The sequence below is a fragment of the Loigolactobacillus rennini DSM 20253 genome, assembly GCF_001436505.1.
GTDB classification, from domain to species: domain Bacteria; phylum Bacillota; class Bacilli; order Lactobacillales; family Lactobacillaceae; genus Loigolactobacillus; species Loigolactobacillus rennini.
Window position 1 is genome coordinate 1 of sequence record NZ_AYYI01000022.1, and the last position, 57,671, is coordinate 57,671.

Annotated in this window: 51 protein-coding genes (1 of these 51 running past the window's edge); 47 read left to right on the top strand and 4 right to left on the bottom strand. The window is 40.4% G+C overall.

The window, feature by feature from the left end; translation table 11 throughout:
- Positions 1-192 precede the first annotated feature (192 nt).
- The 4 genes from FC24_RS03460 to clpB all read left to right on the top strand — a co-directional run bounded on the left by FC24_RS03460 (position 193) and on the right by clpB (position 6,275).
- Positions 193-891, top strand: a complete 699-nt coding sequence (locus FC24_RS03460) for a tRNA (adenine(22)-N(1))-methyltransferase (RefSeq protein WP_057873484.1) — start codon at positions 193-195, stop codon at positions 889-891.
- Positions 884-2,008, top strand: coding sequence for a Nif3-like dinuclear metal center hexameric protein (locus FC24_RS03465; RefSeq protein ID WP_057873485.1), 1,125 nt, complete (start codon positions 884-886; stop codon positions 2,006-2,008). The genes FC24_RS03460 and FC24_RS03465 overlap by 8 nt, the downstream gene beginning before the upstream one ends.
- A 119-nt stretch (positions 2,009-2,127) precedes the next feature.
- Entirely contained in the window at positions 2,128-3,363 is a 1,236-nt protein-coding gene (pepT, locus tag FC24_RS03470; RefSeq protein ID WP_057873486.1) for a peptidase T, read from the top strand.
- A gap of 302 nt (positions 3,364-3,665) precedes the next feature.
- Positions 3,666-6,275 (top strand): ATP-dependent chaperone ClpB, encoded by a 2,610-nt coding sequence (gene clpB, locus FC24_RS03475; RefSeq protein WP_057873487.1) that lies wholly within the window; start codon positions 3,666-3,668, stop codon positions 6,273-6,275.
- 65 nt (positions 6,276-6,340) lie between these two features.
- Here the strand turns inward: clpB and FC24_RS03480 are convergent, their stop codons facing one another.
- Complete coding sequence (locus FC24_RS03480; RefSeq protein ID WP_057873488.1) at positions 6,341-6,523, bottom strand: DUF2929 family protein; 183 nt, start codon at positions 6,521-6,523, stop codon at positions 6,341-6,343.
- Positions 6,524-6,674: 151 nt separating this feature from the next.
- Between FC24_RS03480 and dnaE the strand changes: the two genes are divergently transcribed.
- The 11 genes from dnaE (at position 6,675) to FC24_RS03535 (ending at position 18,425) form a co-directional block, all read left to right on the top strand.
- On the top strand, positions 6,675-10,016 hold the full coding sequence (dnaE, locus tag FC24_RS03485) for a DNA polymerase III subunit alpha (protein ID WP_057873534.1): 3,342 nt from the start codon (positions 6,675-6,677) through the stop codon (positions 10,014-10,016).
- Positions 10,017-10,156: 140 nt separating this feature from the next.
- A complete protein-coding gene (pfkA, locus tag FC24_RS03490; RefSeq protein WP_057873489.1) occupies positions 10,157-11,116 on the top strand; it encodes a 6-phosphofructokinase in 960 nt (319 codons plus the stop codon).
- Positions 11,117-11,180: 64 nt separating this feature from the next.
- Complete coding sequence (gene pyk, locus FC24_RS03495; protein WP_057873490.1) at positions 11,181-12,941, top strand: pyruvate kinase; 1,761 nt, start codon at positions 11,181-11,183, stop codon at positions 12,939-12,941.
- 126 nt (positions 12,942-13,067) lie between these two features.
- The gene (locus FC24_RS03500) at positions 13,068-13,532 is read left to right on the top strand and encodes a DUF441 domain-containing protein (RefSeq protein WP_057873491.1); all 465 of its coding nucleotides are present in this window, start codon (positions 13,068-13,070) and stop codon (positions 13,530-13,532) included.
- Between the two features lie 75 nt (positions 13,533-13,607).
- A complete protein-coding gene (locus FC24_RS03505; RefSeq protein ID WP_057873492.1) occupies positions 13,608-14,486 on the top strand; it encodes a CvfB family protein in 879 nt (292 codons plus the stop codon).
- A gap of 25 nt (positions 14,487-14,511) precedes the next feature.
- The gene (gene fur / locus FC24_RS03510; protein WP_057873493.1) at positions 14,512-14,982 is read left to right on the top strand and encodes a ferric iron uptake transcriptional regulator; all 471 of its coding nucleotides are present in this window, start codon (positions 14,512-14,514) and stop codon (positions 14,980-14,982) included.
- 29 nt (positions 14,983-15,011) lie between these two features.
- Positions 15,012-15,899, top strand: coding sequence for a site-specific tyrosine recombinase XerD (xerD, locus tag FC24_RS03515; protein ID WP_057873535.1), 888 nt, complete (start codon positions 15,012-15,014; stop codon positions 15,897-15,899).
- Between the two features lie 88 nt (positions 15,900-15,987).
- Positions 15,988-16,371 carry a hypothetical protein gene (locus FC24_RS03520; protein ID WP_057873494.1) on the top strand — a complete coding sequence of 128 codons (384 nt, stop codon included), beginning with the start codon at positions 15,988-15,990 and terminating at the stop codon, positions 16,369-16,371.
- Positions 16,346-17,101 carry a segregation and condensation protein A gene (locus FC24_RS03525; RefSeq protein WP_235807307.1) on the top strand — a complete coding sequence of 252 codons (756 nt, stop codon included), beginning with the start codon at positions 16,346-16,348 and terminating at the stop codon, positions 17,099-17,101. Before FC24_RS03520 ends, FC24_RS03525 begins: the two co-directional genes overlap by 26 nt.
- A 2-nt stretch (positions 17,102-17,103) precedes the next feature.
- Positions 17,104-17,694 (top strand): SMC-Scp complex subunit ScpB, encoded by a 591-nt coding sequence (gene scpB / locus FC24_RS03530; RefSeq protein WP_420805249.1) that lies wholly within the window; start codon positions 17,104-17,106, stop codon positions 17,692-17,694.
- The gene (locus FC24_RS03535) at positions 17,694-18,425 is read left to right on the top strand and encodes a pseudouridine synthase (RefSeq protein WP_057873497.1); all 732 of its coding nucleotides are present in this window, start codon (positions 17,694-17,696) and stop codon (positions 18,423-18,425) included. Before scpB ends, FC24_RS03535 begins: the two co-directional genes overlap by 1 nt.
- A gap of 23 nt (positions 18,426-18,448) precedes the next feature.
- On the opposite strand, the gene FC24_RS03540 is transcribed toward FC24_RS03535, so the two are convergent.
- The gene (locus FC24_RS03540; RefSeq protein ID WP_191980373.1) at positions 18,449-18,682 is read right to left on the bottom strand and encodes a ferredoxin; all 234 of its coding nucleotides are present in this window, start codon (positions 18,680-18,682) and stop codon (positions 18,449-18,451) included.
- Between the two features lie 21 nt (positions 18,683-18,703).
- Between FC24_RS03540 and FC24_RS03545 the strand changes: the two genes are divergently transcribed.
- From FC24_RS03545 to FC24_RS03580, 8 genes are all read left to right on the top strand, one after another.
- Positions 18,704-19,738 (top strand): helix-turn-helix domain-containing protein, encoded by a 1,035-nt coding sequence (locus FC24_RS03545; RefSeq protein WP_057873499.1) that lies wholly within the window; start codon positions 18,704-18,706, stop codon positions 19,736-19,738.
- Positions 19,731-21,188, top strand: coding sequence for a RecQ family ATP-dependent DNA helicase (locus FC24_RS03550; RefSeq protein ID WP_057873500.1), 1,458 nt, complete (start codon positions 19,731-19,733; stop codon positions 21,186-21,188). The genes FC24_RS03545 and FC24_RS03550 overlap by 8 nt, the downstream gene beginning before the upstream one ends.
- Before the next feature lie 148 nt (positions 21,189-21,336).
- On the top strand, positions 21,337-21,939 hold the full coding sequence (locus FC24_RS03555) for an SAG1386/EF1546 family surface-associated protein (RefSeq protein WP_057873501.1): 603 nt from the start codon (positions 21,337-21,339) through the stop codon (positions 21,937-21,939).
- Positions 21,940-22,007: 68 nt separating this feature from the next.
- Positions 22,008-22,691 carry a (d)CMP kinase gene (gene cmk, locus FC24_RS03560; protein ID WP_057873502.1) on the top strand — a complete coding sequence of 228 codons (684 nt, stop codon included), beginning with the start codon at positions 22,008-22,010 and terminating at the stop codon, positions 22,689-22,691.
- A gap of 80 nt (positions 22,692-22,771) precedes the next feature.
- The gene (gene rpsA / locus FC24_RS03565; protein ID WP_057873503.1) at positions 22,772-24,025 is read left to right on the top strand and encodes a 30S ribosomal protein S1; all 1,254 of its coding nucleotides are present in this window, start codon (positions 22,772-22,774) and stop codon (positions 24,023-24,025) included.
- A 91-nt stretch (positions 24,026-24,116) separates the two neighbouring features.
- Positions 24,117-25,427 carry a ribosome biogenesis GTPase Der gene (der, locus tag FC24_RS03570; protein WP_057873504.1) on the top strand — a complete coding sequence of 437 codons (1,311 nt, stop codon included), beginning with the start codon at positions 24,117-24,119 and terminating at the stop codon, positions 25,425-25,427.
- 232 nt (positions 25,428-25,659) lie between these two features.
- Positions 25,660-25,935, top strand: coding sequence for an HU family DNA-binding protein (locus FC24_RS03575; protein ID WP_057873505.1), 276 nt, complete (start codon positions 25,660-25,662; stop codon positions 25,933-25,935).
- A 141-nt stretch (positions 25,936-26,076) separates the two neighbouring features.
- The gene (locus FC24_RS03580) at positions 26,077-27,336 is read left to right on the top strand and encodes a tetratricopeptide repeat protein (RefSeq protein ID WP_191980372.1); all 1,260 of its coding nucleotides are present in this window, start codon (positions 26,077-26,079) and stop codon (positions 27,334-27,336) included.
- A 69-nt stretch (positions 27,337-27,405) separates the two neighbouring features.
- Here FC24_RS03580 and FC24_RS03585 read toward each other — a convergent pair whose 3' ends face one another.
- The gene (locus FC24_RS03585) at positions 27,406-28,224 is read right to left on the bottom strand and encodes a site-specific integrase (RefSeq protein WP_057873506.1); all 819 of its coding nucleotides are present in this window, start codon (positions 28,222-28,224) and stop codon (positions 27,406-27,408) included.
- A gap of 211 nt (positions 28,225-28,435) precedes the next feature.
- On the opposite strand from FC24_RS03585, the gene FC24_RS03590 reads away from it, so the two are divergent.
- From FC24_RS03590 to FC24_RS03675, 18 genes are all read left to right on the top strand, one after another.
- Complete coding sequence (locus FC24_RS03590; RefSeq protein WP_057873507.1) at positions 28,436-29,644, top strand: CCA tRNA nucleotidyltransferase; 1,209 nt, start codon at positions 28,436-28,438, stop codon at positions 29,642-29,644.
- 44 nt (positions 29,645-29,688) lie between these two features.
- Positions 29,689-31,575 carry an ABC-F family ATP-binding cassette domain-containing protein gene (locus FC24_RS03595; protein WP_057873508.1) on the top strand — a complete coding sequence of 629 codons (1,887 nt, stop codon included), beginning with the start codon at positions 29,689-29,691 and terminating at the stop codon, positions 31,573-31,575.
- Positions 31,576-31,595: 20 nt separating this feature from the next.
- A complete protein-coding gene (locus tag FC24_RS03600) occupies positions 31,596-32,543 on the top strand; it encodes a thymidylate synthase (RefSeq protein WP_057873509.1) in 948 nt (315 codons plus the stop codon).
- Positions 32,544-32,563: 20 nt separating this feature from the next.
- The gene (locus FC24_RS03605) at positions 32,564-33,064 is read left to right on the top strand and encodes a dihydrofolate reductase (RefSeq protein ID WP_057873510.1); all 501 of its coding nucleotides are present in this window, start codon (positions 32,564-32,566) and stop codon (positions 33,062-33,064) included.
- A gap of 128 nt (positions 33,065-33,192) precedes the next feature.
- On the top strand, positions 33,193-34,038 hold the full coding sequence (locus FC24_RS03610; protein WP_057873537.1) for a DegV family protein: 846 nt from the start codon (positions 33,193-33,195) through the stop codon (positions 34,036-34,038).
- A gap of 116 nt (positions 34,039-34,154) precedes the next feature.
- Positions 34,155-35,021 carry an SGNH/GDSL hydrolase family protein gene (locus FC24_RS03615; protein ID WP_235807308.1) on the top strand — a complete coding sequence of 289 codons (867 nt, stop codon included), beginning with the start codon at positions 34,155-34,157 and terminating at the stop codon, positions 35,019-35,021.
- Complete coding sequence (locus FC24_RS03620; RefSeq protein WP_057873511.1) at positions 35,018-35,635, top strand: YpmS family protein; 618 nt, start codon at positions 35,018-35,020, stop codon at positions 35,633-35,635. Before FC24_RS03615 ends, FC24_RS03620 begins: the two co-directional genes overlap by 4 nt.
- An 11-nt stretch (positions 35,636-35,646) precedes the next feature.
- Positions 35,647-35,874, top strand: a complete 228-nt coding sequence (locus tag FC24_RS03625; RefSeq protein WP_057873512.1) for a YozE family protein — start codon at positions 35,647-35,649, stop codon at positions 35,872-35,874.
- Positions 35,875-35,889: 15 nt separating this feature from the next.
- Positions 35,890-37,341 (top strand): S41 family peptidase, encoded by a 1,452-nt coding sequence (locus tag FC24_RS03630; RefSeq protein ID WP_057873513.1) that lies wholly within the window; start codon positions 35,890-35,892, stop codon positions 37,339-37,341.
- A gap of 75 nt (positions 37,342-37,416) precedes the next feature.
- The gene (gene ylqF, locus FC24_RS03635) at positions 37,417-38,274 is read left to right on the top strand and encodes a ribosome biogenesis GTPase YlqF (RefSeq protein WP_057873514.1); all 858 of its coding nucleotides are present in this window, start codon (positions 37,417-37,419) and stop codon (positions 38,272-38,274) included.
- A complete protein-coding gene (locus FC24_RS03640; protein ID WP_057873515.1) occupies positions 38,267-39,028 on the top strand; it encodes a ribonuclease HII in 762 nt (253 codons plus the stop codon). Before ylqF ends, FC24_RS03640 begins: the two co-directional genes overlap by 8 nt.
- 51 nt (positions 39,029-39,079) lie before the next feature.
- A complete protein-coding gene (dprA, locus tag FC24_RS03645; RefSeq protein ID WP_057873516.1) occupies positions 39,080-39,943 on the top strand; it encodes a DNA-processing protein DprA in 864 nt (287 codons plus the stop codon).
- A 96-nt stretch (positions 39,944-40,039) separates the two neighbouring features.
- Complete coding sequence (gene topA, locus FC24_RS03650; RefSeq protein WP_057873517.1) at positions 40,040-42,112, top strand: type I DNA topoisomerase; 2,073 nt, start codon at positions 40,040-40,042, stop codon at positions 42,110-42,112.
- A 59-nt stretch (positions 42,113-42,171) separates the two neighbouring features.
- Entirely contained in the window at positions 42,172-43,482 is a 1,311-nt protein-coding gene (gene trmFO / locus FC24_RS03655; protein ID WP_057873518.1) for a methylenetetrahydrofolate--tRNA-(uracil(54)-C(5))-methyltransferase (FADH(2)-oxidizing) TrmFO, read from the top strand.
- Between the two features lie 66 nt (positions 43,483-43,548).
- Positions 43,549-44,451 (top strand): tyrosine recombinase XerC, encoded by a 903-nt coding sequence (gene xerC, locus FC24_RS03660; RefSeq protein ID WP_057873519.1) that lies wholly within the window; start codon positions 43,549-43,551, stop codon positions 44,449-44,451.
- A gap of 30 nt (positions 44,452-44,481) precedes the next feature.
- Positions 44,482-45,027, top strand: coding sequence for an ATP-dependent protease subunit HslV (hslV, locus tag FC24_RS03665; RefSeq protein ID WP_057873520.1), 546 nt, complete (start codon positions 44,482-44,484; stop codon positions 45,025-45,027).
- Between the two features lie 16 nt (positions 45,028-45,043).
- Positions 45,044-46,462: an ATP-dependent protease ATPase subunit HslU gene (gene hslU / locus FC24_RS03670; RefSeq protein ID WP_057873521.1), complete on the top strand. Its 1,419-nt coding sequence runs from the start codon at positions 45,044-45,046 to the stop codon at positions 46,460-46,462.
- Positions 46,463-46,520: 58 nt separating this feature from the next.
- Positions 46,521-47,411 (top strand): aldose 1-epimerase family protein, encoded by an 891-nt coding sequence (locus FC24_RS03675; RefSeq protein WP_057873522.1) that lies wholly within the window; start codon positions 46,521-46,523, stop codon positions 47,409-47,411.
- Positions 47,412-47,507: 96 nt separating this feature from the next.
- Here the strand turns inward: FC24_RS03675 and plsY are convergent, their stop codons facing one another.
- A complete protein-coding gene (gene plsY, locus FC24_RS03680) occupies positions 47,508-48,119 on the bottom strand; it encodes a glycerol-3-phosphate 1-O-acyltransferase PlsY (protein ID WP_057873539.1) in 612 nt (203 codons plus the stop codon).
- A 319-nt stretch (positions 48,120-48,438) separates the two neighbouring features.
- Here plsY and parE point away from each other — a divergent pair, with 319 nt between their 5' ends.
- From parE to FC24_RS03710, 6 genes are all read left to right on the top strand, one after another.
- Positions 48,439-50,439 (top strand): DNA topoisomerase IV subunit B, encoded by a 2,001-nt coding sequence (gene parE / locus FC24_RS03685; RefSeq protein ID WP_057873523.1) that lies wholly within the window; start codon positions 48,439-48,441, stop codon positions 50,437-50,439.
- An 8-nt stretch (positions 50,440-50,447) separates the two neighbouring features.
- The gene (gene parC, locus FC24_RS03690; RefSeq protein ID WP_057873524.1) at positions 50,448-52,919 is read left to right on the top strand and encodes a DNA topoisomerase IV subunit A; all 2,472 of its coding nucleotides are present in this window, start codon (positions 50,448-50,450) and stop codon (positions 52,917-52,919) included.
- Between the two features lie 314 nt (positions 52,920-53,233).
- A complete protein-coding gene (gene pflB, locus FC24_RS03695) occupies positions 53,234-55,495 on the top strand; it encodes a formate C-acetyltransferase (RefSeq protein ID WP_057873525.1) in 2,262 nt (753 codons plus the stop codon).
- 113 nt (positions 55,496-55,608) lie between these two features.
- Entirely contained in the window at positions 55,609-56,424 is an 816-nt protein-coding gene (gene pflA / locus FC24_RS03700; RefSeq protein ID WP_057873526.1) for a pyruvate formate-lyase-activating protein, read from the top strand.
- A 223-nt stretch (positions 56,425-56,647) separates the two neighbouring features.
- The gene (locus FC24_RS03705; protein WP_057873527.1) at positions 56,648-57,613 is read left to right on the top strand and encodes a LysR family transcriptional regulator; all 966 of its coding nucleotides are present in this window, start codon (positions 56,648-56,650) and stop codon (positions 57,611-57,613) included.
- 46 nt (positions 57,614-57,659) lie between these two features.
- Positions 57,660-57,671, top strand: partial view of a manganese-dependent inorganic pyrophosphatase gene (locus tag FC24_RS03710; protein WP_057873528.1) — the 5' portion only. 927 nt of this gene lie beyond the right edge of the window; 12 of the gene's 939 nt are visible here — the first part of the coding sequence; its start codon is at positions 57,660-57,662; its stop codon lies beyond the right edge, outside the window.

The following is a 57,671-nucleotide window of genomic DNA, read 5'->3' on the forward strand; positions in this document are numbered from 1 at the left end:
CAAAGTGATTAGAACTTTTATAATTAATTCACCAACAACAGTTGACGAAGAGCCCAAAATTTGCCACAGCTTTTTTGTTAGTTAAATTTTGAAACATTTAACCGGTGAGAATTTTAAATCGAAATTGTCGCTGTCAGTACCTTTTTTGGTACAATAAACGTATAAGTTGAATTTAACAAAGGATTGAAATTTGTGAATAACAGTCATTTAACAAAGAGATTAGCAGCAGTGGCAGCATTTGTCCCGCCTAATGCGCGCATTGCAGATATCGGCTCCGATCACGCTTTGTTGCCGGTTCATTTGGTGGCAACCGGAAAGATACAATCTGCAATTGCTGGTGAAGTAATTCAGGGACCATTTTTGCGCTCACAAGCAGCAGTCACTCAGGCTGGTTTAAGCGAACAGATTCAGGTCCGCTTGGCAGATGGTTTAGCGGCGATTCACCCTGCTGATCAAATTGATACAGTCGTAATTGCTGGCATGGGTGGATTGCTAATTTGTCATATTTTAGCCCAGCAACCAGCGATTTTAAAGTCCATCGAGCATTTAATTTTGGAGCCCAACGTGGAAGAAATGGCAGTTCGCCAATGGTTGATGCAGCATCACTTCTTGATTACTGGTGAGCAAATTTTGCGGGAAGGAGGCCACACTTACGAAGTAATTCAATCTAGACGCCAGAACAAGCCAGTCGTTTATTCGACAGCACAATTGAAATTTGGGCCTTTTTTATTGCAAGCACAGGCACCTGCCTTTGTTGCTAAATGGCATCACCGTTTAGTGACTAATCGTCGGATACTGGCTAATTTGGCCCGGGCGCAGCAGCCACCCCAGCAAAAAATCCACGCTTTACAGGTAGAAAATCAGCAAATTAAGGAGGTACTTCATGGTTAAAGTACAAGAGTTTATTCAGCGGTTTGAACAATTTGCACCGCGATATTTAGCGGAAAAAGGAGATCCCACTGGGATGCAAATTGGCAATACGCAGCAACCGATTCACCGGGTACTGGTAACGTTAGATGTACGCCCTGAGGTGGTTCAAGAAGCTATTGCTAAAAAAGTAGATTTTATTTTTGCACACCATCCAGTTGTTTTTCATCCTGCTAAAAATTTAGTGACTGACAATCCGCAAAATGCCATGTACGCACAGTTACTTCGGCATCACATCGCGGTATATTCAGCACATACTAATTTGGATAACGCTAATGGGGGGATGAACGATTGGTTAGCGCAACGATTAGCGTTAAAACAAGTTCATTTGCTACAACCAAGTTATCAACGGCAATTAAAAAAATTGGTGACTTATGTGCCTGCCGCTAATGCAGCAGCCATGCGTCATGCTTTGGCAGCAGCTGGTGCTGGTCGTTTAGGTGCTTATTCTGCTGCTAGTTTCAGTTCTGCTGGTACTGGACGATTCACTCCGGATGCAACAGCTCAGCCGTTTATTGGTAAAAATAATCAACCTAGCCAAGTTGCAGAAACAAAAATTGAAGTTATTTTTCCCGATAATTTAACCAGTCAAGTTTTGACAGCAATGTTTCAGACACACCCTTACCAAGAGCCAGCTTACGATTTGTTTACTTTGGAAAACGCGAAAGGGGAACAATTCGGCTTAGGCCGGATCGGTGAGCCGCAGCAGAAAATGACTGTTCAGGAATTTGCGCAATTCACCCGCAAAGCGTTTAACGTAACTGGCTTACGCTTAATTAGTCACCATCCGCAGCAAATCGTGAAACGAGTTGCTGTTATTGGCGGAGATGGTGGTAAATTTTATCCGCAAGTACTGCAGCAACAAGCAGATGTTTTCGTTACCGGGGATGTTTATTACCACACTGCTCATGATATGCTGGCGGCTGGGTTGTCTGTTGTCGATCCTGGTCATCACATTGAAAGCATTGTTAAAGAAAAAGCAGTACCCCTATTTGAAAAATGGGCCAAAGCAGCTGGTTGGACCAATATTACTTTCATGCCATCAGAATTAAATACCGATCCGTTTACTTTTATTAGTTAAAAACAGGCTATTTTAGGAATGCGACTAGCTTTTTACCCCTATTTTAGGTAAAATTAATTTAGGAATACCTTTTCATTATCGTTTCCGGCAGGTTTAATTCTTAATTGGAGGTAAGTTAAATGGCATATGATACTTTAGTTCCCCGTTTTTTGCGTTATGTTAAAGTCAATACTCGCTCTGATCCTAACTCAACCACCGTTCCTTCAACACCTGATTTAGTTAAGTTTGCGCATAATCTGGCTCAAGAAATGAAAGATATCGGGTTACAAGATGTGCGTTATTTAAAAGACAGTGGTTATGTAATCGGAACTGTACCTAGTAATTTAGATCATCAAGTGCCAGTTGTCGGCTTTTTAGGCCATTTTGATACGGCTGATTTTAATTCAGAAAATATTAAGCCACAGATTGTTCATGATTATGATGGGCATTCAACCATTAAATTAGATGAAGCAGGCAATTATACCTTAAACACTACTGATTTTCCTTTCTTGAGTAATTATGCTGGTCATACTTTGATTACTACTGATGGCAGTACCTTATTAGGAGCAGATGATAAATCCGGAGTTGCGGAAATCATGACAGCAATGGAATACTTAGTACAGCATCCCGAAGTCAAACATGGTGAAATTCGAGTTGGCTTTGGTCCTGATGAAGAAATTGGGACTGGTGCTGATCATTTCAGTGTGAAAGATTTTAACGCAGATTTTGCGTATACTGTGGATGGTGGCGCTGAAGGGCAATTGGAATATGAAACGTTCAATGCGGCTGCCATGAAAGTTACTATTCAAGGTAAAAATGTGCATACGGGTACGGCTAAGGATACAATGATCAACGCTTTACAATTGGCTGTAGATTTTCAAAATGGCTTGCCTCAGGATGAAGTACCGGAGAAAACGGATGGCCTGGATGGCTTCTTCCACCTCTATCAATTAAACGGAACAGTAGAAGCAGCTGAAATGCTTTATTTACTGCGTGATTTTGAGCGTGATGGTCTGGAAGCACGTAAAGAAAAGGCTAAGGCAGTAGCAGCTAAACTGAACCAACAGTTTGATCAAAAGCGTGTCAATGTTGAAATTCACGATCAATATTACAATATGCGTGACGTTTTAGAAAAAGATATGTCCAGTGTAGAATTAGCGAAAAAAGCATTAGAAAATCTGAACATCAAGCCATTGATTGATCCTGTCCGGGGTGGCACTGATGGTTCGAAAATTTCCTTCATGGGCTTGCCAACACCAAACCTATTTGCTGGTCCAGAAAATATGCACGGTCGGTATGAATTTATTTCACAGCAAGTTATGGCTAAAGCAGTTGATGTCATTCTTGAAATCAGCCGCTTAAACGGTAAAGCTTAACCGCCTAACAGTTTTTAATCCTTATAATTGACAGCGAAACAGCCGCTTTGGGTTGTTCGCTGTTTTTATTTACCGTTTATTTAGGAAGTAATTGGTCAAAGTTGGTCAAAATATTTGCGGGCAGATTGTCCGGTTGGTATAATTTAACCATTGAAAGTCACCGTGATCGCTTTGTCATTAATTTGCCTTTATTAACTGAAATAAAGCAAAGCGATGAATTTCGTTGGTGATTTTTATTCTCCAGTTCATTAAGATTAAAAAATTAAATTGAATTTACCGTTCTGAAAGCAGGAGGGACTTATTTGAAACCAGATCAATTAACCCAAGCGGTGCAAGATGCACTTGCTGAAGCCCAACAAATTGCAGCAACGCGGAAACAACAAGAAATCGATATTCCGCATTTATTTAAATTTTTAGTGCAACCAGATCAATTGGCCCGGCAAATTTACACTAAAGCGGGTTTAGACGTTGCAAAATTTGAAAAACAAATCGATCAATTACTGGATCAGATGCCAGTGGTGGGTGGCAATGTTCAGTATGGCCAGTCGCTGAGTCAAAATCTTTATCAATTATTACAAGCAGCTGACAAAGTCCGGGTTAGTTTTAACGATGATTACATTGCAACTGAAAGTCTTTTATTAGCCTTAATGACGTTGACTTATCATCCCCTAACCCAATTTTTAACTAAGGCTGGTATAACAAAAGCAAAATTAAAAGCAGTGATTACAGAAATGCGCGCTGGCGAACGGGTTACTTCTAAAAATCAAGAAGCACAATACCAGGCATTGAAAAAATATGGGATTGATTTAGTCAAGGCAGTTCGTAAAGGGGATCAAGATCCAATAATTGGTCGTGACGAAGAAATTCGGAATGTCATTCGGGTTTTGTCGCGGAAAACAAAAAATAATCCGGTGTTACTAGGTGAACCAGGTGTTGGGAAAACGGCGATCGTTGAAGGCTTAGCCCAACGGATTGTCAATAAAGACGTGCCAGATAATCTAAAGGATAAAACCATTTTTAGTTTAGATATGGGGGCCTTAATTGCCGGTGCTAAATACCGTGGTGAGTTTGAAGAACGTTTAAAGGGCGTTCTAAAAGCCATTAAAAAAAGTAATGGCCAAATTATTTTATTTATTGATGAAATCCATAACATTGTGGGCGCTGGGAAAACGGAAGGCAGCATGGATGCCGGTAATTTATTGAAACCAATGTTAGCCAGAGGTGAATTACATTTAATCGGGGCGACTACTTTAGATGAATACCGTCAGTACATGGAAAAAGATAAAGCATTAGAACGGCGCTTCCAGCGTATTATGATTCAAGAGCCGACTGTTGCTGATACCATTACAATTTTGCGTGGCTTAAAAGAACGTTTTGAAATTTATCATGGTGTGCGGATTCATGATAGTGCATTAATTGCTGCAGCAACATTGTCAGATCGCTACATTACGGATCATTTTTTACCGGATAAAGCGATTGATTTAATTGATGAAGCAAGTGCTGATATTAATGTTGAAATGAACTCGCAGCCAACTGAGTTAGATCAAGTGACGCGGCGATTAATGCAGATGGAAATTGAAGAAGCGGCATTGAAGAAAGAAAGTGATCCAGCTTCTAAAAAACGGCTAGTTAGATTACAATCCCAATTAAGTGATCTGCGTGAAAAAGCAAATCAATTAAAAATGCAGTGGGAAGCCGAAAAAGCCGACATTAACGCGGTTAATCAGAAAAAAACTGAAATTGATCAAGCTAAACGTCAGTTACAAGATGCCCAAGGTAAATATGATTTGGAAACTGCAGCCCGATTACAACACGGAACGATTCCAGAATTAGAAAAGCAATTAAATTCTTTAGAAAAAAAGGACCGTCCAGAAGATTGGTTAGTCCAGGAATCAGTCACAGCTGACGGCATTGCGGCGGTGATTAGTCGGCAAACTGGCATTCCAGTTGCTAAACTTGTACAAGGAGAACGCCAAAAGTTATTGCATTTAGCTGATCACTTGCATCAACGCGTAATCGGCCAAGATCAGGCTGTCCAAGCAGTAACAGATGCTGTTTTGCGTTCACGGGCAGGCTTACAAGACCCTAATCGGCCGCTAGGATCATTTCTATTTTTAGGACCAACTGGTGTTGGAAAAACAGAGTTGGCTAAGGCTTTGGCTGAAAATTTATTTGATTCAGAATCACACATGGTCCGGATTGATATGAGTGAATATATGGAAAAAGCGTCGGTTTCCCGACTAGTCGGTGCCGCGCCCGGGTATGTTGGTTATGAAGAAGGTGGCCAATTAACGGAGGCTGTGCGGCGTAATCCGTATTCCATTGTTTTACTGGATGAAGTTGAAAAGGCGCACCGCGATGTCTTTAATTTATTGTTGCAAGTACTTGATGATGGCCGGTTAACAGATGGTCAAGGAAGAACGGTTGATTTTAAGAATACCATCATTATCATGACATCTAACTTGGGGTCCGAGATTTTACTTCACGGAGTGGATCAGCAAGGTAAAATTGCGGCAGCAACTCAACAGAAAGTTCAACAATTAATTCAAACTCAGTTCCGACCAGAATTTTTAAACCGAATTGATGATATCATCATGTTTACACCTTTGAGTTTGGCTAATATGCAAAGTATTGTTGTAAAATTGTTAAATCAATTAGGGCAACGTTTAACAGACCAGGAAATCAAATTGACCATTTCTGATTCTGCTAAACAATGGCTAGCGAAAAAAGGTTATGATCCGGCGTATGGTGCACGGCCGTTACGACGTTTTATCACGCAACAAGTTGAAACACCATTAGCAAAGGAAATAATTGCTGGTCGGGTAAAACCGCATACGACCATTAACATTAATCTACTGAATGATCAGTTGGTATTTGAAAACCAACCTGCCACTGCCACGCAAACTGAATAATGCTAATTTATTTGACTAATAAAAAAAGCAGGCTGCTTCAAGCAGCCTGCTTTTTCTAAGCCTGTTTAATGACTAGATGTTGTTCCTACTTTCATTACATGTGGCAGAACACAAACAATGACGCCAAAAATAACCGAAATGATTGCCATAGTAAGAACACTGTAAGATAGTGAAGTTACGGCACCACCAATGTAGCCTAATAACTGGCCTAAAATTAACGCCCAAATAATGACGATTACGTTTTTCATGCCGCCACCTCCTTTTGCTATGATGATTTTAGCATATTTCGCATATAAGTGAAAGTGGGAAGTTTAACTTTGTGGGTTTTCTGGCAATCCACTAGGAGAAGGCCGCCTAGGTTTGGTATAATAAAAAGTAATGAAGAAGGGACGTGGCGAATTGACTTTTGTACAATTACAAGTAAAAAGTGCGTATAGTTTACTTGAAAGTTCGCTAACAATCGTCGATTTAGTTAAAGCTGCTAAAGCACGCGGCTATCAAGCCTTAGCTTTGACTGATATACAATCATTGTCAGCCAGTATTGATTTTTATAATACTTGCCAAGCTGCGGGTATTCAACCCATTATTGGATTGACCATTGAACCAGCAAGTATTTTAGCAACAGAGCAAACGGCTCCACTATTAGTTTATGCATTGAACCAGCCGGGTTACCGGGCTTTATTAAAATTGTCTACTTGTTTAATGACAGCGAAAGAACCGGTGCCATTGAGCAAGTTACAACCTTATATTGCAAAACTAGCAGTTATTACACCGGCCTATGCGGCAGAATTACCTGAACTTGCTCAAGCTGATTTTGCACAAACGCAACCTTATTTGCAACAATTACAAGCGCTAAAGCCACTTAAGCTCTATTTAGGAGTGAGCTTGCAACCTGAAGGACAACCGTATGTTGCGGCTTTAAAACGAGTTAGCCAACAAAGCCAATTACCTTTGATTGCGTTAGAAGATGTGTGTTATTTAGATCCAGCAGACGTTTTTAGCGTCACTGTTTTGCAACACATTAAAGCGGGAACGACACTATCTGTGCCGCAAGAAGCACCTAAAGGTACCCATTATCTGGCTCAAGCTGCAACAATTGCTGCGCGCTATCGTGAACATGGTTTGGCAGCAGCAGCAGCGGCAACCGTTGAATTTGCCCAAGCTGATCACTTACAAATTAAGCTTCATCATTCACTGTTGCCTAAATTTCCCGTACCGACTGGGCAACCTAGTCATATTTATTTACGTGAAGTGGCAGTGCGTGGTTTAAGCCGTCGCTTTAAAGATCAACAAATTCCGCCGGCTTACCAAAAACGATTAGATTATGAGCTCGGTGTGATCCAGCAAATGGGGTTTGATGATTATTTTCTAATTATTTGGGATGTGATGCAGTATGCGCACCGGGTCAATATTTTAACCGGTCCCGGCCGTGGCTCTGCCGCTGGTGCGTTAGTTGCTTATGCCTTAGCCATTACTGAAGTTGATCCGCTAAAATATAACTTGTTGTTTGAACGCTTTCTTAATCCACAGCGGCACAATATGCCTGACATTGATTTGGATATTCCTGACAATAAGCGGGAGCAATTATTACAATATGTTCATCAAAAATATGGCCACTTTCATATGGCTCAGATTATCACTTTTGGAACTTTGGCGGCTAAACAGGCTTTACGTGATGTTGGTCGGGTTTTAGGGTTAAGCCAATTTGAATTAGCAGATTGGTCAAAAGCAGTTCCTAGTTTACTGCATATCGATTTGCATAGTGCTTATCAGCAATCGTTACGTTTACGTAATCTAGTTAGTGATAGTCCGCGTAATCAGTTATTGTTTGCGACGGCTTGTAAGTTAGAAGGCTTGCCACGGCATTATTCCACCCATGCCGCTGGGATTGTTCTCAGTGACCAAGACTTGACAGACTATGTGCCTTTACAAACTGGTAGTGAAGGCATTTTACTGACACAATTCCCGATGGGAAATGTGGAAGCGCTAGGTCTTTTAAAGATGGACTTTTTAGGCTTACGCAATCTAACCATACTAGCCAATGCCTTAAAGCAGATTAAATTGCAAACTGGGCACACACTTCCCATCGCTAAGGTGCCATTAGATGATGCCGCAACCATTAAATTATTTCAGCAAGGGGATACAGACGGTGTTTTTCAATTTGAATCTGCGGGGATCAAAAACGTTTTACGTGAGCTTGGTCCGACTAGCTTTGAAGACATTGTGGCGGTTAATGCCCTTTACCGGCCGGGACCAATGGCAAACATTGCGACGTTTATTCAGCGTAAGCACGCACAAAAGGAGCCTACTTATCCAGACCAGCGCATCGCCGCAATTTTAGCACCGACTTATGGTATCTTAATTTATCAAGAGCAAGTCATGCAGGTGGCCGCGGCTATGGGTGGTTTTAGTTTAGGCGAAGCGGACAGCTTGCGTCGTGCGATGAGTAAAAAGAAAAAAGCTGTTATCGATGCACGGCGGGATGAATTTATTCGCGGCGCCCAAAAGCGCGGCTATCCGGTTAGTGTTGCAAAACAGATGTATGACTACATTGAACGTTTTGCTAATTATGGCTTTAATCGCTCACACGCCGTTGCCTACAGTATGATTGCTTTTCAGTTAGCCTACCTGAAAGTTCATTATCCAGCAGCTTTCTTTGCCGCATTGTTAAATTCAGTGATCGGCAATCCCACTAAAACCAAAAGTTATTTAACGGAAGCTAAGCGGCGGCATTTGGAAATTTTGGCGCCAAATATTAATCAAAGTCAGTATACTTACGTGGTACAACCACCGAATAAAATTTTATTTGGCTTACTGTGCATTAAAGGCCTACGCCGTCAATTTGTGATGACATTATTACAAGAACGACATGAACATGGTCGGTTTAAGTCGTTGGAACAATTTTTACAACGGTTAGCACAAATTGATGAAAAATGGTTAAAAATGACTTATTTAACACCGTTAATTTATAGTGCGGCTTTTCATGAATTTAATTCTAACCGCGGTGAATTATTACAGCGAATTCCGCAACTGATTGCTAATACGAATTTTAGTGGTCAAGATGAATTACTGGCAGAAGAGTTAACTTTAAAAGATGAGAAGATTCCGGATTTGAGTTTAGCCGAGAAATTAGATCAGGAAGAAGCTTATTTAGGTGCTTATTTATCCGGGCATCCGGTGGAAAAATATGCCAATTTGCAGTGGTTGAAGCCAACAGTGACCCAAGACCAATTAGTCGTGAACAAGCGCCAAGCTGTTTTGCTGTTCACTAAACGGATTAAAGTGATTCGGACTAAACGCGGTGAGCAGATGGCCTTTTTAACGGCTAATGATCAAACTGGGGAGATTGATGTCACCGTATTTCCTAGAATTTACCGGCAGATTAGTCAATGGTTGGCAAAGGGACAAGTGCTTTACATTAAAGGCAAAGTGGATGATAGTCGGGGTGAGGTGCAGTTAATTGCGGATCAAATTCAACTTGCCAGTGAATTGGAGAAGCAGTTGCCCAAAAAAATGTTATTTTTGCGGTTGTCCCCAGCACAAACTGCGCCGGTTCAAAAGATTTTACGACAGTATCAAGGTAAGACGCCGGTGCTGCTTTATTATCCAGCCAACAAGCAAAAAATATTACTGCACCAAAATTATTGGGTTGACTTAACTAGTCAAGTTGTGACACAGTTAACACGAGTTTTAGGAAAACAAAATGTTGTGGTTAAAGCGCAAGTTTTACCGGCACCATAATTGGAATCGGTTTACAGCAAAATTTTAATGGAAAAATTTTGAATAAAGCAGACATATTTTCAGAAAAGTGTTATGATATTGCATGGGTTTTAGTGCAGTTGCTTGTGCTTTGACAAACTATTAATGCCTGAGGTGAAGAAATGAAACGCATTGGGATTTTAACCAGTGGTGGCGATGCGCCAGGAATGAATGCGGCCATTCGTGCCATCACACGAAAAGCTATTCATGAGGGACTGGAAGTTTACGGAATTAACTATGGGTATGCTGGATTAGTTGCCGGCGATATTTTCAGGATGGATGAATCTACCGTTGGTGATAAAATTCAACACGGGGGGACCTTCTTATATTCCGCACGCTATCCAGAATTTGCTCAAGTTGAAGGCCAGCTAAAAGGTATCGAACAATTAAATAAATTTGGAATCGAAGCCTTAGTTGTTATCGGTGGCGATGGTTCTTACCATGGTGCGCTCCGGTTAACAGAGCACGGTTATAATACTATCGGCTTACCGGGAACCATTGATAATGATATTCCTTACACTGATTTTACAATTGGCTTTGATACCGCCGTTAATACAGTTTTAGAATCTGTTGACCGGATTCGGGACACGGCAACTAGCCATGAGCGGACCTTTGTGATTGAAGTAATGGGCCGTGGTGCAGGTGATATTGCCCTTTGGTCTGGTGTTGCTGGCGGTGCAGAAGCGGTTATTGTACCAGAAAAAGATTTTAGCATGCGCAAAATTGCGGATAAAATTCGAGCTGGTCGGAATCGTGGTAAAAAGCACAGTCTAATTATTTTAGCTGAAGGTGTGATGCATGCCGATGAATTTGCTAAAGAATTAGGCGAATATGGCGATTTCCATACCCGTGTCACTGTTTTAGGCCACGTACAACGTGGTGGCTCACCAACTGCCCGTGACCGCGTAATTGCGTCACAGATGGGCGCTTATGCAGTTGATTTGTTACAACAAGGTAAGGGCGGTTTGGCTGTCGGTATTGAAAACAACAAAATTGTTTCTCATGACATTTTAGATTTGTTTGATGCTAAGCACCATGCTGAACTATCCTTGTTCGATTTAAATAATAGTATTTCGTATTAATTACACTCGGTAAAAATGACATAAAAGTCTTTTTTATAAAAAATTAAAGGGAGAGATTCTACCTATGAAGAAAACCAAGATCGTAAGTACCCTTGGTCCTGCTAGTAACGATAAAGAAACGATCAAAAAATTGATTGAAGCTGGCGCAAATATTTTCCGCTTTAATTTTTCACATGGTGATCATCCGGAACATGCACAACGGATGCAAAACGCCCGTGATGCCGCTAAAGAAACCGGCAAAATGGTTGGGTTTATGCTAGATACAAAAGGTGCCGAAATTCGGACCACTGTTGAAAAAGACGGTAAGATTGCCTTTAATACCGGCGATGTTACTCGGATTTCAATGGATGATTCAATTGAAGGTACCAAAGATAAAATTGCGGTTACTTATCCTGGCCTTTATGATGACGTTCATGTTGGCGGCCATGTCTTATTTGACGATGGTTTGATCGACATGAAAATCACCGAAAAAGATGATGCTAACAAAGAATTAGTGGTTAAAGTTCAAAACAACGGTGTTTTAGGTTCCCGTAAAGGGGTCAATGCACCTGGTGTTGCGATTAATTTACCTGGTATCACTGAAAAAGATGCCTCAGATATTCGTTTTGGCTTAGACCATGATATCGACTTTATTGCAGCAAGCTTTGTGCGGAAACCACAAGACGTTTTAGATATTCGTGAATTATTAGAAGAAAAGCACATGGAACATGTTCAAATCTTCCCTAAGATCGAATCCCAAGAAGGCATCGATAACATCAGTGAAATCTTAAAGGTTTCTGATGGCTTAATGGTTGCCCGGGGTGACATGGGTGTTGAAATTCCAGTTGAAAATGTACCTTTGATTCAAAAACGTTTGATCAAAATGTGCAATGCTTTAGGCAAGCCAGTTATTACGGCAACCCAAATGTTAGATTCCATGCAAGAACATCCACGTCCAACACGTGCTGAAGCAACGGATGTTGCCAATGCAATCTTTGATGGGACAGATGCAACCATGCTTTCTGGTGAAAGTGCAAATGGGAAGTACCCAGTTGAATCTGTTGCCACAATGGCTAAAATTGCTAAACGGGCTGAAAAATCAATGGATAAGCAAGATTCCTTTGCTTTGAAAGAATTCAGCAAAACCGATGTTACTGAAGCCATCGGTCAATCCGTTGCACATACTGCTCGGAACTTGGGGATCCGCACGATTGTGGCTGCCACAGAGTCTGGCTTTACAGCCCGGATGATTTCCAAGTACCGGCCGAAGTCTGATATTTTAGCCATCACCTTTGATGAACGGACACGCCGTGGCTTAGCAGTTAACTGGGGTGTTCAGCCAATTGTTGCGGACAAACCATCATCAACTGATGATATGTTCAACGTTGCCGCACAAAAAGCACAAGACTTAGGCTTTGCTAAGGAAGGCGATCTAATCTTAATCACTGCTGGGGTACCAGTTGGTGAACGTGGTACAACTAACGTGATGAAGATCCAATTAATTGGTTCTAAGTTAGTTGATGGCCAAGGTGTTGGTGACCAAACTGTTATCGGCAAGACTGTCATTGCAACTTCTGCTAAAGAAGCTAACCAAAAAGCAGTCGAAGGTGGCGTTTTGGTTGTTAAGACAACAGACAAGGATTACTTGCCAGCAATTGAAAAATCTAGTGCTTTGATTGTTGAAGCAGGTGGCTTAACTAGCCATGCAGCAGTTGTCGGCATTGCAATGGGAATTCCAGTTGTCGTTGGTGCAACTAACGCGACTGACGTTATCAATGATGATGAAGTTGTCACTGTTGATTCTCGGCGTGGTATTATTTACCGCGGTGCGTCTAACGCAATGTAAAACAATTAAGCAAAAGCAGGTGCGTGACCAAGCAGGTGTGTCGCACCTGCTTTTTTTGTGCTATGATAAACTAAACAACGTTGCGCTAATGCACTTGTTAATGATGATGATTTTTGAGGAGGTTCCATGGAAAGCTGGTTATTTTTAGCGATTATTTTATTGGTCGCTTTTCTAGGAAAAAACGAATCATTGGTGATCGCGTCAATTGTGGTTTTAGCTTTAAAAGCAATCCCAAACACGCAAAAATTACTCACCACAGTTCAAGCAAAAGGAATTAATTGGGGCGTAACAATTATTTCGGTGGCAATTTTAATTCCCATCGCAACTGGTCAAATTGGCTTTAAAGATTTATTGAATGCTTTTAAATCCCCTGTCGGTTTTGTAGCAGTAGCTTGTGGCATTTTAGTGGCTGTACTATCTAGTAAAGGGGTAGGCTTATTATCTCAAAGCCCAGAGATTACCGTTGCTTTAGTGTTTGGTACAATTATGGGGGTCGTTTTATTCAAAGGAATTGCTGCTGGCCCGGTTATTGCTTCAGGAATGACGTTTGTGATCATCCAAGTCATGCAGTCTTTTGCTATAATTAAATGATGCAGACTTGATAGCGTATTTAAAACGCTATAATTATACATATTAAATTAAATGGGTTTTACAAAGGAGATAATGATGGCGATGAATCACGCAATTGGGCAAAAAATCTCTGTCAGCATTACTGATGAGAATGCAACAGATTACTTTGCGCAAAAAGATGGATTTACTTACCGAATTAAAAAAACAGAATTGAAGAAAAAGCACCAAATTAGTGATGCCATCACTGGTTTTGCGTATGAAAATGAACAGCATCAACTACAGTTGACGACCAAAATACCACGGGTTCAGTTAGCGCGTTATGATTTTGCACCAGTGGTTTCAGTACGGCGTGATTTGGGAGTTTTTGTGGATATCGGGTTACCAGACAAAGACGTTGTCGTTTCTTTAGACGAAATGCCCAGTTCAAATGCGTTATGGCCTGCACGCGGTGATTACTTGTACATCCGGTTAACAGTTGATAAAAAAGGGCGTTTATGGGGAACTTTAGCGGATGATGAGCAATTTGAAAAAATGGCTAAGCCCGCTACAACAGACATGCAAAACGCTAACGTGCAGGTGACGGTTTACCGGCTTAAAGCGGTAGGAACCTATGTTTTTACAGCAGAACACCATTTAGGCTTTATCCATCCCAGTGAGCGGGAACAAGAACCGCGCTTAGGGCAGCATTTAAACGCTCGTGTCATTGGCGTTCGACCAGATGGCATTTTAAATTTATCGTTGCGTCCCCGTGCTTATGAAGCTATTGGTGATGACGCACAGATGATTTTAGCCGTGTTGAAGCATCAGCCAGAAGGTCAGATACCCTATACGGATAAAAGTTCACCAGAAGCGATTCGACAATATTTTGGGATTAGCAAAGGGCAGTTTAAGCGTGCATTAGGACATTTAATGAAGGCTGGCGTGATTAAACAAACAGACGGCAAAACGATTTTATTACCGCAAGATACACATTAACAAGCAGTTAAAGCGGGGGAGTCAGATGGTTGATCAAGCATATGTTAAAAGGATTAAAGCACAATTACATCAAGCTGGTTTCAAGTTAACGCCACAGCGGGAAGCCACCGTTGTTTCATTATTGCAAAATGAGGCAGGGCATTTAAGTGCTGAGGAAATTTATTTATTGGTGAAGGAGAATACACCAGATATTGGCTTAGCAACAGTTTATCGGACTTTAGAAATTTTGACAGATTTAAATATTGTTAATAAAGTCAGCTTTACCGATGGCTTAATTCGGTATGATTTACGGCGTGAAGGTACCAAACACCATTTTCATCATCATCTGCAATGTGTTCAATGCGGTAAAATTCAAGAAGTACACGAAGACTTGTTGCATGATGTTGAACGTTTAGTGGAGCAACAGTATCATTTTCATGTGCAAGATCATAAATTAACGTTTCAAGGTATCTGTGCTGACTGTCAACGGCGCAATCGTGAAAAGGCGGACTCATGACTGAACAAGCACAACGAAAAATGGACCAAATGTCGTTACAAGTAGCTGATTTTCAGCGTTATTTGTTAGTTGAAAAGGGTTTGTCCCAAAACACTATCAACAGCTACCAACGGGATATCAATAAATTAAAGGTTTATTTACAACAGCAAAAACTAACCGCATTTACGCAAGATCATTTTGTCATTCTCAATTTTTTGGCAACATTAAAAACACAAAAATTGGCGAATAATACCATTGTTCGTTTAGTTTCAAGCTTACGTAAGTTTTACCGTTTTTTACTGGAGACGGCACAAATTTCGGTTGATCCAATGCTACAGGTAGATTCGCCTAAACGGCAGCAAGCATTGCCACAGATCTTGTCTCAAGCAGAGGTGGCGCGATTATTGGCAACGCCGGACACAAAAACGGCCATTGGCATCCGTGATCGGGCGATTTTAGAAGTAATGTATGCAACGGGGTTGCGGGTGAGCGAGCTGACGCATTTAAAGTTGGATGAATTACACCTTAGCTTAGGTTTGATTCAAACGCTGGGTAAGGGTGATAAAGAACGGCTGTTGCCAATTGGCGATGTGGCAATTAAATGGATTCATCGTTATTTAGACAGTAGTCGGCCCACTTTTTTAAAACCAGGCCAAAGTGCCCCGATTTTATTTTTAAATCACTATGGGCGGCCATTTACTCGCCAGGGTATCTGGAAAAATTTAAAAAAAATTGTTCGTGCAGCTGGCATTCACAAAGATATTACCCCCCACACTTTGCGGCATTCGTTTGCGACGCATCTACTGGAAAATGGTGCCGATTTACGGGTGGTACAAGAACTATTGGGACACGCAGATATTTCGACAACGCAAATCTATACGCATGTTAGTCAAAAGCACTTACGCGAAGTTTATGATCGCTACCATCCACGTGCTTAAGCGTAAATCAAGTAGCATTCTGGTAAGAATATTGTTATTATAGAGTAATTGTGATTAAAGGCAAACGGCAAGGATTGGGAGGATTGGCATGTTATTAAAGTATAAAACCGATTATGAAAAAATTGCGATGGGGCTACTATCCTTTATTCCTGATTTGAATGACGTATCCCGCCTTAAAGCTGAATTAAAATGGTACCAAACAGAAGCTGGCCGGCAATTATTGCTTTGGAAGAATGCTGCCGGTAATATTGCTGGTGTTGTGGGTGTTGAACAGAATAAGGATTACTTAATTGTCCGACATTTGTCATTGAGTCCTTCAGATCGACAAGAAGGTAATAGTTTTAAAATACTTGATGAATTGGCGGCTTTGTACCCAGAAGATAAATTGATGGGGACGATTGCAACTTCTGCGCTTTTAGGTAAATGGGAGCAACACCATAAAAAGGATGAGTCCAGTGGCTTTAACGGTTAAATTGGCAAAGTTTGAGGGCCCACTTGACTTGTTGCTACATTTGATTAAAGTTTCGGAAATGAATATTTACGATATTCCGATTGTTGCGATTACCAGTCAGTATATGGCTTATTTACATTCAATGCAGCGTTCAAAGCTCGATATTGCAGGAGATTATTTTGTGATGGCGGCAACGTTAATGCGGATTAAAAGCCAGTGGTTATTGCCGCAAACATCAGAGTCTGTAGAAGATGAGGCTGACACAGAATTTCCTGATGATCCGCGAACTGAGTTGGTTTCACAATTATTAACTTATCAAACTTATAAAAAAGCAGCGGCAAACTTAAAAGTGCAGGAACAAGCACGTAAAGCTTATTTTAGTAAATCACCTAGTTTGTTGGCGAGTGCACAGCGATTACCGATGCCAGAGCAACCAATCTCATTAAGTGCGCTAACCGCTGCACTCAATCAGTTATTACAACGGCAGCAGCCACAGCAGTTGTTAGTACACAATGTTAAGCGAGAAACTGTCACTGTTGCACAAAAAATCGGTCAAGTTAAGCAGGCGCTGCAAGGTAGTGCTCAGCGGCGGTTATTTTTTACGCGTTTATTACCGGCACAACCATCAATTGAAGATACCGTCACAACGTTTATGGCTGTGTTGGAATTAATGAAAAATAAAGAAATTTTTTGTTTTCAAACGCAAACTTTAGCACCGATTACGGTGAGCTTGAAAGAGGAAAAAGCATGAACCTGACAGCAGAATTAGAGAGTCTATTGTATGTTGCGGGTGATGATGGTATCAGCTTGGATCAATTAGATGATCTATTAACGGCCTCCCGCCCCAGCATTAAGCGGGCATTAACCGCTTTTAAGGAACAGTTAAATGCGGATAAACAGCGTGGGCTAACACTATTTCAATTTGGCCAGCAGTATAAACTTGTGACTAAGAAGCAATATGCAACCATCGTTAAACACTATTTTGAAGCTCCCCTGACTACTGACTTAAGTCAAGCTTCACTAGAAACACTGGCAATCATTGCGTATCAGCAGCCAGTGACACGGATTACCATTGATGAAATTCGTGGTGTGCAAAGCGGTGGTGCGTTGCAGCGCTTATTGTTAAGGCAATTAATTGAAGAAAAAGGACGGAAAAATGCACCGGGACGCCCAATTTTATATGGTACCAGTGATTTCTTCATGGATTATTTTGGTTTGACCAGTTTAGCAGACTTGCCGCCATTAACAGCACCAGAAACAGCGTCAGCTAGTGAAGAACAATCCGGTCAAGATTTATTGGCACAATTTGAAGCACATTTAAAAGATAAGGAAGAAAAATCATAATGGAAAGATTACAAAAAGTCATTGCGGCGGCAGGTGTTACGTCACGGCGTAAAGCAGAAGGCCTAATCAGTAGTGGCAAGGTCCGGGTCAACGGTGAAGTGATCACGCAATTAGGCACTAAAGTCAGCGCCCAAGATCGTGTAGAAGTTAATGGTATTCCGTTGATGAAAGAAGCTAAGCGCTATTTTCTGCTATATAAACCACGCCAAATCATTTCGTCGGTTCACGATGAAAAAGGTCGCAAAACAGTTGTTGATTTCTTCCCTGAAATTCAACAACGGCTTTACCCGGTTGGTCGCTTAGATTACAACACCTCAGGACTTATTATTTTAACTAATGATGGGCAACTGGCAAACTTATTAACCCATCCGCGTTACCAAATCGAAAAAAATTATGTTGCTAAAGTCAACGGGATTCCGGATAAAATGGCTTTAAAAAAACTGCAGCATGGGGTTCGCTTAGCTGCTAAAAAGACTGCACCTGCTAAAGCAAAGCTGCTGTCTAGCGATCACCGTAAAAATACCGCGATTGTCAGTTTAACCATTCATGAAGGGATGAATCATGAAGTCCGCGATATGTTGCAAGCGGTAGGCTATCCCGTCGATAAATTAAGTCGAGAACGGTATGCGTTTTTAACTACAGAGGGCCTAACAGCTGGTGAATCACGGCCACTGAAACACCAAGAAGTTGCAGCGCTAAAAAAATTAGCGCAAACTGGTAAGTTGCGCTAATAATATATCGGAATGGGTAAGCGTTATTCAACTGAATAAGGCTTATTTTGGCGTTTAATCGCGCCTGTTGGACAATCACGCTGTGCTTGTTTAAAAGCAGCTAATTCACGACTAGGAACCGGATGATTGCCCTGGTTGTGGTCAGGCTGGTAATAAGCGATGCCAGCATGATCATAATTGAATAAGTGAGGTGCATGTAATTGACACAAACCACAAGCAATGCAAGCTTCTCTTTGAACACGACAATAATACATTATAAAACTCCTTAAGGTGAGAATATGGCTGATTATTTTTATTTGCTGATCTTGTTTGACCAGCAGCAATGGCGGCGCCCTTTAGCATTAAAAGCATTATTAAAGGGTAGGCGCACAGTATCTAACCTTTATGCGGGATTAGATTACGGCCTGTTATCATTATACCAATTATTACCACATTTGCCGGCAGAAAAATTTGAGCAGGCATTGCGCCAGTTAGTTGAAGCTGGTTTGATTGCACAGCAAGGACGTCAAGCACGTTTGACGGTGGCTGGTCAAAAAGCAAAAGTAGCGGCTAACAAGCAATTATTTTTGCCACAACATTATGCCGGTTTGAAGTTTCAAAATAGCCGTGAATTCATAGCAAGATTATTTTTAGTTACCCAAGCCAGTTCAGAATTGAAAAAACATAATCGTCATTATTTTCCGCTGGCGGTTGCTTGGTCGACACAACAAGCTGTAAAAAATTGGCTGCGACAACAAAATGCGCAAACTCTTGTATCACAGTTACACCAAGAATGGTATTTATTGTTCGCAACGTTGCCACAATGGCAAGCTGATTATTACAGTCAGTTTCTATTGGGACATCAAGTACAGCCAGCTAGCACACAACAGGCTGACCACTGGTTTGCTTGGTCGAGCTTAACGGGCGAATTGGTGCGGCAAGATACGGTGCATTGGTTCTTACAACAAGTCACAGCTGCGCCAGAACAATTTCCTTTATTGACAAGTCTTTGGCAACCTTTAGCAACTGGTCCTTTAGGAACAAGTGCTGCTCAGACAATGACTCTGTGTCAGCAAGGTTTATCTTTAACCGAAATCAGTCGTCAACGCCGAATTAAACAAAATACGCTAAAGGAGCATTTATTAGAAGCCGCTATTTTATTACCGGATTTTCCTTTTGATCATTATCTTACTGCGTCAACCCGGCGGCAGCTGACTACAATTTTTGCTGATCAGCCGCTTGCAACTTGGAAATTTAGTCAATTAGCAGCAACTGACCTAAGCTTTTTTGACTACCGCTTATTCCAAATTCAAAAGAGGAAAGCACATGATTGATTCTGCAAAATTACAACAGACGTTAAAACAGCATTTTGGCTATACTAAATTTAAAACTGGCCAAGAAAGTGTGATTCGTTCGGTTTTAGCTGGTCAAGATACTTTTGCTATTTTACCAACTGGTAGTGGCAAATCACTGTGTTATCAACTGCCTGGTTACTTGGTTTCTGGGCAGGTAGTGGTGATTTCGCCGCTACTTTCATTAATTCAAGATCAGGTTGCACAATTGCAGTATTTAGGTGAAAAGCGGGTATTAGCATTGACTTCTGCTCTTGATCCTTTGACGCGACGCCAAAGCTTAGCACATTTTGCTGATTATAAATTCATTTTTTTATCGCCGGAAATGGCTAATCAAAGGCGGATTCAACGGTTATTAAAACAAGCATCAGTCGCTTTATTAGTCATTGACGAAGCCCACTGTATTTCACAATGGGGTATTGATTTCCGACCGGATTACTTACTGTTAAGCTCACTGCGAGAAGCTATTCAGCCAGCTACTACTTTAGCGATGACGGCTACTGCAACGCAACGGGTACAGGCGGATATTTTAGCCAAGTTAGGGCTAGACCCAACTAAAACGCGGCAGATCATACATTCAGTTGACCGGCGCAATATCTATTTAGCCAGTGAAGCGTTAGCGGATGAAACTGAAAAAAAGCAGCGACTAATTGAATTATGCTGCCAATTAAAACGACCTGGGATCATTTATTTTTCCAGTCGCCAAAAGGCAGAGGAAATTGCTGCCTTATTGCAGCAGCAAGTGACTACGCAGGTGGCATTTTATCATGGTGATTTAACTAGCCAGGACCGATTTGCCATTCAACAACAGTTTATGCAAGGTAAATTAGCCATTATTTGTGCAACTAGTGCATTTGGCATGGGAATTGATAAAGCAGATGTTCGGTTTGTGATTCATTATCACCTACCAGGCAGTTTAGAAAGTTATTTACAAGAAATCGGTCGAGCTGGTCGGGATGGCCAGCAGAGCATTGCGATTTTATTGTATACGCAGCAAGACTTTCAATTGCAAGCAAATTTACAAATTAATGGCCTGCCGGATGCTACTTTGATTAAACGTTACTTTGCACATCCGGGACAATTTGCTGCGGCGCAAGTTCCCGCTATCGAGTTATTGAAATTTTATCGGCAACAGCAACAAAGTGTCACCACAGTTTTAAAATTATTTGATCAGCGGCGGCACGAGAAGCTACTAGCATTACGGACGATGTTGGCATTTTTACAGAATCCTGGGTGTAAACGGCAATTTATTTTGACTTATTTTGCTGACTCAAAGGTGGTATCCCATGATGAAACTTGCTGTGATGCTAGCCAACCGCCTAATTTGGCTCGTTTAGGTTTACAGCAGATGACACATCCTCAGTCACATACTGTTTATGCCACTTGGCAAAAACGTTTGGCGGCAATTTTAGGCAACACACCTTTGCTTTAACTGAAACTTAAAGAAATTTAAGGCAGATTATGTTACAATATTTGCTGAAGGTTTAACAGGAAGTCTTATCGTTAATTGCTCACTAACTAGTGATTCACTAGCTTATTTCCTGTCAAACAACTTTTTTTGTGAGCAAGAAGGAGCATCGATGAGTAAACGAGAACGTGAGCAAAAGCACACAAAAAAAACGGTAGACGATAAGCCCTGGGCAGCGAAGTTCGAGGATGAACGCGACGAAAAGGGCCATTTATCGCGCACAGAGGTGCACCGTAAGGACAAAAGCAACGCCTTATTTGTCACCACTTTAACTATAGCATTGTTGGTACTTGCGGCACTGCCAGTGGGCGCTTGGACGATTTGGCAAAATCAAATGAATCGGCCGGTTGCCACAGAAACTTCTAGTTCTAGCGAGTCATCATCACAGCTGGCTGCTGTTAGCCAATCGCACAAAAAAGCAGCCAAACATGAAAGCAGCGAAACTAGCAGTGAAAGTTCGGCAGCGTCAGCTAATTCAACTAGTCAAGCAGAATCAGATACAGCAAGTTCTGCAAGTGAGTCGACGGCCGAAAGTAGCAGTGAAGCTAGTAGTGAAAGTGCCAGTTCAGATGCAACTTATGTGACAGTTAAAGCCGGGCAGGGAATCTACCGGGTTGCTGCCAATAACGGCTTGACGGTGCAAGAATTACGTCAACTAAATGGTCTTTCAAGTAATAGTACGCTTGCACCTGGACAGCGTCTCCGCGTTAAATAATTAAATTAAGCAACGGGAGATTGGGGCCTTTGCCGCAATCTCGATTTTTTAAATAAGGGGTTCAATTTATGACAGTAGGCTTACAGATTGCGATTGATGGACCGGCATCTGCTGGTAAAAGTACGGTGGCTAAACAAGTAGCTAAACAGCTCCATTATACTTATTGTGATACTGGCGCAATGTATCGTGCATTGACCTTGGCTGCCTTACGCGCTAAAGTTAATTTAACTGATGAATCAGCCGTTTTGGCGATTTTAAAAACGCTGCAAATTCAATTTAAACCAGGTAGTCCTCAGCAACGGGTTTTTATCGGCGAGCAAGAAGTGACTCAAGCTATTCGACAGCCTGAAGTGACAAATAACGTGTCAACTGTGGCAGCTCTGGCTGGTGTTCGACGTCAATTAGTGCGGCAGCAACAACAAATTGCACAACAAGGCAGTATTGTGATGGATGGCCGCGATATTGGTACGGCAGTGCTACCACAAGCACAAGTGAAAATATTTTTGGTTGCCAGTGTTGCTGAACGAGCACGGCGTCGTTATCAAGAAAATGTGCATAAGGGAATTGATACACCTTTAGCAACACTTCAAAAAGAAATTGAGATTCGGGATCAAAAAGATTCCACACGTAAAGTTTCCCCATTGACTCAGGCGAAAGATGCAGTTAGAGTAGATACGACAGCGCTATCAATTGATCAAGTAGTTGCGAAAATTATTGCAATTACTAATGAAAAACAGAAAGATCATAAATAATGGCAGCTTTTTCTAGCAATTCAAGTCATTTTACTATAAAATGGAAGTTGTAGTTTCAAGCTGTTAAGGAGGATTTTGGCATGAGCGAAGATAATGCAAACCAAGTTGAAAATAAAAATGCCATGGCTGACGCTTTAAATAGTGTACATGAAGTAAAAGTCGGTGACATTGTGAAAGGTGAAGTCTTAGCGATTGACGACGATAAGCAATTAATCGTTGGTATTCAAGGCACTGGGGTTGAGGGTGTTGTTCCAATTAAAGAATTAGCCAGTCAGCCAGTATCAGATATTAACGCAGTTGCTAAAGTTGGCGACGTTTTAGATTTAGTCGTGATTTCAACAATTGGTAAAGACAAAGAAAATGGTAGTTACCTATTATCAAAACGGCGATTAGAAGCTCGTAAAGTTTGGGCAAAAATTCAAGACAAATTTAATGCTGGTGAAAACATTACAGCACCGGTTACCCAAGTGGTTAAAGGTGGCTTAGTGGTTGATGCTGGTGTCCGTGGCTTTATTCCGGCTTCAATGATTGAAGATCATTTTGTTGAAGATCTAAGTGCTTATAAAGGCAAAACATTAGAATTAAAAATTATTGAAATTGAACCTAGCGAAAACCGCTTAATTTTATCGCACCGGGCAATTGTTGAAGCACAAAAGGCTGAACAATGGCAACATGTTTTAGCGACCTTAAAGGCTGGCGATACAGTTGAAGGAACAATTGCACGTTTGACTTCTTTTGGTGCGTTTGTTGATTTAGGTGGTATTGACGGTTTGGTTCACGTTTCCGAAATTTCATTTGAACGTGTAGAAAAACCATCAGATGTGCTTAAAGTGGGCGAAAAGATTAAGGTGAAAGTCTTATCAGTTGATCCTGAACGTGAACGGATTTCCTTGTCCATTAAAGCAACTTTACCAGAACCTTGGACGGATATTGAAGAAAAAGCACCAGTTGGTTCAACCCTTGAAGGTAAAGTTAAACGCTTGACGACTTTTGGTGCCTTTGTGGAAGTCTTCCCTGGCGTTGAAGGTTTAGTTCACATTTCACAAATCTCTCATCAACACATTGCGACACCTAATGAGGTACTTTCTGAAGGGCAAGATATTAAAGTGAAAGTCTTGAGTGTTAATCCTGAAGCACATCGGCTAGCACTATCAATCAAAGCCTTGACACCTAAGCCAGATGGCGATGAAAACCGTTCTGCTTCGAAATCAGAAACCAGCAATTATCAAAATAATCATTCCAACTATCAGGATGATGACGATGAAGGCGGCTTTACATTAGGTGATATTGTGGGTAATGAATTAAAACACAGTACTGATCAAGACAAGAAATAAGCTGTTTATGTGGTATTTAAAAAGGGATTGGCTAGTACCAATCTCTTTTTCTTTGCCGTCTAAAACAAAGTAATGAAAGGTAGGCGATAAAATGGCAAAACCAGTTGTTGCAATCGTAGGCAGGCCTAATGTTGGTAAATCAACAGTTTTTAATCGAATTGCAGGACAGCGTGTCTCAATTGTTGATGATGCACCAGGTGTAACCCGTGATCGGATCTATACTCATGCAGAATGGGTCGGGCACCAATTTAATTTAATTGATACCGGTGGTATTGAAATTGACGATCAACCGTTTATTGAACAAATTAGAGAACAGGCAGAAATCGCCATTGATGAAGCAGATGTGATTGTGTTTGTTACTAGTGTGCGTGAAAGTGTTACGGATGCGGACGAAAACATTGCACAAATTTTATACCGAGCGAAAAAGCCAGTTGTCTTAGCAGTTAATAAGGTTGATAATCAGGAATTACGGCAAGATATTTATGATTTTTACGCCTTAGGTTTTGGTGAACCGATCGGCATTTCTGGCGTTCATGGTATCGGAGTTGGTGATTTGCTGGATGCCATTGTGGCCCATTTTCCAGCTGATGAGCAGCCTGAAGATGATAGCCGGATTCGCTTCAGTCTAATTGGACGGCCTAATGTTGGGAAGTCTTCTTTAGTCAATGCCATTTTAGGTGAGAACCGTGTGATTGTGTCCAGTGTTGCGGGAACCACCCGTGATGCAGTAGATACACAGTTTGTAAGTGCAACTGGGACGGAATTTAATATGATCGACACGGCTGGCTTACGTAAGCGTGGCCGAGCTTATGAAAATGCTGAAAAATACAGCGTTTTACGGGCAATGTCGGCAATTGATCGCTCGAATGTCATTTTGGTGGTGCTCAATGCTGAAGAAGGTATCCGTGAGCAGGATAAGCACATTGCCGGTTATGCGCACGATGCGGGTAAAGGAATTATCATTGTAGTCAACAAATGGGACGCATTGAAAAAAAATAATCATTCCCTAAGTGATTTTAAAGGGGCAATTAAAACTCACTTTGCCTATTTAGATTACGCACCGGTGCTCTTTGTCTCTGCCAAAACACAGCAACGATTGGCGCAAATTCCACCTTTAATTGAGCAGGTTAGTGCCAATCAAAATTATCGGGTTAAATCATCGGTTTTGAATAATGTTTTACTGGATGCAATTGCGGCTAACCCAACCCCGTCGTCCAGCGGTAAAAGGCTGCGGATTTATTACATGACGCAAGTGGCGGTTAAGCCGCCGACGTTTATTGTGTTTGTTAACGAACCGGATTTAATGCATTTTTCTTATCAGCGCTTCCTCGAAAATCAGTTGCGGCAAGCCTTTGATTTTACTGGCACACCGTTACGACTTATTGTACGGCGGCGTAAATGATAAAAGATTTACTACCCTTGGCACTAGTGGTTTTATGAAGATTTTCTCATATTCTGGGTTTTTTACGGCAAAAGCGCTTAAAAAACCGAAAAATCCTTGCTATCAAGGCGTTCCTATGATATCTTTGATTCAGAAATGGTGGTAAACCCCATTATTTCCTTGCTATCACGTTGATAGTACTCACTTTACATTAGACTGTGGTCTAATTGTTGCTCAGGAGGTGACATTCATTATGGCAAACAAAGCTGAATTAATCGAAAATGTTGCTAACCAAACTGGTTTGAAGAAAAAAGATGCAACAGCTGCTGTTGATGCTGTTTTTGGTTCAATCCAGGATACATTAGCAAAAGGCGAAAAGGTTCAATTGATTGGTTTTGGTAACTTTGAAGTTCGTGACCGTGCTGCCCGTAAAGGCCGTAACCCACAAACAGGTGCTGAAATTCAAATTCCAGCAAGCAAAGTACCAGCCTTCAAGCCTGGTAAAGCATTAAAAGATGCTGTTAAATAAAGAAACGCAGATGAACTAGCAATTTCGGTTGCTAGTTTTTTTATACCCTAAATTAGTACGAACGGACTCAGAAGCTGATGGGTTAAATAATCAGGTTAATTATGCTAAAATGGTAAGCTGTTACTTGGAGGTGGCAATTCGGTGAGTTACGCAAAAAAGATGTTAACGGCTTTACAATTAGGCCAATTAAAACAAGCAGATGCGGCATTTAAACAGTCATTACAACAGGATGATGCCCAAACATTATATAGTTTGGGTGAGAATTTATATGCTTTAGGATTTTTACATCAGGCGCGCAAGGTGTATCAACAATTACTGCAACAATACCCAGATGAAGATGAGATCCGGACCACTTTAGCGGATATTGCAATCAGTGATGGCCACATTGATGAAGCATTGGATTACTTACTTGCCATTAAACCAGATTCCCCTGCCTATGCCCAAAGTTTATTGGTTAGTGCTGATTTATATCAACAACAAGGTTTATACGAGGTAAGTGAGCAAAAGTTATTAACTGCACGGCGCTTATTTCCAGACGAACCGATTATTAGCTTTGCGTTAGCTGAATTTTATTTTGACAGCGGTGAGTTTCAAAAAGCCAGTGTGCATTATGAAGCATTGTTGGCCGCAGGTGAAACTAAAATTGCTCAGGTTAATTTGACGCAACGTTTAGGCGTCGCTTATGCTAACAGCGGTAAATTTGAGCAGGCTCAAGACTGTTTAGCGCAGATTCCAATTGCGGAAATGGATAGTAATACCTTATTTCAAGCGGGTTTTATTGCCCTGCAGTTAAAAGATTATTCGCGAGCAATTGAACATTTTGAAAAACTAGTGGAACAAGATCCGCAATACAGTTCTGTTTATCCGCCTTATGCTGATGCGCTTGAAGCTGATCATCAATTAGAAGCCGCTTTGCGCACTGTTCAAGCTGGTTTAAAGATCGATCAGTACAATGAGGTGTTATTTGGTAAAGGTGCAACTATTGCCCTTAAATTAGACGATGCGCAAACCGCGGAAAAGTATTTGAAACAATTACTGGAAATTGATCCGGAAAATATGCAGGCTTTAGTACGATTAAGTAATTTATATTTGAAATTAGAATGGCACGAAAAAAATGAGGCCTTATTAAAGCCTGCATTAGCACAAGGCGATGTGGATCCACAAGCTTACTGGAATTTTGCGCGTTCAGCTGCTGTTTTAGGGCAAAGCCAGTCTGCCCGCGAAAATTATTTACTGGCTTACCCGACGTTTAAAGCAGAACCACGTTTTTTGAAAGAATTAGTCACTTTTTTCCGTGATCAAGGAATGCGTGCTGAAGCAAAAGCAGCGTTACAGCGTTATGTGAAGTTAGTGCCAACTGATGCGGACATGGTATATTTATTGGATGACTATCAAGATTAATCAAATGCGCTTTTTCATTAAGAATTAGTTATTGCTTGCTTTGCCAATCGGGTAAAGCAAGTTTTTTATTTATTTGGGTAATAAGCTGCGATAATAATGCAGTGAGGCAGGATCCAGCCGCAATTTGAGTTGCAAGTCTTGCTCTGTTTCTGTCTGGTGTTGTAATAAATAGGATAATATATAGCCTTGATGCAATTTTTGTGGACTTAAGGAAAAGTTGACTAAGGGAGCATCTTTTTTTAAATATTTATGCAAAGCCGGAGCAGTTAAATGTGGTTGTTTTCGGTCTAAGCGAGTTTTTAAAAATAAATCCGGACTAGCTTGTAGTTGTTGTCGCGGATTTAGGAAAGTTTTAAAAGCGGTTAAAAAAGTTTGTTCGCTAGCACTGTAGGTCAGTTTGGCCGCGATTTCATAGAAACCAGGACTAAGCAGTTCACGACTAGTAAAACCTTTTGCACTGAACAATAGTAAAGCACGAGTATAAAAGCTCAGTTGACTGTTGTTTAGCAGCGTTGGCAGCTGATTAAGCCATGCAGTTGCGATTGTTGGATTAAGTCGCTCTTTACTGAAGCCCTTGATTGTAACAGTCGGGTAGTGCTGAATTAATTGACGGGTAAATAAAAATTTAAAGTAACCATTTAAATGCGACAAAATTTTATTGTAGGTGTCAGTCTTTAAGTCCCGTTGGGTTAATAGCATGCTTAAATAATCTCTGACATCATTTGCTAAAATGTTATCTAAACTTGGGTCACTGCTGTAAGCCCAATTAAATCGCCGCAGATAATTAAAAAAATCAGTCAGTGTGCGCGAATATTCCGTAATCGTAATCGGGGCTAATTCTTTTTTAACTAAAAAGGCCTGAAAGCTTTTTTGATAGGGATAAGTCAAGTGAGTCATTCCTTTCTGAGTTTGATTTAAGTATAACATAAAAAAGTTACTTTAACTTAAAATTTCACAATCAAAACCAAAACAATCACCAACAGCGATTTTATTTCCCAGCTTAATTTGTTACTATTAAGAGTAATCAGACATTTTATTGTTGCAATTTTAATTGTGACATTTAATTGATCAAAAAATTTAATGTAAATAGGCGTTTACTATGAAATTAACTCACTTTCCAATTGAATTTACCCAAGCAAAACCAGTATTACAAGCAATTACTAGCGCAGGTTACCAAGCTTACTTTGTCGGTGGCAGTGTCCGGGATGCTTTACTTGGAAAACCATTGCACGACGTTGACATTGCAACTAGTGCGTATCCAGCTGAAATTAAACAAATTTTCAAGCGAACTGTAGATACCGGTATTAAACATGGTACGGTTACTGTACTTCAACAAGGACAAGCCTATGAAGTGACAACATTTCGAACCGAGTCTGCTTATCAGGATTTTCGGCGACCTGATCATGTAACATTTGTTCGCTCCTTGCGGGAAGATTTAAAGCGGCGGGATTTTACAATCAATGCTTTAGCACTACAACATGATGGTACTATTATTGATCTATTTTCTGGTTTAGCTGATTTAAAAGCGCGACTGATCCGCGCAGTTGGGGATCCAAATCAGCGTTTCCATGAGGATGCGTTACGTATGATGCGGGCGGTTCGCTTTAAGAGTCAATTAAATTTTAAGATCGAATCACAAACACAAACTGCTATCAGCAATCAACATCAATTATTAAAAAAAATTGCTGTAGAACGGGTTCACGATGAGCTGATTAAATTGATGTTAGGTAAAAATTGGACAGCTGGCTTGAACAGCTTTATTGCCACACAACTTTACCAAACATGCCCCGGTTTAAGTACTGCAAAAAAAGCATTATTCGCTTTGACGACTTTACCAACTGTCCCATTGAAGACAGAAAGTGCGGTTTGGTTACTGTTTGCACACCAGCTAGGATTAACACCCAAGACAGTTAAACCTTTTTTAAAGCAGTGGAAGTCAGCTAACAACATCATTCAAAGTGTCAGCCGTAGTTTACCGCTTTTAGATAAATTTTTGGCACAACAAAATTTATCTAATTGGGATTACTATTACGCTGGGTTACCAATTGTTTTATTAGCCAACCAGATTGCACAACTCTATGGTTTAGGAGCTGCACCAGCGCAATTACAGAAACGTTATCACCAACTACCGATTCAACAACGACGCCAATTAGCACTTGATGGTGGCGATTTATTACACCACCTGGCATTACAGCCAGGACCACAGTTAGGTGAATTGCTCGCAAAATTAGAGCAACAAGTTGTTGCTGGCAACTTACCGAATAATCGTCAAGCGTTGTTGCAGTCTGCACGTAGCATGTTAAATTAGCCATTTGTCATATCAAATTTATGAATAATTGAGGTCGATCAGGAATGCAAACATTAACGGCAGAGAATTTAACTAAGATTTATGGTGAAAAAACATTATTTGACCATATTTCATTTTTAATTAAAGAAGGCGACCGGATTGGCTTAATTGGTACAAATGGTGCTGGCAAGACAACATTATTAAATACTTTAACCGGAAAAGATGCTTTAGATGCTGGTACCATTAAAACACCTAAGAATTATCGTATCAGCTACTTACAGCAAATTCCCCAATTACCACAACAGCTAACCATTCTAGAAGCAATTTTCACTGGTGATAATCCACTGTTTAAAGTAATTAAAGCTTATGAACACGCTTTAGCTGAATTAACGCAAAACAGCACCAGTGAAAAAGCGCAAACACAATATGCAAAAGCAGAATCTGCAATGAATCAAGCTGATGCGTGGAACACAGATACCCAAATTAAAGCCATTTTAACGCAGTTAAATATTACGAATTTAAACCGTCAAGTCAAGCAGCTGTCTGGGGGCCAACAAAAACGTGTTGGTTTAGCGCAAGTGCTAATTGCAGCGCCTGATTTATTAATTTTAGATGAACCTACTAATCATTTAGATTTTGCGTCCATTGCTTGGTTAGAAAAGTATCTTGCAAATTATAAGGGTGCATTGTTAATTGTCACCCATGATCGTTACTTTTTAGACCGTGTGGCTAATCAAATCTATGAACTTGCCCTAGGCAAATTAACAGCTTACCCGGGAAACTTTGAAGCTTATCTGAAGCAAAGCGCCGAAGCAACTCAACAAGCCCAAGAACAAGCAGCTAAACAAGAAAAACAGTATAAAAAAGAATTAAGTTGGATGCGCACTGGCGCCAAAGCACGTTCAACTAAACAACAAGCACGAATTAATCGTTTTAATCAATTAAAAGACCAACTTAATCAAAAAGAAACACCTGATGAAGACTTAGACATTAGCTTAGGCCAAAAACGTTTAGGCAAAAAGGTGATGACATTAAAGCACGCTACATTAACGTTTCACCAGCACCCAATCATTAAAGACTTGGATTTATTAATTCAAAGTCACGCACGCTTAGGGATTACCGGAGCAAACGGTGCTGGCAAAACAACTTTCTTAAATGTGCTAGCAGGTAAACAACCGTTGGATTCTGGCACGTATACACTAGGCGAAACCGTTCGCCTAGGATACTACACCCAATTAATGGCACCACTTGATCCAAATAAACGTGTCATTAGCTATTTGCAAGAAGTAGGTGACACGGTAACAGATAAATCTGGTACCGTGATCAGTGTTACCCAATTACTAGAACAATTTTTATTTCCGCGGTTTATGCATGGCGCTTTAATCCGGAAACTATCCGGTGGCGAACGACGGCGATTATATCTGCTAAAGGTTTTAATGGCACAGCCAAATGTTTTATTATTGGACGAACCTACTAATAATTTAGACATTAGTACTTTAACTGTTTTAGAAAATTATTTGCAAAACTTTAATGGCGCCGTCATCACAGTTTCACACGACCGATACTTTCTTGATCAGGTCGCCCAGCAACTCTTAGTTTTTCATGGTGGCGCACGTGTCACACGTTTTACCGGTGCGTTAAGCGAATATTTAGCACAACAAAATAACATTAAAACTACCAAAAAAACACCGCAGCCAAAACCAGCTAAACCAAAGCCTCACACTACTGCTAAAAAGACTAAATTGACTTACAATGAACAAAAAGAATGGCAGACAATTGAAACAAAAATTGATTCATTGGAACAAAAATTAGCTGCGGTACAAAAGGAAATGCAAGCTAATGGTAGCGATTATGGTAAATTAGCTGAACAACAAAAAGAAGTCGATCGGCTGAATCAATCAATTGAAACGAAAATGAAGCGTTGGGATTATCTCAGCCAGTTTGTTGACTAACAATAAAGGAGCAAACCACGATGGAAGAAGCTTATTTAAATTTGGCACGTAAAATTTTGGCTGAAGGACACCAAAAAATGGACCGGACTAAAACTGGCACCTATAGTATTTTTGGGTACCAAATGCGGTTTGATCTCAGTCAAGGCTTTCCACTATTAACAACCAAAAAAGTCCCATTTGGCTTAATCAAAAGTGAATTACTTTGGTTTTTACGCGGAGACACTAACATCCGTTTCTTACTACAGCACCATAATCACATTTGGGACGAGTGGGCTTTTAAACATTTTGTTGAAAGCACAGATTATCACGGCCCTGACATGACTGATTTTGGTCACCGGCACTTAACAGATCCAGACTTTAATCAGCAATACCAAGCGGAAAAAAAGCAGTTTTGTCAGCGAATCCTAGAAGAACCAGCATTTGCTAAAAAGTATGGTGAACTAGGGGATGTTTATGGCAAACAATGGCGGGCTTGGCAAACACGGAATGGCCAAACTATCGACCAAATTAAAAATGTGATTGAAGCCATCAAACAAACTCCATATTCTCGTCGATTAATTGTCTCTGCTTGGAATCCAGAAGATGTGCCAACTGCCGCTTTACCGCCTTGTCACACGCTATTTCAATTCTATGTTGCAGACGGCAAATTAAGTTGTCAACTCTACCAACGTAGTGGTGATGTCTTTTTAGGCGTTCCCTTTAATATTGCTAGCTATGCTTTATTAACCAATTTGATTGCAAAAGAAGTAGGGTTGCAGCCAGGAGAATTTGTGCATACTTTAGGGGATGCGCACATTTATCAAAATCACGTAACGCAGATTAAAGAACAGCTAACCCGCAGTCCAAGATCGGCACCGACTTTAGAACTCAATCCTGATAAACACAGCATTTTTGATTATGATGTCGCTGACATTCAAATAAGCGGATATCAGCCGTATCCAGCCATTAAAGCACCTGTTGCGGTTTAATGATTTAGGAGGGATTCAAAATGACCATTGCGTTTATGTGGGCAGAGGCAAAAGATCACGTTATTGGCGCAGCAGGCCAGTTGCCTTGGCACCTACCAGCTGACATGCAACATTTTAAAACTGTTACGCAGCAGCAAATTGTGGTAATGGGACGCCGGACTTATGCCAGCATTGGCAAAGCATTACCTAATCGAACCAACATTGTATTGAGTCATCAAGCTAAACCGACTGTTGCACCCAGTGTTTTGGTCATGCACCAGCGGCAAGAAGTTTTAACCTATGCACATGCACATCCACAGCAAGAAACGATTGTGATTGGTGGCGCACAAATTTTTAGTTTATTCAAGACAGATGTTACTAAACTTTATGTGACCCGGATTCACGCCAAATTTTCAGGTGATACGTACATGCCTGCGCTAGATTGGACTACTTTTACCCGACAATGGCAGCAGGTTGGTCAAGTGGATGAAAAAAATCATTATCCTTATGTTTTCGAATGTTATCAGCGTAAATCAATTTAATTTTGTAGGTTGAAAAGTGAAAAAGCAGCATTAATCTGCTATACTGAATAGGTATTTAACCTATAATGATAAAAATTGGTTCACCAATTAAAAAGAATTTATTTTGTAAGAAAGTGTGGCTGGAATTTGTGGCAACTATTAAAATCGTAACCGATTCATCGGTGCAATTAACCCCTGAAGAAATTGAGCAATACAATATCACGGTCATCCCACTTTCAGTTATGATTGATGGCACTGTTTATACCGACGGTAAAACCATTACGCGTCCACAATTCATTGATCTCATGAATCAGTCAGCGGCCTTGCCAAAAACTAGTCAGCCGCCGATTGGTGAATTCATTAAGCTGTTTGATCAATTAGGCGCAGACGGTAGCCCAATCATCGCATTGCACATGACGGATGCAATCAGTGGCACTGTGAATACAGCTCGCCAGGCAGCTAATTTAAGTCAAAGTGAAGTTACTGTTGTGGATACACGGGAAACTGACCGTGGTATGGCTTTTCAAGTTATCCGTGCAGCGCAATTAGCTCAAGCAGGTGCCAGTAAAAAAGAAATTTTAGCAGCCATTGAGCGGGTCCGTCACAGTACTAAACTTTATATGGCTGTAATGACCTTAGATAATATCGTTAAGGGGGGCCGAGTTAGTAAAGTAACTGGACTCATCTCTAATATTTTAAACATGAAAGTAATTTTTGAATTAGTTGACGGCGAATTAAACGTTCAAACTAAAGGACGGGGCATGAAGACAGTTAATAATTTCATGCGCGAGCTCATTGCAGATTTAGTGACGAAATCAAACATTAAAGGCATTGGTATTTCGCATGTTGCTGCAGATTCAGTGGTCAATAAATTTAAAGCTGACATCCAAACCGCTTTACCAAAGGTGCCACTGTTAGTTCGTGATACGAGTCCAATTATCGCCACTTATGCGGGAATGGGTGCCTTTGCCATTATGTATTACACTGAAGATTGAGCTTTAAAAAGGCTGCGACATTTGTCAAAGCCTTTTTTTAATCAAACCATGACTAAAATTTGGTTCAGTAACAGATGGCAAAATAATCACTAAATTTTTATAAAGGAGTGCCTAGATTGCGCCATTTGAAATTGCTTAAGGAAATTATCATCGTGCTAGTTGCAATTAGCATTATTGCTGGCGGCGTTTATCTAGTGCTCAATTATTTTGCGCCGGGCACAATTCAGCAAGAAACGGTTAAATCAACAACCACGCCTAAAAAAAAGCAACAAATAAAATTGGTCGCTGTGGGGGATTCGTTAACCCAAGGCGTTGGTGATGATACTAAACAAGGTGGTTATGTCGGTTTAATCAAAACTAAGTTAACGGAGCAACAGCACGTTAAAACTCAAACTAAAAATTACGGTATTGCTGGTGAAACTAGTACGCAGATCAACCGACGTGTGCAGCAAAACACAGATTTACAGCAAGATCTTAAACGAGCTGACATCATCACGCTATCAGTTGGTGGTAATGATGTGATGGCGGTTTTAAAACAAGAAATGCTTGATATTGATGAAGCCGCCTTGTCCACAGCACGTCAAAAATATACGCGACACTTGACCCAGCTGTTGCAAAACGTTCGCCACTATAATGCACAAGCCCCAATTTTTGTGTTCAGTATTTATAATCCGTTTTACGTGTATTTTCCCAAAATGACTAAAATGCAGACTGTGGTAACAGATTGGAATAAAGCATCTAAAGCAGTGATCAGGCAACAACACAATAGTTACTTTGTAGATGTTTCAGAACAATTGTCTAAAGGCGAAAAATTAACGACCGCCAAACATAAAGCGAAAAAAGGGAAACAAAAGAACGCATTAATTTTTACAACTGATAATTTTCATCCCAATCATTCTGGTTATCAGGTCATGGCAGACGATCTTTACCGGCAATTAATGCAACAAAAGAATAAATGGTTATTAGACAGGAAATCATCATGACAACAAAAAAAAGACAAACAAAACAACCAGTGAACATTTGGAAATGGCTTTTTATCGTCTTAGTCGCAATTCTACTGGGTAGTGGTGCTTATCTGGGTGTTAAACTAACAACCCCAGCACCTGCCGCTACCGCAGATGAAAAAGTGATTAAGCGTGATCCAACCTTTGCAGTTAATTTGAATAAATCACAAGTCAATGCAATTATTAGCTATTACCTTAAACATTACTTAGCTGATAGTAAAATTAAATATAAATTTGACTTGGACCAGCAGGCCATTTTAAAAGGAAAATTTAAGTTACTAGGTTATCACGTCCCGTTTTCAATTTATTTTGATCCAAATGTAAAAGCCAACGGTGACATTCAACTAAAAGCCAAAAAGATGGCCATCGGCAGTTTATCGATTCCAACAAAAACAGTAATGAATTATGTTAGCCACAGTTATAAATTTCCAAAATGGGTGCAATTCAATAACCGTAAAAAGATTATTTTATTGAAATTAAACGAATTCAAAATGAAAAATGGGATGCAGATCAAAGCGAAACAAATTGATTTACCTAATGATAAAATCAGGCTTGATGTTTACATTCCGCAATTTAAGCCAGTAAAGGATTAGGTGGTGCTTCCATGCGTAAAAGCTTCTATCAATTTTTAATGACCCAGCGTAATCCGGCCAGTTATGATGAAATTGCACAGTTTGCTAATAATGCTTTTTATGACCAAAGCTTTCCAAAACAAGAACAAAATTATCAGCGATTGTCAGAATACTTAGAAGAAAATGCCAATTATTTACCCAGCATGACAATCTTTGATGCTGCTTTTCAAAAATATCAAGAACAAGCACAAAACCTTTAATAATCAGGTGACTTTATGCAAAAAAATCAAAATCAAACACCTCAAAAGAAAGCACAACGGAAACACAGAGTCAGTTTAGTCGTATATCTGACCTCAACGCTGTTAGCTTTTTTGGTGGGAATTTTTATTACAGTATTAGTGATGGGCCTAAAGGGGGCCACGACTGCTAATAGTACCGATTTTAACCAACTTAATCAGGTTTATCAGGCGATTAGCCAACAGTATTATCGGAAACCAGACCAGAAAAAACTTGTTACTGGTGCGATTAAGGGCATGGTCTCTAGCTTGGATGATCCGTACTCTGAATATCTTAGCGGAAAACAAGCCGCAGCATTAGATAATACAGTTTCAGGCAGTTTTGAAGGCATTGGTGCTGAAATTCAAAAGAAAGGGCACTACATTCAAATTATTTCACCGATGGTGAACAGCCCGGCTAAAAAAGCTGGTTTAAAGGCTAACGATGTCATCACTGCCATTAACCAGCAATCAACAGCCAACTGGTCCATCACCAAAGCTAGTCAAAAAATGCGTGGACCTAAAGATACTAAAGTCACCTTAACCATCAAGCGTGGTCAAAATCAATTTAAAGTCGCTGTTAAACGTGATGTTATTCCGGTTAAGACTGTTAATGCAAAATTAGACAAAAAGCACCCGACGATTGGCAAAATTCAAATTACCAGCTTTGCGGAACCGACTTTTAAAGAAACAAAACAAGCTGTGAAGAAATTGCGGCGTCAAGGGGCTAAATCATTTGTGCTCGATGTCCGTAGCAATCCTGGTGGCATTATGCAACAAGCATTGAAAATGTCCAGTATGTTTGTCGCCAACGGAAAGCCGTTAATGCAGGTTCAACCGCGAACAGGCAAAGCAACTGTTTACCGGGCCAGTAAGAAATTAGACGGTGGCTTTAAAGTTAAAGAACCGGTTAAAGTATTAATTGACGGCGGTAGTGCTAGTGCAGCAGAAATCTTTGCGGCAGCCTTACACCAGTCTGCCAACATCGATTTAGTGGGCACGAATTCTTTTGGTAAAGGGACTGTTCAGCAAGTGGTTTCTTTAGACAAGAAAAGTGAGTTTAAATTGACCGTTGCAAAATGGTTAACCCCACAAGGTGATTGGATCAATAAAAAGGGCCTGACGCCTACTACTAAGGCAAAATATCCAAGCTATGCTTATTTACCATTAGTCAATAATCAGAAAACTTACCAAATGGGTGATGTTTCCAAGCAAGTTGCAACTTTGCAAAAAGAATTAAAAGCTTTGGCGCATGATCCTGGCAGTACCAATGGCTATTTTGATCAGCAGACACAACAAGCAGTGCAAGCATTTCAACGTGAACATCAATTAACGCAAAGTGGTAAATTAGACCCTACCACCATTCAGCAATTACAGACCAGTCTTGCAGCTAAAATTGAACAACACGATAATGCCTATCAACAAGCTGTAACTCAATTAAGTCAAAAATAATCACGCCAACGGACCAGCTGCCTTAAAGGTTACTGGCCCGTTAGCTTATCTAATAAAAGAAATGAGGGCGATATTATGCGCACCATTCAATGGTACCCAGGCCACATGGCCAAAGCAAAAAAACAAGTCCAAACTAACTTGCGTTTGGTCGATATTATTTTTGAAATTGTCGACGCACGGGTGCCGCTGGCATCACGCAATCCAGTGTTAGATCAAATTATTCAGCAAAAACCGCGCTTAGTGATTTTAAATAAAGCTGATTTAGCCGATCCAGCTGTCAATCAAGCTTGGGTCCAATACTTTCAACAACAGCAACTGCCTGCCATTGCCATTGATTCCCAGCATCACCAGCGGCTTAAAGTGATTGAACAGCAAGCCCAACAAATTTTAGCGCCTAAAATCGCACGCCAACAGGCAAAAGGGGTTAAAAATAGTACTATCCGGGCAATGTGCATCGGCATCCCCAATGTGGGCAAGTCCACCATTTTAAACCGGCTAGTCCGTAAAAATGTGGCGCAGACTGGTAATCATCCAGGAGTGACTAAAAAACCGCAGTGGCTTAAAGCGGGCAAACAACTTGAATTATTAGACACACCTGGGATTTTATGGCCAAAATTTGAAGATCAGTTAGTGGGCAAAAAATTGGCATTAACTGGTGCCATTAAAGATTCGCTATTTTATGCAGACGATGTTGCCTTGTACGCCTTAGACTTTTTCACGCAGCACTATCCAAATAGGTTGCAGGAACGTTATCATTTATCCGCCGCTGACTTAGCTTTAGCAACACCGGATCTATTGATGAAGTTAACCACTGCTTTAGGGATGAAAGAAGACTATGATCGAGCCAGTGAACGCTTATTGTTTGATTGTCGCAAAGGTAAGCTAGGCCGGTACACGTTAGATCAAATCGGTGAGGCTAAGACTGATGACTGAAACGATTGCTCAGATTAAACAATTTCTGCAGACTAACCAGCCAACTGCCGCTGAGTTAAAGCAATTAGCCACTGATCCCCGCAAAGGTGTGCAGCGCTGTTTAAAACAGTACCAAAAGCAGCAGCAACAGTTAAAAGCTGAAAAAAATGCCTTTTTAACCCGTTGTCAGTACGAGCAGCATTTGTGGCCCCGTTACCCCCACATTGCAGGCATTGATGAGGTTGGTCGCGGTCCCTTAGCAGGTCCTGTAGTCACCGCCGCTGTCATCCTGCCGCATGATTTTGCCCTTTATGCGGTGAATGATTCAAAACAACTTTCTGCTAAAAAAAGGCAGCAACTTTACCGTTTAATTTTGGAACAAGCAACTAGCATTGCTGTTGGGATCAGTAGTGTGGCGACAATTGATCGGGTAAATATTTTGCAAGCGACTAAATTGGCTATGCACCAGGCAGTGGCAACCTTAACCATCCCGCCAGATTATTTGCTAATAGACGCAGTAAAGTTAAAAACGGCGTTACCAACACGTAGTATGTTTAAAGGTGATAGCCGTAGTATTAGCATTGCGGCCGCCAGCATTGTGGCAAAAGTTGTGCGGGACCGGTTAATGATTGCTTATGACCGCGCTTATCCCGGTTATAATTTCAGACACAATGCCGGTTATGGCACTGCTGAGCACTTAACTGCATTGGCTAAACTTGGCGTTACGACAATTCACCGTCGGAGTTTTGCGCCAGTCAGAAAATTTTTAAACTGATCAGCCACTCCTTTACGTAGTTTAACTATAAACACATAAAGGAGTTTTTTGATGGAAACACGACTTTTATTATTAAAAGTACAGTTATGTCCTGGATTTGGCCGCGCAGCCCGAAGTAAAATTGGTGCTTATTATCAGCAACAACCACAAGCAGATTTGAACTTTGAGCAGTTAGCTCAAATTGGACAGCTAACGCCGGCAAACCGCAAAACAGCAGGTCAATTTTGGTCTAGTGCTGAATTGGCCATTAACTTGGTTCGACACAGTCGCCTTAATTTTTTAACTTACATTGATGCAGCTTATCCAGCCTATTTACGCGAAAGTTACCAGCCGCCCTTAATTTTATTTTACCAAGGGCACTTGTCTTTGTTACAACAACCGATTTTAACGTTTGTAGGAGCAAGGCGAGCAACTTCTTACACACAAGCCGTATTGTCCCAATTTATTCCTGGGTTAGTAAAAGCCGGCGTTGTTATTGCTAGTGGCTTAGCCGCAGGAGCAGATCGGATGGCACACCTCACTACTTTAGCCGCTAAGGGACAAACCATCGCGGTGATTGGCACGGGTTTAAACCGCTATTATCCAGCGGCCAACCAAGCGTTACAAGCAAAAATTGCTAACGTAGGCTTAGTTTTAAGTGAGTATCCGTTAAACAGTCCGCCGCAACGTTATCATTTTCCTGAACGTAACCGAATTTTAGCGGGGCTATGTCAAGCGTTGTGCGTAACCGAAGCACGGCAGCACAGCGGCAGTTTGATCACAGCCAACTTAGCGTTACAAGCTAATCGCAATGTCTTAGCTGTTCCAGGCGCCATTACGCAGCCATTATCTACCGGCTGCAATCAATTAATTGCAGCCGGCGCTCGACCCGCTTTAACCGTACAAGACTTGCTTGAAGAACTCCCCATTAGATGAAGGAAAAGGAATTTAAGTTGACAAAATAGGGCGAATAGGCATATGATGTTTACCGATTCGTTAGCGTTAACTTAAACGAACTGAAAGGAGATTGTCATGGCGTATAAAAACCTTGTGATCGTCGAGTCACCTTCAAAAGCCAAGACGATACAAAAATATTTAGGGCGTAATTATAAAGTCGTGGCGAGCCTCGGACACATTCGTGATTTGCCTAAAAGTAAAATGGGTGTTGATGTGGCAAATGATTATCAACCACATTACATTTCAATTCGTGGTAAAGGCCCTGTAATTAAAGATTTAAAAAAACAAGCTAAAAAAGCAAAGCGCGTTTATCTCGCTTCTGACCCGGACCGTGAAGGTGAGGCCATCGCGTGGCATGTTTCTTACATTTTAGGCTTGGATCCTAAGAAAAAAAACCGGGTTACTTTTAATGAAATTACTAAAGATGCCGTTAAAGAAGCTTTTAAATCACCTCGCAGCATTGATATGGATTTAGTCGATGCCCAGCAAGCGCGCCGGATTTTAGACCGGTTAGTGGGTTATTCCATTTCACCACTGTTGTGGAAAAAGGTTAAAAAAGGCCTAAGTGCTGGCCGTGTTCAATCCATTGCGTTGAAATTAATCATTGATCGCGAAAATGAAATTAAGGCGTTTAAACCCAAGGAATATTGGTCAATTGATTCAGAATTTAAAAAGGGCAGGCAAAAATTTGCCGCTAGTTTTTACGGTTTAGCGGGAAAGAAAAAATCCTTACCTGATCAAGCTTCAGCGCAAGCAATTTTGGCTAAGCTTGATCCTAAAGCACCTTTTGAAATTACCAAGGTGACTAAGCGTGAGCGTAAGCGGTTCCCACAAGCGCCGTTTACCACCAGTTCACTTCAACAAGAAGCTGTACGCCGGCTCAATTTTAGAACCCGAAAAACCATGATGGTTGCTCAGCAGCTTTATGAAGGAATCAATTTAGGTAACCGACAAGGGACAGTGGGGTTAATTACTTATATGCGGACTGACTCCACACGAGTTTCACATGTTGCAAAGCATGAAGCTAGCAAATTCCTTCATGATGAATATGGTGAAAAATATGCAGCGCTTAAAATCCATAAGACTAAAAACCCAGAAGGCGCACAAGATGCCCATGAAGCAATTCGGCCTTCTTCCGTTTTAAGAACTCCCGCTAGCCTTAAATCAGTGCTTAACCGTGATCAAATGCGGTTATATCAATTAATTTGGGCGCGGTTTTTAGCAAGTCAAATGACACCAGCAATTTTAGATACGATGGCAGTTACCATTGAACAAAATGGTGTTACCTATAAAGCAAACGGTTCTAAAATGAAATTCGCTGGATTCACTAAAGTGTATGATCAAAGCAAAAAGAAAAAGGATAATCCACTACCGGATTTAGCCACTGGTGATCAAGTTAAATTAGTTAAAAATGAGCCTAATCAACACTTTACCCAGCCACCGGCCCGTTATTCGGAAGCAACTTTGATTAAAACCTTAGAAGAAAATGGTGTCGGACGGCCATCAACTTATGCCCCCACCATTGAAACCATTCAACGGCGGTACTATGTTAAATTAATTGCCAAACGTTTTGAGCCCACCGAACTTGGTGAAATTGTCAATAACATCATTGTCGACTTCTTTCCAGACATCGTTAACATCGATTTTACGGCAGACTTTGAAAGCGACTTAGACGCCATTGAAATTGGTAAACAACATTGGATTAAAGTAGTGGATGAATTCTACCAACCCTTTGAAAAGGAACTGACTTCGGCAGAAAATAAAATCGAAAAAGTTCAAATTAAAGATGAACCGGCAGGCTTTAATTGTGATATCTGCGGGGCACCAATGGTCATTAAATTAGGTCGCTACGGTAAATTCTATGCCTGCAGCCGGTTTCCAGATTGTCGCAACACTAAACCGATCATCAAAGAAATTGGCGTCATTTGTCCAAAATGTCAAAAAGGGCAAGTTGTCGAACGTAAGTCCAAAAAGAAACGTCTGTTTTATGGTTGCAGCCGCTATCCAAAATGTGATTTTATCTCTTGGGATAAACCAGTTGGCCGAAATTGTCCTAAGGATGGCCATTTCTTAGTTGAAAAGAAAATTAAAGGTGGCAAACAAGTAGTTTGTCCGAATGGGGATTACCAAGAACCTGCACAAAAATAAGGTTGTGTTAAGCAGGGCAGCCAATGACTTTGTTTTTAAAGAAATGAGGGAATTAATCTATGGCACAAGTACCCCGAGTAACTATTATTGGCGCTGGCCTAGCTGGCAGTGAAGCTGCTTGGCAAGCAGCTAAGTTAGGCGTTGAAGTTGATTTATACGAGATGCGGCCTTTGAAAATGACGCCTGCACACCATAGTGCGCAATTTGCTGAATTAGTCTGTACTAATTCGTTACGCGCTGATCAATTGACCAACGCTGCAGGTTTGTTAAAGGCAGAGATGCGTCAATTAGATTCCGTAATTATGCGTGCAGCAGATCATAATGCAGTCCCAGCTGGCGGAGCCTTGGCGGTGGACCGCCAACCTTTTGCGGCTGCGGTAACTGCTCAATTAGAGGGGTTGCCCAATGTGACTGTTCATCACCAAGAAGTGACGACTTTGCCTAGTGGCCCGACAGTAATTGCTACTGGGCCATTGACAGCAGCTAAGTTAGCAGAACAAATTCAAACGCTAACGCAACAAGACAGTTTAGCTTTTTTCGACGCAGCAGCTCCGATTTTAGAACAAGCTAGCCTTGATTTTGATAAAATTTATTTAAAATCCCGTTATGACCAAGGTGATGCAGCTTATTTAAATTGTCCATTAGATAAAACTCAATTTGAGACCTTTTATCACGCACTATTAACTGCAGAAACCGCGGAACAACATGATTTTGAAGCAGGCCAATTCTTTGATGGCTGTCTACCGCTGGAAGTGATGGCACAGCGGGGGGAGAAAACCTTGTTGTTTGGCCCAATGAAACCAGTTGGTCTAATTGATCCACGGACTGGCAAACGGCCTTATGCAGTGGTGCAACTTCGCCAAGACGACGCAGCCGCCAGTTTATACAATATGGTTGGCTTCCAAACGCATTTGAAATGGGGCGAACAAAAACGGGTTTTTCGGCTAATTCCCGGTTTAGAAAAGGCACGCTTCGTGCGTTATGGCGTGATGCACCGCAACACCTTTATGCGTTCGCCAGCTTTATTACAACCTACTTATCAGTTAAAGCAGCAGTCTAATTTACTGTTTGCAGGCCAGATGACTGGTGTAGAAGGCTACATTGAAAGTGCCGCTAGTGGGCTAATCGCCGGTATCAATGTGGCGCGTTTAGCACAAAATTTACCTGCATTAACTTTTCCGCAAGCGACTATGATGGGGGCAATGGCACATTATATCACGCATACCAGTGCTGCTCATTTCCAGCCGATGAATGCCAACTTTGGTATTCTCGCTGCGTTACCAGAAAAAATTCGGAATAAACAAGCTCGCCGCCAAGCACAGGCTGAACGTGCTTTAGCGACTTTGTCAGCCTTCATGCCTAAAAATTAACTTTATTTTTTTAATTCTTCTTGACTTGTGTTACAGTAAATCCATTAAGTCGGGAGGAATTTTTTAGTGGAATTAAATTGGCTCGATCTATTCATTCAATATTTATCGGTTGAACGGCAATACAGTCCAGAAACCAGCACAGCTTACCGCGAAGATATTTTAAATTTTATTCAATTTCTCAAAGCCAATGGTGGCGCCCAATCCTTTAAAGCGATAAAATTATTAGATGTGCGGACTTACTTGAGTTATTTGTATGAGCAGCAATACAGCCGTAATTCTGTTTCACGTAAAATTTCTAGTTTACGCTCTTTTTATAACTATCTAGTTAAAAATGAGTTTGTTAAGGATAATCCGTTTACGACAATCCAGCTAAAACGGCATAACCAGCATTTACCTCGTTTCTTTTACCAAAAAGAAATGCAAGCGCTATTTGAAGCTGTTAAAGGAGACAAACCGTTAGACCTGCGTAATGCAGCTTTACTTGAAGTTCTCTATGCAACAGGCATTCGGGTGAGTGAATGCATTAATTTGCAACTTGATGCAGTTGATTTCGATTTAAACATTATGCTGATTCACGGCAAAGGTAATAAAGATCGCTATGTTCCTTTTGGCCAATTTGCCGCAACGGCTTTAGACCGTTATTTTACGGACTGTCGAACACCGTTAATGCAAAAATACCACGCAAAGCATCCTTATGTTTTTGTTAATCATTATGGTAAGCCGTTAACAGCAGCAGGCGTAGAATACATTTTAAATCAAATCATTAAAAAAAGCAGTTTAACGGCTGACATTCATCCCCACATGCTACGGCATACCTTTGCAACGCAGATGCTAAATAACGGGGCGGATTTAAGGACTGTTCAAGAATTACTAGGCCACAGTAGCTTGTCTACTACACAAATTTATACCCATGTGACCACAGAACATTTACAGAAGGATTATCGAAAATTCTTTCCCCGAGCCCACTAAAATTAACGTTAAATTAAAGGAGTGCATTAAATGACAGCAGTAAAATTTGAAGCCACCACAATTTGTGCGGTACGCCATAATGGACACACCGCAATGGCTGGTGATGGCCAAGTGACAATGGGTGAAAAAGTTGTCATGAAAGGAACCGCTAAAAAAGTTCGCCGAATTTACCATAATCAAGTGGTAGTCGGTTTTGCTGGTAGCGTTGCCGATGCGTTTAACTTAGAAGAACGCTTTGAAAAGAAATTAAACGAATACAGTGGCAATTTATCCCGTGCAGCAGTGGAACTCGCCCAAGAATGGCGGGCTGATCAGACATTACAAAAATTGGAAGCCTTACTGATCGTTATGAATAAGGACCAATTATTATTAGTTTCTGGTAGCGGTGAAGTCATCGAACCAGATGATAACATTTTAGCAATTGGCTCTGGCGGCAATTACGCTTTAGCTGCAGCTAAAGCCTTAACCACTCACACTGAAAGTATGAGTGCCCACGATATTGCTAAAACTGCCATCAGTATTGCTGGCGACATTGACATTTTTACTAATCACAATATTATTGTGGAAGATTTATAATAAGGAGTTAACCTAAATGCAAGCAGCAGAAAAAACACCTAAACAAATTGTGGCCGCCTTAAACGATTATGTTATCGGTCAAGATGATGCTAAACGTGCCATTGCGATCGCATTACGCAACCGTTATCGGCGGATGCAATTGTCTAAAGAGATGCAAGATGAAATTACCCCTAAAAACATGCTGATGATCGGCCCAACTGGTGTAGGTAAAACTGAAGTGGCACGACGACTAGCTAAGATTGTCGCAGCGCCCTTTGTTAAAGTGGAAGCAACTAAGTTTACTGAAGTGGGTTATGTAGGCCGGGATGTTGAATCAATGGTACGTGACCTAGTTGATGTTGCAATTAATATGGAACGTAAAGTTCAATTTAAAAAAGTACGGGCTGAAGCTAGCCGCAATGCAGATAAACACCTGGTTAAATTGCTGGTCCCCGGTGTTAAGAAACAACCTAACCCCCAAAATCAATTTCAAAGTTTGATGAATGCTTTTTCTGCCATGCAAAAAGGGCAAGATCCAACACAACAACAAGCGGATGAAAGCGAAGAAGTCACTGACAACGTCCGTGACCAGCGTTTATCAGTCAAGGAACAACTGGATCGCGGTTTATTAGAAAACCAAGAAGTGACGTTAAAAATGGATGATCCTAAACAAACAGTTGCACTAAACAATAACATGATGGGACAAATGGGGATTGATTTAAACGATACATTAGGCAGTTTAATGCCTAAACATAAAATCAAGCGCACCTTAACTGTTAAAGAAGCTCGAGAAGTATTGATCAAAGAAGAATCAGAAAAATTGGTTAATGCAGCGGACATCTACCACGATGCCATTCAACGTGCTGAAAATACTGGCATTATTTTTATTGATGAAATTGATAAAATTGCTTCTAGTGGGCAAAAAAATAGCGGTGAAGTCTCACGTGAAGGTGTCCAGCGGGATATTTTACCAATTGTCGAAGGTTCAGCAATCACCACTAAATACGGCACCATTAATACTGATCACATTCTATTCATCGCCTCTGGTGCTTTTTCAGACAATAAGCCTAGCGACTTAATTGCAGAATTACAGGGACGCTTTCCAATTCGAGTTGAATTAAAGGATTTGAGCCAACAAGATTTTGTTCGTATTTTAACCGAGCCCAATAACGCATTGTTAAAACAATATATGGCTTTAATCGGTACTGATAATGTTCACACCACTTTTACTAAAGAAGCTATTGAACGCATTGCGCAAATTGCTTACGACGTCAACCACGAAACAGAAAATATCGGTGCCCGGCGTTTACACACTATTTTAGAAAAACTGCTGGAAGATATTTTGTATGAAGGCCCAGATATGGAAATGGGCGATATTACCATTACTGAACAGTATGTTAATGATAAAATTGGTGATATTGTGGCAAATAAAGATTTGAGCCGTTACATTTTATAAAAGTTTAATTCGAGATTTCCATCTGAAAATTAACTTTAAGTCGAGGTAGGTGCATGACATGTCACTTTCAATCAAAAATCAGTTTTTACAGGCTAATTTCACCGCCAAAGGTGCTGAACTAACCAATCTTATTTCATTAGATTCTGGTAATGAGTACATTTGGCAAGGTGATCCTAAAATTTGGAACCGGCACGCGCCAGTACTGTTTCCAATTGTAGGCCGACTAAAGAATGATCAATATCGCTATCAAGGTAAAACTTATCACATGACACAACATGGTTTTGCCCGGGACCGGACTTTCCAGGTTGTTGCACACCAGTCTGATGCCATCAGTTTTCAATTAAAAGACGACCAAAAGACCTGGCAAAATTATCCTTTTGCATTCGAATTAACCGTCACTTATCAGTTGCTGGACAACGATCTGGAAGTGACCTACTTTGTGCATAATCCAGCACAAAAACCGTTGTACTTTTCAATTGGTGGTCATCCTGGGTTTAATATTCCGCTAACAACTGACAATAAGTTTGAAGATTACTATATTAGTTATGAGCCTAAAAAGACCCGGGTACAAATTCCGTTGGTAGGCGCGTATAATGACGCTGCCCATAAGACATTAGCGCCAACAGATACCGATTTAGATTTATCCCATGAATTATTTCATGCTGACGCCTTGATTTATGAATTAAATCAAGTGAATACATTTACATTAAAAAACGATCAAAATCAGCATAGCGTCTCAGTAACTGTGCCTAACGCACCCTATACTGGCATTTGGTCACCTTACCCTAAAGCTGGAAACTTTGTTTGCATTGAGCCTTGGTGGGGAATTGCCGATAATGTGGCTGCAAGTGGTGACTTCACGCAAAAGATGGGCATCAACCACTTAGCACCAGGTGCAGATTTTACCGGTAGTTTTACCATTACAGCACACCAAAGACGGGCATTTTAATCAAATCTAATACATTGAACTAAAATAGCGAACAACCCAATATAATGATTGGTGTGTTCGCTATTATTACGTCACTAAAAAAGTTAAGTGTTGATATTATTTTTTCTTAGTTGTTGGTTTACGGTAACCAAAACCAAAGGGAACTTTACTTTCTGTCCCTGCTTTAATCCGTTTAAAGTTATCTCGGTGCATATAAATAATAAAGCAAGTGAGGATAAACGCAATTAAACTCAATAAGCCATCGTGAAAGAAAAAAGTTAAGCCAAAAATAATTACCATTCCTAACATGCTGGCAACACTAACCATGCGGGTAAAATAAACCAAGCTACCAAAAACTAACCAGCAGATAAAAAAGAATAATGGACTGTACGCAAGCACCATCCCAGCGCTGGTTGCTACTGCTTTGCCACCATGAAAATGGTCAAAGATTGAAAAACTGTGCCCAATAACGGCAGCAACGCCAATCAATAAGGGACTATAAAATGGGTGACTGAAGCTGCCAAAGAAATAAGGAAGCATCCCCGCTAAGGTACCTTTAAACATGTCTAAAAATAACACAATTAAACCAGCTTTTTTACCTAGCACTCGAAAAGTATTGGTTGTTCCAATATTACCACTGCCTAATTTCCGGATGTCTTTATGGTAAAGCCATTTGCCAATCCACAAGCCAGAAGGTATTGACCCAAGTAAATAAGCACAAATTAACATGAAGCTCAGTTTCAAATTTTTCCCTCCTTAATGGCAACGTCATTACTAGTGTGTATTTTAGCATGATTTAATTTAAGTCACCATATTAAAATGGTTTTGTGCTAAAATAAGAAAGACGAACACTAGTTCCTGACTGGCCTTTTCAAATTGCCGCACATAGGGTAAAATAAGTTTTTGTGCCCTTAGGTACGTCACCATTAACTTGAGTTATCTTTGAAAATCAGCTAATTTAATCTATAACTAATCATTTAAAATCATCAGTTTGATGATAATTTTCGGTACAATTTAGTAAGCACTGTTGAAAGGGAGTTTTTGCTTAATGAAGGAAGCTTATAATGACGCTTCGATCCAGGTTTTACACGGATTAGAAGCAGTCCGTAAACGCCCAGGTATGTATATTGGTTCCACTGGCAGTCAAGGGCTGCACCATTTGGTTTATGAAATTGTCGATAATGCCGTGGACGAAGCACTAGCTGGCTACGGCAAGGAAATCGACATCACCATTCATCAAGATAATCGGGTGACGGTGCGTGATTTTGGTCGGGGAATGCCAACGGGAATGCATGCTTCCGGAATTCCTACCATTGAAGTCATTCTGACTGTCCTGCATGCTGGTGGTAAATTTGGACAGGGTGGTTATAAAACTTCTGGTGGCCTGCATGGTGTGGGCTCCAGCGTGGTCAACGCACTGTCTGAAGAAATGGTTGCAACGGTAGTCCGCGATGGCATTAAGTACCAAGAAACTTTTCGCAATGGTGGCCAACCAGTCGGCACTTTAAAAAAATTAGGAAAAACACGGGCTGCAACTGGGACTGAAATTACATTTAAGCCTGATCCGACTATTTTTACTACTACGAAATTTAACTTTAATACTTTAGCTGAACGTTTACGTGAATCAGCTTTTTTACTACGAGACGTCAAATTTGTTTTTACTGATAAACGTGGCGATGGTCGCCAAGAAATTTACCACTACAAGGAAGGCATTAAAGAATTTGTCGCGTATTTAAACGAAGATAAAGATGCGTTAAGTCCCATTATGTTCTTTTCTGGCGAAAAGGACGGCATTCAAGTTGAATTTGCAGGTCAGTACAATGATGGTTATTCGGAAAACATTTTGTCTTTTGTTAACAATGTTCGCACCAATGACGGCGGGACTCATGAAGTGGGAATGAAGACAGCATTAACCCGTTCATTTAATGATTATGCACGTAAAATGAACTTACTGAAAGAAAAAGATAAAAATCTTGAAGGCAGTGATGTTCGTGAAGGTTTAGCCGGCGTTTTATCCGTGCGTATTCCAGAACAGATTTTGCAATTTGAAGGCCAAACAAAGGGTAAATTAGGTACGCCACAAGCTCGGGCTGCCGTGGACAATATTTTAGGTGAACAATTAACTTATTATTTAATGGAAAATAATGATTTTGCGCAATCAATGGTTAAAAAAGCGCTTAAAGCGCGGGATACCCGGCAAGCCGCCCGTAAAGCGCGTGATGAAAGCCGTAATGGGAAACGCAAAAAGAAAACTGAACGATTACTCTCCGGTAAATTAACGCCTGCACAGTCGCGTAACAGTAAGCGCAATGAGCTTTATTTAGTCGAAGGGGACTCAGCCGGCGGTTCAGCTAAACAAGGTCGCGACCGTAAATTTCAAGCTATTTTGCCATTACGTGGTAAGGTAATTAACACACAAAAAGCTAAATTAGATGATATTTTAAAAAATGAAGAAATCAGTACCATTATTTATACTATTGGTGCTGGTGTAGGACCTGATTTTAAAGTAGCTGATAGTAATTATGATAAAATCATCATCATGACCGATGCGGATACGGATGGTGCCCACATTCAAATTCTTTTGTTAACTTTCTTTTACCGGTATATGAAACCGTTAATTGAAGCCGGGCGGGTTTACATCGCTTTACCGCCGTTATACCGACTACAAAAAGGTAAAGGCAAAAAAACACAAATTCGCTATGCTTGGACTGAAGATGAACTAGAAGCTGGCACCAAAGCAATGGGTAAGGGCTACAGTTTACAACGATTCAAAGGCCTAGGTGAGATGAATGCTGATCAATTGTGGGAAACCACTATGAATCCAGATTCCCGGACACTAATTCGCGTCCAGATCCATGATGCTGCCTTAGCAGAGCGCCGCGTGACTACTTTAATGGGTGACAAGGTGATGCCACGTCGTAAATGGATTGAAAGCCACGTTCAGTTTTCAATGGCTGAAGAAGGCAGTATTTTAGAAACTAAAACGGATAATCATACAGCAAACACCATCATTATTGATGGCGACCAAGCTGCTGATCAAACGAAGTGAGTGAGTAGATGAGTAAACAACAAAACATTCAAGAATTAACTTTAGAAGAGGTTATGAGTGATCGCTTTGGCCGTTATTCGAAGTACATCATTCAAGAACGGGCACTACCAGACATTCGCGATGGTTTGAAACCTGTTCAACGCCGAATTCTTTACGCCATGAATCGAGATGGCAACACTTTTGACAAAGGATTTCGTAAGTCCGCGAAATCAGTTGGGAATGTCATGGGTAATTTTCATCCCCACGGCGATTCCAGTATTTATGAAGCTATGGTGCGCCTCAGCCAAGAATGGAAGCTTCGCGAACCATTAATTGATATGCACGGTAATAATGGTTCAATGGATGGCGATCCGCCTGCGGCAATGCGTTATACAGAAGCACGGCTTAGTAAAATTGCTGGTGAGATGCTACAAGATATTGATAAAAAGACTGTGGATTTTGTTCTTAATTTCGATGATACAGAAGAAGAACCCACTGTATTACCAGCTAGATTCCCTAATTTACTGGTTAATGGTGCAACCGGTATTTCAGCGGGTTACGCAACGGAAATTCCGCCGCATAATTTAGGTGAAGTTATTCAAGCACTGGTTTATTTAATTGATCACCCCCAAGCTAGTTTAGAAAAGCTGATGACCTTTATTAAAGGACCAGATTTTCCTACCGGCGGCATTATTCAAGGCTTAGATGGTATTAAACAGGCCTACGAAACCGGTAGAGGCCGGATTGTGATCCGGTCACGCACTAAGATTGATACCATTCGCGGTGGTCGTAAAAAAATTGTGATCACTGAACTACCTTACGAAATCAATAAGGCCCAATTAGTTAAAAAGATGGACGAGATCCGGATTTTAAAAAAGGTTGATGGCATTGCTGAAGTGCGAGATGAATCAGACCGTAGAGGCTTGTCGATTGTTGTAGAATTAAAGAAACAAGCAGATGCACAAGGCATTTTAACTTACTTGTTAAAAAATACCGACTTACAGATCACTTATAACTTCAATATGGTGGCCATTAATCACCAGCGGCCAGATCAATTAGGTTTAAAACAATTGCTATTGGCCTATTTGGATTACCAAAAGGAAGTTATCACACGGCGGACCCAATTTGATTTAGACAAGGCACAAGCACGGCAGCACATTGTGTTAGGGTTAATTAAGGCATTATCAATTTTGGATAAAGTCATCAAAGTAATCCGGCAAAGTAAAAACAAGAAAAATGCAAAGGATAATTTAGTTCAGACTTTTGATTTTTCGCAGCCACAGGCTGAAGCTATTGTGTCTTTACAACTTTATCGCTTAACTAACACTGATATTACCGCATTAGAAAAAGAACAAGCAGATTTAGCCAAACAAATTCTCCAATTAAAGAAAATTCTGGCGGAACCTAAAGAATTAGCCCGGGTGCTAAAAGCACAATTGCGTCAAATTAACCGGGAATATGGTTCACCGCGCTTAAGTGAAATTCAAGCCAAAATTGAACCTCTAAAGGTTGAAACTAAAGTGATTGTGGCGGATGAAACTGTGATGGTAGCAGTTAGTCATGATGGTTATTTAAAGCGCAGCAGTTTACGCTCCTACCATTCATCTGCAACTAGCGATAATGGCCTTAAAAACGAGGATTTTTTGACTTTTCAACGTCCATTAAGTACCTTAGACCACTTACTGATGTTCACTAATAAAGGTCATGTAATTTATCGGCCTGTTTATGAATTAAGTGATGGGCGTTGGAAAGATACCGGTGAACACATTTCGCAATCGATTGGCCTTGCACCAGATGAATACATTATCCATACCTTTGCATTTAATGATCTAAAGCAAACTGGCCATTTTGTCTTAGGCACTAGTGATGGCTTCATTAAACAAACACCATTTACTGATTATTTGCCTGGTCGAACTTATAAATCACGAGCTGCTCAAGCTATTCGGCTGAAGCATCAAACTGCCCAAGTGACAAACGTTTATTATGTACCTGCAGCGCAACTAGAACAACTAGAAGTTTTTCTGGCTAGTTATACTGGTTATGGCTTACGCTATGCATTAGCAGAAGTGCCAGTTAACGGTGCCAAAGCTGCTGGTGCTAAAGCGATGGCACTTAAAAGCGAGGATCACGTCGCTGACTTTGTTTTAGTGGATACGAAACAAAATATTCCTGTCACGTTAATTACGCAGCGTGGTGCTCTAAAAAGAATGAAAGTACAAGAAGTCACAAAAACTAGCCGAGCACGGCGTGGCATGTTAATCCTACGGGAATTAAAACGGCAGCCGCATCGGATTCAATTAATGGCGCCACCATTGGCAACGTCACAAAAATTATTGTTGCAAACTAACACTAAACAAACTATTTTGATTGATCCTGCACAACATCCGATTAGCGATCGTTATTCTAATGGTTCCTTTGTATTAGATGTTGATAAGGTCGGCATCCCGATAATTGGGTATCCCACTGTTAATTTAGATGCAGCAGACGCAACACATGATTAATTTTACAATGTAACTCAATATAAACTAACGGCACACCATTTTTAATTATTGGTGTGCCATTTTTATTTAATTCATTTTCTGTTATATTCCAGTTTTGATCTGTTACATTATTTAATAATACAGTTACTAATTAGTTCAACTTTTTATAAAATTTATTTTAATTATTAATTCTATTATTTCGCATATCTAGCGATCTTATTGATTAAAAATAATATCAAAATTTAAGAAAGGGCTTGCACATGTGAAGCTTTATGTTATACTTATTAATGAAAACTGTTACATTAATGTTTGACATCAAGGGAGGCAACTTAATTATGAAACAGCTTCAAGCAGATAAGACAACTAACGGCTATTGGGCCGGATTTAACGGTGGCGATTGGCAAGAATCAATTGATGTCCGTGATTTTATCCAGCAAAATTTAATCCAATATGATGGCGACGAGAGTTTCCTAGCCGGGCCAACAGAAGCAACGACTACTTTAAACAATAAAGTGATGGCGCTTAAACAAAAAGAACGTGAAGCAGGCGGCGTGTTAGATGCTGATAATAATGTTCCGGCAACACTAACGTCGCATGGCCCTGGTTATATCGAAAAAGATCTCGAAAAAATCGTTGGTTTGCAGACAGACAAACCATTAAAACGGGCCTTCATGCCATATGGTGGCATTCGGATGGCCGAAGATGCGCTTAAAGCTTATGGTTTTGAAACCGATCCCAAGATGCATGAAATCTTCAATGAATGGCGTAAAACCCATAACCAAGGTGTTTTTGATGTGTATACACCGGATATGCGAAAAGCACGGCATTACAAAATTATCACTGGTTTACCAGATGCATATGGTCGGGGCCGGATTATTCCAGATTTACCACGAATTGCTTTATACGGAATTGATCGGTTAATTGAAGAAAAGGTTACCGATCATGGCAACGTCGGTGATGGCGAAATGACTGACAGTGTCATTAAATTACGGGAACAAATTGCGGAACAAGTTAAAGCTTTAAAGGGCATGAAAGAGATGGCTGCCAGCTATGGTTACGATATTTCAAGACCTGCTAAAACAGCACAAGAAGCCGTACAATGGGTCTATTTTGGGTACTTAGCTGCAGTTAAAACCCAAAATGGGGCAGCAATGTCAGTTGGTCGGATTGACGCATTCTTAGATATCTTCATTCAACGTGATTTAGATCGCGGCTTAATTACCGAAACGGACGCACAAGAATTGATTGATCAATTTGTCATGAAATTACGGATGGTTCGTTTTATCCGGACGACAGATTATAATGATCTATTCTCTGGTGATCCAATTTGGGCAACATTATCCATGGCCGGTGTTGGCATGGATGGTCGGCACCATGTTAATAAAACCAGTTTCCGTGTTTTGAAGACTTTAGAAAACATGGGTGCAGCGCCTGAACCTAACATTACTTTATTGTGGGACAAGCGCTTACCAGATGGCTTCAAACGTTATGCCACTAAAGTTTCCATTGATAGTTCTACCATTCAGTATGAAAATGATGCCTTAATGCGGAATCAATGGGGAACAGATTACTATGGTATTGCTTGCTGTGTTTCTGCACAGCCAATTGCTGATGGCGTTCAATTCTTCGGTGCGCGGGCTAATATGGCAAAAACTGTTTTATATGCCATTAATGGTGGCATTGATGAAATGGGTAATGCACAAGTCGGCCCAGCTGCTGAACCAATTAAATCAGAATACATTGACTATGATGATTTTATGAAGAAATTTGATCGGCAATTGGATTGGGTAGCAGACGTGTACGTCAATGCTTTAAATGCTATCCATTACATGCATGATAAATATGATTATGAAGCAGAACAACTTTGCTTGAAGAATTCACGTTTAGATTACACATTTGCAACTGGCATTTCTGGCTTATCGCACGCCACAGACTCTATTTCAGCAATTAAATACGGTCACGTTAAAGTTATTCGGGATGAAAATGGTATTGCAGTTGATTTTAAAGCTGATCATGACTATCCACGTTACGGTAATAACGACGACCGCGCTGACAGTATTGCTAAAATGTTAGTTAAGAAGCTTTATGATAAGATGAACACGCACCATTTATACCACAATGCGAAATTGTCCACGTCTGTTTTAACCATTACTTCTAATGTTGTATACGGTAAAAACACAGGGACAACGCCTAATGGGCGGCAAGCAGGCGAACCGTTCTCACCAGGTGCAAACCCAGCATACGGTGCAGAACAAAACGGTGCGTTAGCGTCCTTACTATCAACTGCTAAAATTCCTTATAAGTATGCAACTGATGGTATTTCCAATACCTTTGGTGTGACACCGCGGACTCTGGGTAATGATACCAATAGTCAGCAAGATACTTTAGTTAATATGGTTGACGGTTATATGGAAAATAAAGGGATGCACCTAAACATTAACGTCTTTAATCGAGATACTTTGAAAGATGCTCAAGCACACCCTGAAAAATATCCAACCTTAACCGTACGGGTTTCCGGTTACTGTGTTTACTTTGCTGACTTAACCAAAGAGCAGCAAGACGATGTTATTTCACGGACTTACTTTGAAGCAATGTAACCCGCGTTAATTAGAAGTGGATGAAGTCAATTTGATTCATCCACTTTCTAGTCAAGTGCTTAAGTCATTTAAGTGCTTGACTAGAAAGTGAATGATAACCATGGGGTGATAAGATGAAGATCTACCAGCAATCAGCCAGCACAACTGCTGTTGCAAATAAAGTACCAATTGGCTATGTTCATTCCACTGAAACATTTGGTTCAGTGGATGGTCCCGGAATTCGTTACGTTGTTTTCTTACAGGGGTGTCGGATGCGTTGTCAGTTTTGTCATAATCCTGATACTTGGAATCAAGGTGTTGGTGAAGAGTGGACAGCTGATGAAGTACTCGCAGATGCTCAACGTTACCAAGCGTTCTGGGGAAAACAAGGGGGAATCACTGTCAGTGGGGGTGAAGCCTTATTACAGATCGATTTTCTAATTGATTTATTCAAAAAAGCTAAGGCAAAAGGTATTTTGACTTGCTTAGATACTTGTGGTCAACCTTTTACACGAAAACAGCCTTGGTTTAGTAAATTCGAAACGCTTATGCAATATACTGACATTTCCTTAGTTGATGTTAAACAAATTAATCCGCGCGAACACAAACGTTTAACAGGTTGGAGCAATGAGAATATCTTTGATATGCTAGCGTATATGCACGAACACGGTCATCATGTTTGGATCCGGCATGTCTTAATTCCGCAACGAACTGATTATGATAGCCAGTTAATTCAAATTGGTAACTACATTAAAACAATTAAATCGATTGTTGATAAAGTCGAAATCTTACCATACCACAACATGGGGGTGCCTAAATACCAAGAGCTAAAGCTTAACTATCCATTGGCTGGTATTGAGCCACCAACTCAAGCAAGAGTAAAAAATGCCGAAAAATTAGTCCACGTAGCTGACTATACAAATTATAAAAAATTTCCTAATTATGCCTAAATAGTTTTAACGTCTGGCGCCTTTGATCTATTGTGTTTGATAAATCAAAGGGGCTATTATTTTTATAAAAACTTAAACGAATTGGCTAAACTTGTTCACAATTTATTGTATAATAATAGATAATGCATTTATCAAGATAATAATGAATTTTAAAATGAAATAATTGTTATTACTTGAAGAAATGGGTTATTATATGTATAAGTGTTTAAAGGAGGAATCCAATTTGAAAAGCAAACAAGACAAGGTTTTTTCATCAAAAACTTTAGCTTATTTTTTACAGTTAACTGAAACGATGAATTATACCCAAGCGGCACAATTACTTGGCATTACACAACCTGCTTTAACCCAACAAATCAAAAAATTAGAACGCAGTGTTGGCGCACCATTGTTTTATTCTGTCGGTAAGAAATTACACTTGTCAGAAGCAGGGCGGACGATGCTGCAAACAACCCATGAAATTTATGAATTACTCAATCAAACAACAGATAAAATTCAACAAACCACAAGCGCAACTAAAGGTGAAATCTCAATCGGTTTATTAGCCTCGATTGAAGATCGTGTTTTAGAAGATTTTGCCATTCGTTACTACAAGGAAAATCCAGACATAGAACTAAGCTTCCATATGTTGACACGTAAAGAGATTTGGGAACGGTTAGAAACTAATAAAATTGACTTAGCTGTCATGTATTTACCGGATGAAAGCATTAAAAATTGGAAGCCTTATAAATCTAAAAAAATCCTCAATGAAGAATTATTATTTTTACACCACAAATCTAGTCTTTCTAAGCGGAAAAAAGTAAGGTACCAACGGACATTGGATAATGATTGGGTCACTTATCCAGAACGTTACTATTTAAATTCATTAATTAATGAATCCTATAAAAACCAAATGGTGGATACACCTAATATTGCTGCTCATTTCACCACACCCACACAAATTTTGCGTTTTGCGCGTTCAACTAAAACTTATACAGCATTACCAAATTCATTTGTACAAGCTCATAGTCGCAATTTAGGCTCTTACGTTGCTTCCTTTGAACCTGCTATTCATTTTGATTTAGCATTTGTCTTTCGGCGCGATAAAGACCAAATCCCAAGAATTAGCAATTTCTTAAACGCGTTTGATGATTACATTGCAGCTAAAGATTATCTTTCCCGTTTAAAAGAATCTACTGAACAAGATAATTAATTAGTTTATAATAAGTTTGAAAGTTTAATAAGGAGTGTTATTTTTTATGCTTAAACAG

Bases quoted from the DNA above. Each gene is read 5' to 3' on its own strand.
- FC24_RS03465 (WP_057873485.1), top strand. From the start codon at position 884: ATGGTTAAAGTACAAGAGTTTATTCAGCGGTTTGAACAATTTGCACCG.
- pepT (WP_057873486.1), top strand. From the start codon at position 2,128: ATGGCATATGATACTTTAGTTCCCCGTTTTTTGCGTTATGTTAAAGTC.
- FC24_RS03480 (WP_057873488.1), bottom strand. From the start codon at position 6,523: ATGAAAAACGTAATCGTCATTATTTGGGCGTTAATTTTAGGCCAGTTA.
- pfkA (WP_057873489.1), top strand. From the start codon at position 10,157: ATGAAACGCATTGGGATTTTAACCAGTGGTGGCGATGCGCCAGGAATG.
- pyk (WP_057873490.1), top strand. From the start codon at position 11,181: ATGAAGAAAACCAAGATCGTAAGTACCCTTGGTCCTGCTAGTAACGAT.
- FC24_RS03500 (WP_057873491.1), top strand. From the start codon at position 13,068: ATGGAAAGCTGGTTATTTTTAGCGATTATTTTATTGGTCGCTTTTCTA.
- FC24_RS03505 (WP_057873492.1), top strand. From the start codon at position 13,608: ATGGCGATGAATCACGCAATTGGGCAAAAAATCTCTGTCAGCATTACT.
- fur (WP_057873493.1), top strand. From the start codon at position 14,512: ATGGTTGATCAAGCATATGTTAAAAGGATTAAAGCACAATTACATCAA.
- xerD (WP_057873535.1), top strand. From the start codon at position 15,012: ATGTCGTTACAAGTAGCTGATTTTCAGCGTTATTTGTTAGTTGAAAAG.
- FC24_RS03520 (WP_057873494.1), top strand. From the start codon at position 15,988: ATGTTATTAAAGTATAAAACCGATTATGAAAAAATTGCGATGGGGCTA.
- FC24_RS03525 (WP_235807307.1), top strand. From the start codon at position 16,346: ATGAGTCCAGTGGCTTTAACGGTTAAATTGGCAAAGTTTGAGGGCCCA.
- FC24_RS03535 (WP_057873497.1), top strand. From the start codon at position 17,694: ATGGAAAGATTACAAAAAGTCATTGCGGCGGCAGGTGTTACGTCACGG.
- FC24_RS03545 (WP_057873499.1), top strand. From the start codon at position 18,704: ATGGCTGATTATTTTTATTTGCTGATCTTGTTTGACCAGCAGCAATGG.
- FC24_RS03550 (WP_057873500.1), top strand. From the start codon at position 19,731: ATGATTGATTCTGCAAAATTACAACAGACGTTAAAACAGCATTTTGGC.
- FC24_RS03555 (WP_057873501.1), top strand. From the start codon at position 21,337: ATGAGTAAACGAGAACGTGAGCAAAAGCACACAAAAAAAACGGTAGAC.
- cmk (WP_057873502.1), top strand. From the start codon at position 22,008: ATGACAGTAGGCTTACAGATTGCGATTGATGGACCGGCATCTGCTGGT.
- rpsA (WP_057873503.1), top strand. From the start codon at position 22,772: ATGAGCGAAGATAATGCAAACCAAGTTGAAAATAAAAATGCCATGGCT.
- der (WP_057873504.1), top strand. From the start codon at position 24,117: ATGGCAAAACCAGTTGTTGCAATCGTAGGCAGGCCTAATGTTGGTAAA.
- FC24_RS03575 (WP_057873505.1), top strand. From the start codon at position 25,660: ATGGCAAACAAAGCTGAATTAATCGAAAATGTTGCTAACCAAACTGGT.
- FC24_RS03590 (WP_057873507.1), top strand. From the start codon at position 28,436: ATGAAATTAACTCACTTTCCAATTGAATTTACCCAAGCAAAACCAGTA.
- FC24_RS03595 (WP_057873508.1), top strand. From the start codon at position 29,689: ATGCAAACATTAACGGCAGAGAATTTAACTAAGATTTATGGTGAAAAA.
- FC24_RS03600 (WP_057873509.1), top strand. From the start codon at position 31,596: ATGGAAGAAGCTTATTTAAATTTGGCACGTAAAATTTTGGCTGAAGGA.
- FC24_RS03605 (WP_057873510.1), top strand. From the start codon at position 32,564: ATGACCATTGCGTTTATGTGGGCAGAGGCAAAAGATCACGTTATTGGC.
- FC24_RS03620 (WP_057873511.1), top strand. From the start codon at position 35,018: ATGACAACAAAAAAAAGACAAACAAAACAACCAGTGAACATTTGGAAA.
- FC24_RS03625 (WP_057873512.1), top strand. From the start codon at position 35,647: ATGCGTAAAAGCTTCTATCAATTTTTAATGACCCAGCGTAATCCGGCC.
- FC24_RS03630 (WP_057873513.1), top strand. From the start codon at position 35,890: ATGCAAAAAAATCAAAATCAAACACCTCAAAAGAAAGCACAACGGAAA.
- ylqF (WP_057873514.1), top strand. From the start codon at position 37,417: ATGCGCACCATTCAATGGTACCCAGGCCACATGGCCAAAGCAAAAAAA.
- FC24_RS03640 (WP_057873515.1), top strand. From the start codon at position 38,267: ATGACTGAAACGATTGCTCAGATTAAACAATTTCTGCAGACTAACCAG.
- dprA (WP_057873516.1), top strand. From the start codon at position 39,080: ATGGAAACACGACTTTTATTATTAAAAGTACAGTTATGTCCTGGATTT.
- topA (WP_057873517.1), top strand. From the start codon at position 40,040: ATGGCGTATAAAAACCTTGTGATCGTCGAGTCACCTTCAAAAGCCAAG.
- trmFO (WP_057873518.1), top strand. From the start codon at position 42,172: ATGGCACAAGTACCCCGAGTAACTATTATTGGCGCTGGCCTAGCTGGC.
- hslV (WP_057873520.1), top strand. From the start codon at position 44,482: ATGACAGCAGTAAAATTTGAAGCCACCACAATTTGTGCGGTACGCCAT.
- hslU (WP_057873521.1), top strand. From the start codon at position 45,044: ATGCAAGCAGCAGAAAAAACACCTAAACAAATTGTGGCCGCCTTAAAC.
- FC24_RS03675 (WP_057873522.1), top strand. From the start codon at position 46,521: ATGTCACTTTCAATCAAAAATCAGTTTTTACAGGCTAATTTCACCGCC.
- plsY (WP_057873539.1), bottom strand. From the start codon at position 48,119: ATGTTAATTTGTGCTTATTTACTTGGGTCAATACCTTCTGGCTTGTGG.
- parE (WP_057873523.1), top strand. From the start codon at position 48,439: ATGAAGGAAGCTTATAATGACGCTTCGATCCAGGTTTTACACGGATTA.
- parC (WP_057873524.1), top strand. From the start codon at position 50,448: ATGAGTAAACAACAAAACATTCAAGAATTAACTTTAGAAGAGGTTATG.
- pflB (WP_057873525.1), top strand. From the start codon at position 53,234: ATGAAACAGCTTCAAGCAGATAAGACAACTAACGGCTATTGGGCCGGA.
- pflA (WP_057873526.1), top strand. From the start codon at position 55,609: ATGAAGATCTACCAGCAATCAGCCAGCACAACTGCTGTTGCAAATAAA.